This is a genomic window from Thermoactinomyces daqus (assembly GCF_000763315.1).
GTDB classification, from domain to species: domain Bacteria; phylum Bacillota; class Bacilli; order Thermoactinomycetales; family Thermoactinomycetaceae; genus Thermoactinomyces_A; species Thermoactinomyces_A daqus.
Window position 1 is genome coordinate 57,672 of the sequence record NZ_JPST01000012.1, and the last position, 57,527, is coordinate 115,198.

Below are 57,527 nucleotides of genomic sequence, written 5' to 3' on the forward strand. Positions count from 1 at the left end.
GCCCATCCGCTCCGCGGCGATTTCGCGCAGTTTTTCAATTTGTTCTTTTGCCTGCGCGATCGCTTGGTCTAATTTCTCGATTTCAGATTTTGGATCAGTGATGGTTCGGGAAGGAGCGACCGGCTTTTCCTTGCGCCACCAGACGGCTTGGCCCAACTTAAGGCCTGGAGCCGCTCCAACTCCTTGTAACGTTTGGCTCAACGCAAATCCCCCTTTTTAGGCTTCGGAAAGTTGTTCCAGGAAAGCGGCAATGTGGTTGACGGCAGCTTCTGCGTCTTCCCCTTCAGCGCGGACGGTAATCTGGTCATTCTGTTTCGCGGCAAGGGACATTACGCCGAGCAGGCTTTTTGCGTCAACTTCTTTTCCGTTTTTCACGAGCTTGATCGCACTTTTAAAGTTGCTGGCTTCTTTTACGAGAAGGGCTGCGGGGCGAGCGTGAAGTCCGCTTGGGTTGTTAATGGTAATCGTTTTTTCTGACATCGGGCATTTTCCTTTCTGTTTTGGGTTTCTATACCATTGTGTGAAGAATGATCACCAATAGGGTTCTCTTGATCTGCCTGCAAAAAGTGAATCCGGTTGAGTCTGGGTAATCGCTTACCTTTTGATTAGTGTTAACACTTGATCCAAAACTTTTTCGCCGCTCATGGTGGCAAATGCCACAGGATCGACCATTGCCAGCGGTATGCCTTCTTCGTCGGCGATCTTCGCCATTTCCGTTTTGAGGTGACTGATCTGCGGCTCGTAGAGGACGACATCTGCCCTGGACAATTGTTCTGCCCACCAGAGGGCGGAAGTTGATTCCGCGATCAGTTCCAATCCGCGTTTTTGAGCGGCTTCATTTATTTTTCGGCACAGCGCTCCGGAGCTCGCTCCCAGGCTGCACACGATCATTAACCGAATGGCGTGATTCATTTTGCTCCTCTGCCTTCTCTGACATCCATATCTTAACCCGAATGGCTCTTTCGAGATTCTTCGCAGGCCAAGAGAAATCCGAGAAAATATCATGCAAGATTTATGCCAAATGAAAAGAAGCCGATCATAAGCGGCAAACAAAAAAGTGTGTAAACAGGATTTTGCACACTTCAGTTTGTTGATGAAATCCCGAAACAGAAGTCTGTCGCGGATGGGTGCCTTCTCTTTGCTTCCGGTTCCTTCGTGCAAAGCCGCTGCGGAAAAGAACCAATTCCTTTCTGCTTGAGTTTGCCGTTACCCTAAGTGTGCAAATAAGGTATTCACTCTTTGCACGCGAACAGCGACTAAGAAGTGGTGGAAAGGCGGGCCATTTCGCTTGCGGCCGATGGTGGATAGCGCACGTGCAGAGCGGTAGATAGGGCGGATAAAAATTGCTCCCACAGCTTGATCCGGTCCGGTGGAAGATCGGTTTGCAGCACCCCCGCGGATTTCTCCATCCGTCTGTTCGCCAGCTGTACGGCCAGCAGCTGATCCGTGTAGATGCCCAGATGCATCCAGATACCGATTTCCCGTTCGGGTTCCCAGCTGAAAACACGCCGGAAGGTGTCAGCTTTGGTCTGGATCAATTGGACGAATTGTTTTGGATTGAAGTGAATGACCGTTTCGGACAAGCCTTGCTCGATGAGTGCGGGAATCTCCGACGGACGCAGGGTCAAGCCGTTTTCGGCAGTCATCCGGGAACGGCTGGCGGCGAGAATGGCTCGCAAGCGTTCAAAGCCTTGTTTTTGATAAAGTTCCCAGGCTGGAATATATGGAACACCGTCCAACTCCGGTGGAACGGTTCCTGCGACGGCAATCAGCCGAAACTCTCTTTGCAGGAGATCCAGCTTCTCTGATGTGCGCGTTTGCGGATCGATCTGAACTGAACGGATCTCCACATCCTGATCTTCTGCGGGAAGATGGTCTTCCAGCCATGATTGCAAGGCGACAGCTGCTCCCTCGCCGGTCAGGCAGACCGTGGCGATCAGTCTTTTCGGCTGCTCCTGCTCCTCTGGCCGTTGATTTAATGAGAGAAAAAGAGAAATCAGCTTGATCTCTTCGGGTGGCAGCCGGAGCGAGTGCTCCCGCTCGAGAAGCATGGCGATTTTTTGGGCCAAATGCTCATAGACGGATTCTGTTTCAACCTGTTCGAGTTCGTTCCGCGCGATGCGGGTACTGCCTGGATTGGACCGCCAAGCCTGGATGTGCAGGGCGATCGCGTAGAGCTGTTCATCGGAAATTCCTCCGATTTCGTTGGCGCCTCCCTCTTCCAGGGCCCGGGTCAGAACGCGGATGATCGCAGGGTCGACGGGCCGGCTTTCCTGTTGAAAGGACAGGCTGCGGACATAGCGATTCACCGTTTCCTGCAGTTGCTCCGCAAGTTCGGCAGGTGAAGCCTTTTTTTTAAGCAGGGACTCTTTCGTTACGGTGAGCTTCCGGTAAATATTTCCGGAAATTCCCTCCTGTCCGTCATTTCCTCCGGCAATCGCGTTTTTGACGGCAGAAGTAACCGGTCTTTGCGGCTGGAGATAGGTGGGCAGATCATGAAAATCGATGGTCACCTTCTTTTTACCGTCCGTTTCGAGGTTGCGCAAAAATGCGCGCGCACATGCGATTTGGATATCGCTTTTCAGCTGTCCGATATTGCCGGGACAGTCATATTGCAAAAGGAAGGAACGGCACCGGGCGGTGATGCTGAGGGGAACCCCCATCTGTTTGGCTTCGGCCTCCAGAAAGTGCTCAAGCAGTTGCTCACGAACCTCCCGCGGCCTTTTCCGCAAGGGTAAAATTTCCAGTCGGACGGGGAAGCGGCGCAGCAGAGTGGGAAGAAGGGCTTTTTCCGGAGCTTTCGTTGTTGCTCCGATCAGCCGGATATCGGCTTTGCGCTCAACGCCCGTTTCTCCCAGACGGCGATAAAACCCTTGATCGATCAAGTGGAAAAGCATTTCTTGTCCGGATGGAGGGAGACGATGGATTTCATCCAAAAACAAGATGCCGCTATTGGCCCGTTCCACAAGGCCAAACTTGTTCTCATCGGCGCCGGTGAATGCCCCTTTTTTGACTCCGAAGAGTTGGGCCAGCAAAAGCTCGGGGTTTTGTGCATATTCCGCGCAGTTAAAAGCGATAAATGGCGTTTTTTTCGATAAAAATTCCTTTTCTATGGCCGTTTCCACCAATTTTTGCGCCAAATGCGTCTTTCCCACCCCGGTCTCCCCGGTAAACAGGATCGGCAAACCATGTGGCGGATATAAAAGTGCGGCCATCGCTTCCTGCAAAAGTTCAGATTCCCCTGTGCAGGATTTGCGGCGCTGTGGTCCGCCGGCATCGGTATATGGTTCGAGCGGAAAATACCGAACAGGCCGTCCCGCCTTCTTCTGCGCCCGTCCGGTTTTCACCAGTTCGTTCAGATAACGGCTGACGGTAGAGCGATCCAATTGCAGCGCTTCGGCCAATTCCTGCGAAGTCACTCCGTTTCCTTCTTCTTGATAACGGGTTTGTAATGTTTGTTCAATCCAATCGATTTTTTTCATCTGTAACCGTTCCTCGCCCAAGATTCTTCTATTCCTTATCATACACACTTTGCACACTCGTTGTCGATAGAAGGAAAAATACGGATTATCCTTGGGGGATTTCGTTGAAAAAAGAAAGGATTTCGGAGCGAACGTGAATGGAAAAAACAGATCGTTCACAGAAACGAAATATTTCGGATCCGAAGTGCACCACACAAGAGGTGGTTAAATCTCAATATTGCCCCTCTCAACGATGCGTTGAACTGAAAAAGACATGAAAGTCTTTTGGGAAATCCGTTACAATGGGTTTAGGAAGGATATTGATACTCTGGGGTGGATGTAATGGAAAAGAAAATGGAAGAGCTGAGGAAGCGTTTGCGGGAAATCTATGATCTGGATTCGGTAATCGCTCTTTTGAATTGGGACCAAAATACATACATGCCGGAAGCGGCCGGAGATGCACGGGGCAGCCAGCTGGCCGTGATTGCCCGGATTCGGCATGACAGGATGGTTGACCCGGGCCTGGGCAGGTTGCTGGAAGAGTTGACTCCCTACGAACAGGAGTTGCCTTATGATGCCGATGATGCGGCTTTAATCCGTGTGGCCAAACGGCATTTTGTGACGGAATCCAAGGTCCCGGCCGATTTCGTTTCCTGTTTCTACCAGCATGTTTCGCAGACCTATGCCGCCTGGGTGGAGGCGCGGAAAGAAGATGATTTTTCCAAAGTTGAGCCTTACCTGGAAAAAACGCTGGAATTCAGCCGGGAGTATGCCTCGTTTTTCCCCGGTCACCAGCACCCGGCTGATCCGTTGATCGATCGATCTGATTATGGCATGAAAGCGGAAGAGATTCGCCGGCTGTTTGCAGAACTTCGCAGCCGCCTGGTTCCGTTGGTCGAGCAGGTCACATCGCTCCCGCCCACTGACCGTTCCTGTTTGACCAAGTTTTATCCGAAGGAACAGCAACTCGCCTTTGGAAAAAAGGTGATCGAAAAGCTCGGTTTTGATTTCAAGCGCGGTCGGCAGGATTTGTCCCCTCATCCCTTCATGATCCGTTTTGCCGATGGGGATGTGCGGATCACCACCCGGGTGAATGAACATGATTTGAGTGAGGCGCTGTTCAGCACCATTCACGAAACGGGCCATGCATTGTATGAACTGGGAATCAGTTCATGTTATGAAGGAACCCCGCTGCATACGGGAACGTCATCCGGTGTGCATGAAAGTCAGTCCCGCCTGTGGGAAAATATCGTCGGTCGCAGCCGTACCTTCTGGACTTATTTTTATCCCCGGCTGCAAGCGGAGTTTAAGGAACAGCTGGCCGGAGTGTCGCTGGATGAGTTTTACCGGGCAATTAACCATGTGAAGCGCTCCCTGATCCGGACGGAGGCCGATGAGCTAACCTACAACCTGCATGTGATCATCCGGTTTGACCTGGAGTTGGCCCTGCTGGAAGGCAGCTTGAGCGTCAAGGACCTCCCTGAAGCATGGCGGAGCCGTTATCAGTCCGATCTCGGGGTGGCTCCACAGAGCGATCAAAATGGCGTGCTGCAGGACATCCATTGGTATGCCGACTTTATCGGCGGCATGTTTCAGGGGTATACGCTCGGCAATATTTTGAGTGCCCAATTTTATCAGGCAGCCCTCAAAGCGCATCCCACGATCCCGGAAGAGATGGAGAGGGGAGAGTTTTCAACGTTGCGGGGGTGGCTGACTGAAAACATTTACCAATACGGCAGCAAATATACTGCAGCTGAAATTGTGAAAAAAGCGACGGGAACTGATTTGACGATTGAGCCGTATCTGGACTACCTGACTCAGAAATATACGGCATTAAATTGAGCGGCGGGAAAATTCGCTGTTTTTTCCATCAAAGAGTATACGACACTTTAGCAGTAAAAAAAGGTTTTCCTCTTCGGCAGGGGAAAGCCTTTTTTTATTTGCGAAGATCCGAAAGACAGGCAATGGTGCTTTGCTATATTTTTGCAGCGATTCCTGTTAAATGGATAACATAAAAAATTTATAAAATGGATTTATGTTTTTAAAATAGACATATTTTTTATACGCTAAATTCTCATCTCTCTTACGAATCTATTATTGCGGAGGTGATTTTCATGTTAAAAAAATATGTTTCAGGTTTAGCTGCTGGTTTTTTGGTTTTGGGAGTTCCTGCCATGGCTTTGGCATGCAACTGGGGCGCAAAGGCGGAAGGTGATTGCAATCAGATTTCTTTGAGCGTAGCAGTTGAGCGGGGAAAATCGGAAGCAGCCGGTACCTATGACTTGTATTGGTCGAAAGAGGGAAACCCGAAAAAAGGGGAGATTATCGAACATGGTGAGATCCCCGCTTTGAAAAAAGGGGAAACCCATCAAGTTGTTTACGATCTTGATAAAAACAAAAATGGTCATGAAGGGAACTACGCTTTTTACCTGAAAGAGCCAAATGGTTCCATTTGGAGCAATCCGGTTAAGGTTACCGGATGCAGCCAATCCGAGCAACCGGCTCAGCCGGAACAACCGAATAAACCGGAGCAACCGGCTCAGCCAGAGCAACCGGCCAAGGGCGGACAACTGCCAAAAACGGCTACTAGCTATCCGCTTGCTATTGCCTGGAGCGGTGCATTGTTGGCAACCGGCCTGGGAATCCTCGTTTTCCGCAAACGCCATGCATAGGTGATTTTTTTCGGCGAAAGTGATTCAACGGGTGGGGTGTCTCCCTGATCTCTCGATGTTCTCATTGGGAGGCGGGGAGGCACCTCACCCGATTTTGTTGTGCTTGGAAAGCAAGGATGTTGCCTCGATTTCGGAATGGTCCGCCCTGTCCGGATGAACCAATTCCCAACACCTCGTGATCCCGTTTTCCATTTAATCTGATCAGCAAGGGAACGGATGAGCATATAACCTTTGCTGATTTTTTTAATCCAGTCTTCCGTAAGCGAAAAATTGTACTGTTTTGTTTGTGGTTAATCAATTTGTAAGATAAACTATTTATTATAGAAACTAAATTTTCTGTCCGAATCCAGATCAGTCGGGGAACCGGATACCGGATTGGAACGGAGTATTCGATGCCAAGTCACTGCCGCTTTCATGGGAGATGTCCGGCACCGTGGTTACAAAGTTTCCTTTCGATTGGCATGATAATCAGGCTGACCGTACACAGCCAGACCGTTTATTATCTTCCGGACAGTAGAAAGGATTTTCAAATGAATAGAAATGAAAAGTTAAAGATGATCGTCTTGACTCTGTTTGTTGATGTCGCTTTGCCTTCCGTGGTTTATTTTATTCTGCGACAATTTGGCATGTCCGATGTGCTGGCATTAGCCTTCGGCAGCGGGGTTTCCGTTATCCGGATTATTCTCGAATTTGTGCGCAACCGGAAAATAGATGCTCTGGCTTTCTTGATGTTTCTCTTTTTCCTGGTCGGAATTGCCACTTCGTTTTTTACGGGCAATGCGCGGTTCATGATTGCGAAGGACTCTCTCTTTACAGGGATTTTCGCCTTGGTGATGATCGGATCTGCATTTGTCGGCCGGCGTCCGTTGATTTTTTATTTGGGACGTCAATTTGCCGGCAGTGAAAGCTTTGAGCAGAAGTGGAATGAGTTGGAGCGGTTTCGCCATAACCTGCGGGTGATGACAGTGGTGTGGGGAATCGGGTACCTCATCGAAGCGATCGTACGAGTCATAGTTGTGTTCACGCTGTCCATAAGTATGTCGGTATTGGTTTCTCCGTTGCTGTTGGCCTTCACCACACTGGTGCTGATCGTTTGGACCCGCCTCTTTGTGCGGCATTCCCGTTCCAAGGGAAAGAAAACCCATGACACGAAAGAGGAGCTGTCGTGAAAAAGATGGCGCTCATCCCGGGGCAGGACGCGGGATCGGTTCAGATGCCGTCCGAATTGCCAGGGGAATGGGATGGGCATGTTATGAGACGGTTTCTTCTGTCTGAATTATTTGAAACCGGTAAAATTGGTGGAAAAAAGTGTTGAAATCCTCTGTCCGGTTCGCTATACTGTCTCCAACAAAGAAACAAATGTATTTGTGGAAAGGACAGAAGAGATGAGGAATGAGAGAGAAGAGAGAAAAGTAAAAGTCGGTTTGTTGGGGTTGGGCACTGTCGGAACGGGTGTGGCGCGGATTATTGCCGGCCATCAGGAAGAACTTCGCAACCAGACAAGCTCACAAATCGAAATCGCGAAGGTATTGGTGCGGGAACCGGAGAAAAAGCGACAGATCGAATTGGACAGAAATCTGATCACCACCAGGGCGGATGACTTGTTGATGGATCCGGAAATCGACGTCATTGTCGAGGTGATGGGAGGAATCCATCCGACCAAGCAATACCTGCTCAAAGCCCTGGAGCAGGGGAAACATGTGGTGACTGCCAATAAGGATTTGATGGCGCTTCATGGGGCGGAGATCTTGCACAAGGCGAGGGAAATGAATTGCGATGTTTATTATGAAGCAAGTGTAGCCGGGGGCATCCCGATTTTGCGCGCGCTGATGGACAGCTTCTCTTCAGATCGCGTCACCCGCATCATGGGAATTGTAAACGGAACGACCAATTACATCCTTTCAAAGATGAGCCGCGAAGGAGCCGGTTATGAAGAAGTTTTGAAGGAAGCGCAAGCTTTGGGGTATGCGGAGGCGGACCCTTCCTCCGATGTCGGGGGACTTGATGCCGCGCGTAAAATGGTTATCTTGTCGACCCTGGGTTTTCATTCCCCGGTCAGTCTGGAAGATGTTGATGTGCAAGGGATTGAGTCGGTCAGCCGGGAAGATATCGCCTATGCGAAAAAAATGGGCTATGAGATGAAGCTTTTGGGTGTGGCCGCCCATGATCAGGATGGAATCGAGATTTGTGTACAGCCGGCTCTCGTCGCCCGCTCCCATCCCCTCGCATCTGTGCATGGTGTGTTCAATGCTGTCTATGTATACGGGGAAGCGGTGGGGGAGACCATGTTTTACGGACCAGGGGCGGGTGAGCTGCCCACAGCCACTTCCGTCGTCTCGGATCTGGTCTCGGTCGTGAAAAATATGAATCTGGGTGTAAACGGGCGAAGCGTCGTCAAACCCTATCGGGAGAAAAAGCTGAAAGGGGATGCACAGAAGCGCTTTAAAACCTTTTTGCGCCTGATTGCGGCCGATGAATGCGGCGTGTTGGCGCAAATCACCCGGCTGATGTCCGATTACAACATCTCGCTGGAGCAGGTGCTGCAACAGCCGAGAACCAATCAGAAAGAAGCGGAAATCGTCCTAGTTACCCATCATGTGAGCAAACAGGATTTGGATCAGGTGCTCGCCCGTTTGAAAGAAATGGACGTGATTCGAACCGTCAAAAGCTGTTATCGCGTGGAAGACGGGGAGATGCCTCAGGCAAAACCGGATCGGAAGGAAGAGGGAAACGAGCTGATCATGGCTGTCAACGGGTAAAAGTACATGGCCTTTTTCCTCAATTTGAGGGAAAAGGCCATTTTTTAATAGGCAATATTCTGATGCAGGTGATAAAAGGGATCTCCAAGTTGCGTTTAATCCATTTTGTTTGCATTCTCCCCGGGTTACCGGGGGATGTTTCGATGATTTAGTTTAGAAGCCGAATCCTCCACCAACAAAGACAAAGATGGTTGCGATGACAAGGAGGAAGATTAACAGCCTTCTCCAGCCGAAACCAAAACCGCCACAACTACCGAAACAACTGAAGCCCATTTTTTCACCTCCCGCTCAAGGTTCTCTATATCCTATTGACTCAGGGATAAAAAGGTATGTGCATTCTCCTATTTCCGGTCAAAGATGGGCTGTGGTTGTTTCATTTCATCAGGGTAAATCCGGGTATTCTGCCGGATGGCCGGTATGTTATACTTTGATTGTAAACCTTAAAAAAATATAGGTTTACAAATAAGGAGGGAGGGGTTTTGCTTGGCCGGATTCTCCTATCAAGAGTTATTGGAGAAGAATCGACGTTATTTGTGGAATCCGTTTACCCAGATGAAAGAGTATCTCCAGGATGAACCGCTGATCATCGAGCGGGCGGACGGGGTGAAGCTGTACGATGTGCAGGGTCGGGAATATTATGACGGCAATGCCTCCGTCTGGTTGAATGTACATGGTCACAACCATCCGGCGCTGAATGAAGCGATTAAGGTGCAGTTGGAAAAAGTGGCGCACAGCACGCTGTTGGGAATGGGGAACATTCCGGCCATCCTGTTGGCGGAGCGATTGGTGAAGATTACTCCGACCCGGCTGCAAAAAGTATTTTATTCTGACAGCGGGGCGGAGGCAGTGGAAATCGGGTTGAAAATGGCGTTCCAGTACTGGAAAAACCGCGGATTCCCGGAGAAAAACACGTTTCTCTCCATGAAAAACGGTTATCACGGGGATACTGTCGGCGCTGTCAGTGTCGGGGGGATGGATCTGTTCCATGCCACCTTTGATCGCTTGCTCTTTTCCACAATTAAGCTTCCTTACCCCTATCCTTACCGGTTTGATGGGACAGCTGAAGAATGCAAGCAAGCCTGTTTGCATGAATTGGAGTCGGTCTTGAAGAGCCAGGGAGAACGTATTGCCGGCCTGATTGTGGAGCCGATGGTTCAGGGAGCCGGCGGGATGATCATGATGCCCCCGGGCTATTTGTCAGAAGTGGAAAAGATGTGCCGCCAATATGATGTTTTATTGTTGGCCGATGAAGTGGCGACGGGATTTGGACGTACCGGCAAAATGTTTGCCTGTGAGCATGAAGGCGTACAACCGGACATTATGATGGTCGGGAAAAAATTGACTGGGGGTTATTTGCCGGTTGCCGCAACACTTACTTCAGATGAAGTGTATGATGCCTTTTTCGCGGACCACAGTGAAGCGAAAACCTTCTTCCACGGTCATTCCTATACGGGAAATCAGCTTGGCTGTGCGGTGGCGCTTGCCAACCTGGATTTGTATGAGCGGGAGCATCTGTTGGATCATGTGCAGGAAGCGAGCCGATGCCTTGCTGATCATCTGGAAGCGCTGAAAGATTTGCCGGCTGTCGGCGAAGTGCGTCAGCTGGGAATGATGGTGGGCATTGAACTGGTAAAAGAGAAAGAGACCAAAGAGCCCTATCCGTTTGCCGAAGCTATCGGAGCGAAGGTATGCCGCAAGGCTCGGGAACTGGGACTGGTGACACGGCCGCTGGATCACGTGGTTACACTGATGCCGCCGCTGGCCACTCCGCTTCCCGACTTGCAAGCGATGGTGTCCATCCTGCATGAGGCGATTCGCGAGGTGACGGCCAAGTGAGCGGAAACGGGCTTTTTATCACGGCGACCGGAACCGGAATCGGAAAGACGATGGTAACTGCCGGCCTGGCTTTGGCCTTGGCAGATCAGGGGATTGATGTCGGCGTAATGAAACCGGTGCAGAGCGGAGGAGAGCCGGACGACCCCGGGAGCGACGGCATGCGCCTGAAAGCATGGACGGGTGTCACTGACCGCTTGCAGGAGATTGTGGTTTACAACTTTTCCTTGCCGGTGGCTCCCGGACTGGCAGCGGAACTGGCCGGAGAGGAGATCGAAGTTGACAGGATTCTTGCCGCTTTGAAGATGTTGCAGCAAAAGCATGAAGTGATTCTTGTCGAAGGTGCCGGCGGCTGGGTGGTACCTCTGGGAAGGGAATGGACAATGGCTGACCTCGCGGTGCAAATCGGGTGGCCGGTGTTGATTGTCGCCCATCCGCAGCTCGGCACCATCAATCATACAGCGTTGACGGCGAGCGCCATCCGGCAGCGGGGATTGCGGATCGCAGGGGTTGTTTTAAATGGTCTCAAGCCGGGTGTGGATGACCCGAGCATTCCGCATAATCCGCGTTTGATCGAACGGTTTGCCGGTGTTCCCGTCTGGGGGACCGTTCCGTGGATTGAAGGGGGACTGACTGCAACGAAAATTAAAAAGGTGTTTCTTCAGCATGTCGACATAAAAAAATGGATTTCAACCTTAAAAACAGGAGGCTGAGCAGTATGGGGAAATCGCGATGGGAAACTCTGGCTGATCGGGCGCTCGCCGGAGAACGGTTGTCAATGGAAGAGGGATTGTCTGTGCTGGATGCGCCCGATGACGAGCTGTTGCCGCTTTTGCAGGCGGCGTTTCGGGTGCGGAAAGCTTATTTTGGCAAGAAAGTAAAGCTGAATATGATCATCAATGCGAAAAGCGGTTTGTGTCCCGAGGACTGCGGCTATTGCTCCCAATCAATTGTTTCGCAGGCGCCGGTCGAGAAATATACGCTGCTCAAAAAAGATGTCCTGGTCGCCGGGGCCAGAGAGGCACTGAGCCGCAAGGCCGGAACCTATTGTATCGTGGCCAGCGGTCGCGGACCGACGGAGAAGGAACTGGATGAAGTGGTTGAAGCAGTCAAGGTGATTAAAGAGGAGTTAAACATGAAAATCTGCGCCTGCCTGGGAATTTTGACGGAAAGCCAGGCCAAACGGTTAAAGGAAGCAGGGGTTGACCGTTACAATCACAATTTGAACACGAGCAGGGAACATTACGGGCGGATCACGACCACTCATACATACGATGACCGTGTGCAAACGGTGGAAGCGGCCAAAAAAGCGGGTCTGTCCCCTTGTTCAGGGTGTATCATCGGTATGGGAGAGACGCGTGAACAAGTGGTGGAGATGGCTTATGAGCTGCGCAATTTGGATGCTGATTCCATCCCCGTCAATTTTCTCAATGCGATTCCCGGAACCCCGCTGGAGGGTTTGAAAGAATTGAACCCGCGCTACTGTTTGAAAGTGCTTGCCCTGTTCCGGTTTGTCTGTCCGACGAAGGAGATTCGCGTCTCAGGGGGGAGAGAAGTGAATTTGCGCCAATTGCAGCCTCTGGCCTTATACCCGGCCAACTCCATTTTTGTGGGGGATTATCTGACGACGGAAGGACAGGCGTCTTCATTGGATCATCAAATGATACGCGATCTCGGTTTTGAGATTGAAGTGGAGACGGCATGAGTTCACTCTGGAACCGTACGATCCGGGAAGAATTGCAGGCCCTTTCCGCAGATCACCTGAACCGGCATTTGATTCCGACAGCGGATGCGCACCGCCCCGTTTTGCACAGAAAAGGGAAGAGGCTGGTCAATTTTTCCTCCAACAACTACCTTGGTCTGGCCGGGCATCCCCGCATGATTCAGGCGATGCGTGAAGCGGCGGAAAAAGGAAGCGGTGCCGGTTCCTCGCGTCTGATTATCGGGCATAGCGAGGAGGCGGAGGCGCTGGAACAGGAATTGGCTGCTTTTAAAGGAACAGAGTCCGCTGTCCTGTTTCCCAATGGTTATATGGCCAATGCAGGATTGCTCTCCTCCTTTCTCAAGCCGTCGGATGCCGTTTTCAGCGATCAGTGGAATCATGCCAGCATTGTGGATGGCATCCGCATGAGCAAAGCACGAAAATACATTTACCGGCATCTGGATCCGGATTATCTGGAGAGTCTGCTGAAAACGGCGGATCAGCAGGGAGCCGGACGGAAACTAATTGTGACGGATACTGTTTTCAGCATGGATGGCGATGTCGCCCCGCTGAGAGATCTGGTGGAGCTGAAAAAACGTTATGATGCCGCCCTGGTGGTGGATGATGCGCATGGCGGGGGCGTGTTCGGAGACGAGGGAAAAGGGATGGCGCATGAATTGGGGGTTGACCGGGAAATTGATCTTTACATGGGCACCTTCAGCAAAGCTTTTGGCGTATACGGGGCGTATGTGGCGGGGAAGCGCGACTGGATTCGCTATCTGATCAATAAATGTCGTCCCTTCATCTATACCACCGCCTTGCCACCGGTCATTATTGCGGGCATTCGTGCTTCATTGAGATTGGTGCGTGATGCAGACCGGTTGCGCCGGGAATTGCGGCAAAAAAGCGGCTGGTTTCGCCGGCAGCTGACCGGTTTGGGGCTCGATGTGGCTGGTTCGGCCACGCAGATCATTCCCGTTGTGGTCGGGGAAAATGAACAGGCGCTTCTTTTCAGTCACCGGCTTCAGGAGCAGGGAGTCCTGTCTGTCGCGATTCGCCCGCCCACTGTTCCTGCCGGAACCGCCCGCCTGCGTTTCTCCCTGATGGCCAACCATCGGGAGGAAGATTTAAGACAGGCGATCGAGGCAATCAAGTTGTGTTGTTTTGCCTGATCGGACAAACTCAATCGTCCGGTGAGATTCGGAATTTTGGAATATCCCCTGAAAACAAAAAACGAAACGCTTGCGAGAGAGGGAAGTATGTTTGCGGATCTGGAATGAAATCAGTTATTTGAAACGGGATTCTGTGATACGATATATGGGCTATCAATTTTCCAACTGATTAATTCCAGCGACTGAAAGGATGAGCCTCGTGATCAAAAATTTTCTGGCTTCCCTTGGCTTTGGAGCGGCCCAGGTCGATCTGGTGCTGGACCGGGAGAACTTGACGATGGGAGAACCGGTGACGGGAAAGATCGTCCTCAAGGGGGGTGAAGTAAAACAAGTCATGGAAGGGCTGAGGGTGCATTTTTGCCTTGCATCTGCCTATCCGAGCGGAGGACAGCGGGTTGATGTCAATGAAGTGGTGGCAAAGATCACCGTATTTGAAGAAGATGTGGTGATCAAGCCGGAGGAATTAAGAGAATACCCCTTTGAATTTGTCTGTCCCCGCCACCTCCCCGTTTCTTCCGTGAATACGCGCTTTTTCTTCCAAACGGATCTGGAAATCAAAAGCGGTGTCGATGCTGAAGATCGCGATATAGTCGATGTCTATGCTTCGGGGCTTCAGGGCCATTTCCTTGATGGATTTGCCCGTCTGGGATTTAAACATCATAATGAGGCTTATACGGGAAAGGAAAAGGACGGTTTCCAAATCATTCACTTCCGGCCCACTTCCTGGCTTTCCGGTGAGATCGAAACTCTGGGGATCAAGTACCAGCCGGCCGCTGTTGACCATTGGATCAGCGGTACATATGAATTAAAGGGCAAAGAAGGCAGATTTCATTTCTCCGCCGAGGAATTGGCCACGCTGGAACACGCCGCCGAAACGTTGCGCCAGTTTTTCCAGCGCAAACTATAAAGCATTTTCGGGATAAAAAAGATTTTTTGTGCAAAAGGTGCATTGCTGGTCAGGCCGTGGTGCCCCACGCATGATCTTCCCCGTTTTGAATGGCGGTCAGCGGGGCGCCACGACCCTCTGATTTCACTTCGCTTTCATTTTCAGCTTGTACCCGCAAATCATGATCATTTTTATTGAACCAGGGCAGGAGTTTGATTACTGATTGGAGAAAAAAAGGCCGTGATAAAATAAGTACGTGATATGGAGGGCGAAAGGGCTTGAAAATCAATAAAAAACAATTCATTCGCCAGATGAACCGAACTATTTCATATGACGAATTCCTGGTTGTTTACAAAAGGATGGCCCATCGCCTTCTGTTCAGTTTAAAAGATCGGGTGTTTGATCCGGGCCGCATCCTGGATCTCGGTTGCGGGACAGGCTATTTTACCGAATTGTTGCTTGAATATTTCCCCCGGGCAGAGCTGGTTGCGCTCGATTTGTCCCCCCGGCGAATCGAGATGGCTCGGGAACGGGTTGCTTCTGCACGCGTTCAGTTTGTTGCGGCTGATGTGGAAGAAGATGATCTTTCCGGTCTCGGTATGTTTGACCTGGTTATCACCAATCTGATGGGTCACTGGCTGCAAGCTCCGGAAAGGGTGCTGGCAAAAGTGAGAGAGATGCTGAACGGAGAAGGCTGGTACGGCATGACCGTTTTTGGCCCCGAAACGTGTCAGGAGCTGCAGGCGACGTTCAGGCAAGTGGAGCTTGAATGGGAGTTGCCCCCGCAAAGGCATTTTCTCCCGTTTCGCACTGTGGAGGAATGGGTGCAGTTGCTTGACGGGGCCGGTTTGTCGGATGTGACACCGGAAGAGTGCTGGCAGCGGATCGAATACGAAGATTGCCGCACCTTGCTGGAGCGGATCAAAGCTGCCGGGGAAAGTTACAGCGAAAGCAAACAAAATTTTATTTTGCAGCGAAATGTGCTGACGGAAGTGATGAGGCGGTATAATCGGGCGTATCGCTCGAAATCGGGAATTTATGCGACTTTTCATATCCTCACGCTTTGGGGAAAAAAACGGGATCAAAGAAAATGTTCTTTCACTTATAAATAGTAATAAGAAGGATGAAGGACTCAATCGGGTTTGGTGTAAATATCGGGCTGAAGGGGAAGGATCTGCAAACGAATGGAGTGGCAAAAAATCCTGACATTCCTGCAATCGAGTGATTCAGGAAGACGAAAAGCAAGCGTCGCGGTGAATTTAACCGTTATTGCTGAATAAACGAACTTTCTCCCAATCAAAACATGTGTTAAAATCTGAATGTTACCAAATGAAGATGAATACATAGGAAGGAAATCCATTGCCTCAAAGGAACAATGGATTTTTTCTGTTTCCCTTGCCCGGAATCGATCATCTTGTCAAACACAACCAGGGAATAAATGTATCACCAATTCGGGAGGGTAACAGTACCCGGCGACCGCCCTGGAACACATTTTCACGGAAGACACAAGCGGATTTTGGGTATTTTTAGCGAATTTTGTCAGTTCCTTTGAAGGAAGGGGGATCGGGACAAAGAATAATAACATGGACAAGGCATTTTGATGAATCGTGAAATCAAGGATGAAAGCGGGAAATCCCATTGTCCGGGAAGGGCTCTTTCCCTACCGCGTTTGGAGCTGGTCGGGTAATGGAATGAGGAATCTTCAATCGCATGCAAATTGAGTACTGCTTTTTCATTTGCCTACTTATCGGTGGTGTAGCAACGGGGGGATCACATGGCCTATCTTTTACTTCTGATTGCGACCTATATCTTTATGTCGATCAACCGTCGGTTGTTAGGGATTCCCGGCTTTTTCTATTATTCCAGCGTTCGCCCGATAGTAGGGATCTATTTTCGGGACAAATTGCTGAAGGTGGAGGAAGTATATTATTGGGAATTAGCTGAAACATTGGGAGATCGGGCCCAGTTAGCAATTCTTCCGGCATATTTTGTCGCGTTTGATCTGCTGTCTTTTTTGGAGATCTGGCAAAAATGGCTTGTTTTTTTGTTCCTTAATTATCTTTGGTGGGTTGTTTTTGCGGCATATCTGGTGAAGGGATTTATTCCGCAGACGCCGGCGTTGCGTCCCCGGACCACCCGGACGCCACATGCATAACCTCAACGCAAAATCGGATTTTCATTAATTGTGGAAGTGCTCACCGGCACTTCTTTTTTTGGAATCATTTCCCTTAAACAGGTTTCATTTAATCATTAAGTAGAATAACATGGTATAATAAATATAATATATAAAATATTCTGAATAAAAATCGGGGAGGCGGATCGATGAAATGGAAACTGGCCGGATGGTTCTTTGCTGTGTTGATGCTCCTTTGCTGTTTGGTTTTGGGCAGTTGGCCTCCGGTACTGGCTGAGACACGGCCAGCCGGGATCAAAGTGACGATTGCCGGTTCAAAGCCGGGCCCGGGGGTCGTGGTTCGCTCCGAACTGACTAATGTCGGGCAAGATGCTGAAATAAACGGAACTTGGACGTATGTCATTGACGGTGTTGGCAAACAGACAGTGTCGACTTGCCAGGGGATCAGCTGTGAAGCGGTGTTTAACCAACATTTATTTACCGTGGGCAAAAAATATGTGGCAAAGGTGACCTTTGATGCTGCCGGCCCGGGTGACGTGCCGAAACATGCCGAAGCGGAACAGCCTTTTGCCGCTCCTCCGCCCTATGGACAAAGACAAAGTTATCCGATCCGCTGCAGTGTGGCGTATGATTTGGCTGCAGAGCGCTTTTACCTCTATGCCCGGCCTGGACGTGCCAAACGGGTTAAATGTGGAAGGAAGTTGGACTTATGTTGATCTTGTCACCAAAGAGGCCTTTCGTTATGCCGCCGATCGCGATGTGGCATTTGCCAAAATCGGCAATCAGCCGGGCAGGGTGAAATCGACCGTTCAATTTGACGGGATCATCGGACCGGGCCATTATCTCTTGCAGGCCTCATGTCCTTTTATCCGCGAAGGGATTAAGGCGGCTGTTTCTCCTGACAATGATGCAATCAGAGTGACCGGAAGACTGCTCTACGGGAATTCGGCCAAAGGAGACTGGTTGTTTACCCTGGTTGACAGCAAAGGGAAACCGGCCGCTTCTGCGCTGGTATCCCGTCAGAGTACACCGGAAGTATCCTATGTTTTTCACGATCTCGCCCCGGGGCAGTATAAGGCTTTGATTCGTTTTGCAGGAACGGTTGACGGAAAGAAACGGATTTTAAAGGACTCGCTTGGCTTCCAGGCCGGGCAAAGCCCATCGCCGAACCCGGAGCCGGATGATCCCGGAATGACAGAACCCGATGATACGGTTACTCCCCCTGCTGCTCCTCCAGTGTCTCCCGACCCGTTTTTCAATGCCCAAGTGCGCCTTCTCATCGCTCTCGCAGTGGCGATTGTCGTCGGTGTCGTGGTCTGGGTGTGGGTATACAAGAAATTATGAACGTCCGGTACTCCGGAGTTGAGATTGAATTTGCAATTGTGTAAAAGAGACAAAAAAGTATGAAGCAACCCCTTGACGAAGAGAGAAAACAGAGAAATAATATTATTGAAATTAATTTCAAACAAAATAAAATTTCTGATGTTGTAAACATTTTTCTCCAAAATAAGCCGATCCGCCCAGGAGAGGTTTTTTTCTCACCTTTTTATGAATGACTATTCATTCAGATGAACAGGAATGGCTGGGTGTAAACCGCAGAGAGGAGGAGCTCGATTGAAACGAATAAAAAAAGCTGCCGTGCTGGGCGCCGGGGTGATGGGTGCAGCCATCGCCGGACATCTGGCCAATGTGGGGATTCCGACATTGCTTCTCGATATCGTTCCCCGCGATTTGACCGAGGAGGAGAAGGCCAAAGGGCTGACGCTGGGAGACCGGGTGGTTCGCAACCGGTTGGCGCAAAAGGGAAAAGAGCGATTGTTTAAGGAAAAGCCTTCACCATTGTATACAAAGGAAGCGGCAGACCTGATCCAGGTGGGCAATCTGGAGGATGACTTTGATTCCTTGAAGGATGTGGACTGGATTATTGAGGTCGTGGTGGAAAATCTGAAAATCAAACAAGATTTGTTCGCCCGCATAGAAAGCGTTTGGAAACCGGGTACGGTGGTCAGCTCCAATACATCCGGGATTTCTATCAACAAGATGGTGGAAGGCCGGTCGGAAGCGTTCCGAAAACATTTTCTCGGCACCCATTTCTTCAACCCGCCGCGCTATATGAAATTATTGGAGATCATCCCCAACGAGCTGACTGACGTCAACATCCTGCGGGAGATGAAGGCATTTGCCGAAGAGGTGCTCGGGAAAGGGGTTGTAATCTGCAAAGACACGCCAAACTTTATCGCCAACCGGATCGGCACGTATGGTTTGCAGGTTACGCTAAAAGCGATGGAAGAGCTGGGACTGGGACCTGATGAAGTGGACGATGTAACAGGGCGTGCCATGGGTCGACCCAAGAGTGCAACTTTCCGCACACTGGATTTGGTCGGATTGGATACCTTTGTCCATGTGGCTGACAACGTGCGTGAAAATGTGACGAACCCGGAAGAACAAGAAGCATTCCAAGTCTCCCCGCTGCTGGTGAAAATGGTGGAAAACAAATGGCTGGGCGAGAAGACAGGACAGGGATTCTACAAGCGAGTCAAGACGGAAAAAGGGAAAGAGATTCTCGTCCTGGACCCGGCGACGCTCGATTATCGCCCGCGCAAAAAATTGAAAGCGCGTTCACTAGAGCAGGCGAAGCGGGGAAAAACGCAAGCCGAAAAGTTACGGGCGCTGGTTTATGCCAATGATCCTGCCGGCAAATTGGCCTGGATTATTACGAAAAAAGCGCTCCTTTATACGGCTGAGCACCTGGAGGAGATCGCCGACGATATCGTGAGCGTGGATCGGGCGATGCGCTGGGGATTCAACTGGGATTTGGGGCCGTTTGAACTCTGGGATGCCATCGGGGTTGAAAAATCGGTGGCGCGCATGCGGGAAGAAGGGGAGACGATTCCGCCGCTGGTAGAAAAATTGCTCGCCTCCGGAGCGACTTCCTTCTACCAGACGGAAGAGGGTCGCGTCCAATCTTTCAACATCGGCGGCAAGTTTGGTGATGTCGATGAAAGCGAAAAGGTGATCTCTCTCTCCCGTCTCAAAGAGCAGGGCAAAAAGATTGCCGGCAACAAGGGGGCGAGTCTGATCGATATCGGCGATGATATCGCCTGCCTGGAATTCCACTCGCCCAAACAGGCGATCGGGGCTGATATCATCAGCATGATTAGGAAAGCGGTTAAAGAAGTGAGCGCCAATTACCGCGGTTTGGTGATCAGTGCTGAAGCTCCGAACTTCTGCGTAGGTGCAAACCTGATGCTGATGCTGATGGAGGCGCAAGATTACAACTGGCCGGAAATCGATCTGATGGTGCGCCAGTTCCAGGATGCGATGGGTTCCCTCCGGTATCTGGATCGCCCCGTGGTGGCCGCTCCCTATGGAATGACCTTGGGCGGAGGTGTCGAGGTGTGCATGCCCTGTGACAGGATACAGGCTGCTGCCGAGACCTATATGGGTCTGGTGGAAGTCGGGGTAGGATTGATCCCGGGAGGAGGCGGCAACAAGGAAATGCTGCTCCGCTGGACCGAAGGGATTGACCCCGGTGACCGCGTCGCGTTGCAGCCGTTGGTAAACCACGTTTTTGAGACGATTGCGCAAGCCAAAGTGTCCACGAGCGGGCCTGATGCCCAAAAATACAAATACCTGCGACCTTATGACGGAATCACCATCAATCGCGACCACTTGCTTTACGAGGCCAAACAGGTGGCACTGGGGCTGTATAAAGCCGGCTACAAAGCGCCGAAACCGCGCAAAATCCCAGTTGTCGGTGAAACGGGTTACAATGTGTTGCGACTCGGTGCGTACGGTTTCCTGAAATCCGGCTATATCACGGAGCACGATTACAAAATCGCCGGCAAACTGGCTTATGTCTTGGCCGGGGGTGCGGTTCCGGAAGGAACGCTCGTCAGCGAGCAATACCTGTTGGATCTGGAACGGGAAGCGTTTTTGAGCCTGATCGGTGAACCAAAAACACAGGCGCGGATGCAATACATGCTTGCCAAAGGAAAACCGCTCCGCAACTGACCGGAGAAAAATCCATATCCTGTAAACCCCTGACCGACCATTGGGAACGCAGGGAGGGTGGGTACCACAACCTGGCCTGCAACAGCAACGCATTATCACAGAAAAGGGAGGAAAGAACATGCGCGAAGCAGTGATTGTAGCCGGCGCCCGGACCGCAGTCGGCAAGGCCCACAAAGGGACGCTGAAAACGACCCGTCCCGATGATCTGGCCGCTCAAGTGGTCAAAGACCTCATGCGGCGGGTTCCTCAGGCAGACCCGAAAGAAGTGGAAGACGTGATTTTGGGGTGTGCTTTTCCCGAAGGGGAGCAAGGGATGAACATGGCCCGCCTGGTAGCGCTGCGAGCCGGGCTGCCCACGGATGTTCCGGGAATGACGGTGAACCGTTTCTGTTCGTCCGGATTGCAGACAATTGCCATCGCCGCGGAGAAAATTATGTGCAACTTTGCTGATATCATCATCGCCGGCGGCGTGGAGAGCATGAGCATGGTGCCGATGGGGGGCTATAAGCCGGCGCCCAATCCCTGGCTGATGGATCATCTGCCGGAAGCCTACATGTCCATGGGGCATACCGCGGAAGAGGTGGCGAAGCGCTACAATGTCTCCCGTGAAGATCAGGACCGGTTTGCCCTCGCCAGCCATCAAAAAGCTTATGCGGCCATTCAAGAGGGCAAATTCAAGGATGAAATCGTCCCGGTTACGGTCAAGACACATGTTTTTGATGAAAAAGGCAAGTTGCGGGTGGAAGAACGGGTTTTTGATACAGATGAAGGCGTTCGGCCTGATACGTCCCTGGAGGTTCTGGGCAAATTGCGCCCCGCCTTTCAATCGGGCGGAACCGTAACGGCCGGAAACTCTTCGCAAACGAGCGACGGAGCGGCAGCTGTGATGGTGATGTCCCGCGAGAAGGCGGAGGAACTGGGAGTAGAGCCTTTGGCCGTCTTCCGCGGCTTTGTTCTCGGCGGGGTAGACCCGGATGTGATGGGGATCGGGCCCGTGGCAGCCGTGCCCAAATTGTTAAAGAAAACGGGAGTCAGCCTGGATGAGATCGATTTGGTTGAGTTAAACGAAGCTTTTGCTTCCCAGGCGATCGCCGTGATCCGGGAACTTGGATTGAATCCGGATATCGTCAACGTGAACGGCGGGGCGATTGCCCTCGGTCATCCGCTCGGCTGCACCGGGGCGAAATTGACGGTTTCGATTTTGAATGAGTTAAAACGGCGCAATAAACGGTATGGTCTGGTGACGATGTGCATTGGCGGCGGCATGGGAGCGGCCGGGCTCATCGAACGCGTCTGAAGGTGACCAAATCGAATTTGGAGGGATAGATATGGCAGAAAATAAGAAAGTCAAAGGCGGCGCTTATCTGCTTTCCCAAACCGAACCGGAAGAGGTATTTACCCCTGAAGAATTTACCGAAGAGCAGAAAATGATTGCGAAAATGACGGAGGATTTTGTCAGGGATCAGGTTTTGCCCGTGCTTCCGGAAATTGAAGAGCATCGTTTTGAACATACGGTCCGCTTGTTGAAAGAAGCCGGCGAACTGGGGTTGCTCGGCGCCGACGTTCCTGAAAAGTACAACGGGCTCGGATTGGATAAAATCAGCTCCAGCCTGATTACGGAGAAATTATCCTTGGGACGTTCCTTTGCACTCTCCCACGGGGCTCATGTGGGAATCGGTTCCTTGCCGATTGTCTTCTTTGGCAATGAAGAACAAAAGAAAAAATATCTGCCTGACCTGGCAACGGGTGCGAAGATTGCTGCATACGCCCTGACGGAGCCGGGATCCGGTTCAGACGCTTTGGGAGCGAAAACCACCGCTGTTTTGAGCGATGACGGAAAATATTACATTTTGAACGGAGAAAAGCAGTGGATCACCAACTCCGGCTTTGCCGACGTCTTTATCGTTTACGCGAAAATTGACGGGGATCAATTCACCGCGTTTATCGTCGAACGCGACTTCCCCGGCGTTTCCGTCGGCCCGGAAGAGAAAAAGATGGGGATCAAAGGATCATCCACCCGAACACTGATATTGCAGGATGCAAAAGTTCCGGTGGAAAACCTTTTGGGCGAAGCGGGGAAAGGACATAAAATCGCCTTCAATATCCTGAATATCGGCCGTTACAAACTGGCGGTGGGAACTTGCGGTTCTTCCAAACGGGCGCTTGAAATCTCCGCAAACTACGCCAAACAGCGCAAACAGTTTAAGATTCCGATCGCCAAATTCGGACTGATCCGTGAAAAATTGGCCAACATGGCCATAAAAACCTACGCGTTGGAAAGCTTGGTCTACCGCATTGCCGGCATGTTTGAGGCGGGACTGGAAGGGGTGGAAGACGCCGAAGGTGCCGTTGCGGCCAAAGCGATCGGGGAATTGGCGATTGAATGTTCCATCGCCAAGGTATTCGGATCGGAAGTGCTCGATTATGTGGTGGACGAAGGGGTACAAATCCACGGCGGATACGGTTTCATGCAAGAGTACGAGATCGAAAACATGTACCGTGACTCCCGCATTAACCGGATCTTTGAAGGAACCAATGAAATTAACCGCCTGATCATTCCGGCCACGCTGATGCGCAAAACGTTAAAAGGCGAATTGCCCTTCCTCCAAAAAGCGCAGGAGTTGCAGGAAGATTTGCTCACACTGATGCCGTACCTCCCGGATGAAGAGGCACCGGTGTTGGAAGCGGAAGAAAATTATGTAGAAAATGCGAAGAAAATCTTCCTGATGGTTGCCGGGCTGGCTGTGCAAAAATATGAACAAGAATTGCAAAAAGAGCAGGAGATCTTGCGGGATATCGCGGACATCGCAATTGAGACCTTTGCCATGGAAAGCGTTCTTCTCCGTACCAAAAAAGCGGTCGCCAAAAATGGCGAAGAAAAAGAGCAGCTCAAAATCGATTATACCCGTGCCTTTGTCTATGATTCGATGCAAAAAGTGGATGCCCTTGCCCGCCACACATTGGCTGCCTTGGAAGAAGGGGATACACTGAGAACCCAACTTTCCATCCTCAAAAAATTCACCCGCATCCAGCCGATCAATGAAGTGGCTGTCAAACGGAACATCGCCGCCCGGATTATCGATGCCGAGAAGTATGTTTGTTAATCACCGACTCCCCCTGCCCACGACGGCCGGGGGATTTTTTATCGCGAAAAAACTTCTTTTCTCCCCATATATTTAAACAGCCATCGGTGGTAAAACCAATCAACAACGGTATATACGATCGCGATCACCAGAGAGATTTGGAACAGCGGAACGAGATTGGTTTGGTAATCCTGCGTACCGATGTCCCTGTCAAACAGCCAGGTTCCCAACGCCCAGACAACGATAAAAGAAAGGATTAAGTCGGACACGGTCGTAAAAACGTTTCCCATGCGCGGAAGCAGAAAGAGATCTCCAAAATAGCCGATCAGGGTCAAAATTACGCTGGTCAACAACACGGTGGAAGAATCGATGCCATAGATAAAGCCGAGGATGGCATATAAAATCATACTGGTCAGCAGAAATTTGATGATGAGATGCATGACATGATTCAAATCAATCGCCTCCCTGTTTTTTCTTAGTGTGCCATTGCCTCGTCGCCTTATGCGTCAACCTGGAAGCGCTGAAAGAGAAGAACACATAAAGAAAGTGAAGCAAAATGGGGGGAGCGTGGGGGGTTACCGGGCGATCATCCGGAACATGAGGAGGCGAGCAGGGAGACATGGCCCGGCCTGCAACGCATTTTCGCCGGAAAATCCCGGTTTACCCTGCCCGCTTTCGCATTTCCAGAATATGTTGGTGTTCTGCGTCGCCTAAGTTTTTGAAAACGAGGGTTCCGGGATGGACATTGATTTCGTAAATCCATAAATGCCCCTCCTGATCGATTCCGATATCCAGCCCGAATTCGGACCATTTGGGATAGACCGAACTGATCCGCTTGGTTGCCCGGCGGGAAAGACGCATCATTTGATCGATCAGAAAGCGGGCTTCCATTTCGCCATAGCCCAGTTTTTCGACCAGGAGCGGAAACACGTGGTATGACTTGCCACCGCTGTAGGCGTTGGTGACAAATCCCTTTTCGCGGGCAATCCGCGCCACGATGCCGACGACAACCCAGCGGCCGTCGATGCGCATGAGATGAGTGCGGATGTCAAACATCCGACCGCCCAGTGTTTTGCTGTTGATTCCCTGCTGGACGATATAGTGTCGGCGGTTCATTTTTTTGCGGTGAATCGCCTGCAGAAGGGAAGCATGCGATGCGTGAACGGACCGGGTTCCGTCATCCCGTACGCGGAGTGCAAAATGTCCGCTTTCCAGCCGGTCGATGCGCATCAGCCCCTTTCCCTGGCAGGAATTGTCGGGCTTCAGATAGACAAAGGGAAAAAACTGAAGCATGTGCTTCAGGGTATCCGAACTCAGCCGGTGGGTGATCGGGATATGCGGAGCCACATATTCGTCTTGCCGCATGAGAAGAGCGTTTTCCCATTTACTGATGACGCTGCCCATCGCAGACTCCTCCTGTTTGTTTTCAATAAAATATGTCCGGTCGGCCTTTCTTGATTGGATGCGTCTCATTCTTTGGGAAAAGGGGAGCATTTGGGTTGCCTGGCGGCAGAAACTTGTGCCAGTTTGTGCAGATAATAGCATTCTTCCCGATACATATGGTCGGCCATCAGCGGAGCAATCGTCCCCAGCACTTCTTTGGTCAGTCCCATTTCCACCAGCTCTTTTAAAAAAGACTGAAACAGGATGATTTCCAGTTCAACTTCTTTATTGAAACGGGCCAGGGACGGGAAATGATGGAGACGGGTGCGCAGATATCCGGTTAACTCAACCGCCTTAATATAAAAAGATTCAAAGGTTTTGATAAAGTGGTGCTGCTTTTCCTTGATTTTCTTTTCCACTCCGTCCGTGTTGATTTGCAGTCCTTCGGCGTGTCCGGCCGCGTCCGGCAGCCACAACAGGTGATGATGCAGCGGGTGCAGGGGCGGAGGGGTTTGACCGCGGCGAAGGCTGGACAGGATGCGCATATATTCTTCCAGCTCATTTACCATGTGATTGATGAACGTAGGGGGAAGATGAAAGGAAAACTGGTCGGTAAGCAACCGGCATAAAAGATGCAATTTAAATTCTCTCAGCTCCTCGGCTGCTTTCTGGCACACTTCCAAATCAGCTGTTTCCGCCCGTTTCGCCAGTTGCAAGAAGGTTTGCAGCAGGGCAGAAGCCTTTTGAATTTCCTCTTGTTCTCCGGGGGAAAGGGCATCAAGGATAAACTGGCAGTGGTCTTTTAAGACCGGAAGCCAAAAGCGCTGTTCAAACGCATGTGAATCAGGGTGGTGCATACGATCGCTCCTTTTGGAAAAGTTGCTAAATTTTATGAAAGGAGTCGATCGGTTAGAATCGAAAAGGGGCGCAAAAGGAGGAGTTTGCGGCAAACCAGCCGATCTGTGTTGCTTTTTTATGGAAAAAATGCTTCTGTCCTTGGGGTTCGGGTGACAGGAAGGAGGAAAAGTCACTCGACCCCGTTCCCAGGATAGCGACAAAAGGAACAGAAGCAGAAAAAGTGATCAATTTTGGAAGAAGCTCTTTAACACGAAAAAGGCGTTGGCCGGGCGCTCGGCGATCCGGCGTGTGAAATAGGGATACCAGTCCATGCCGTACGGAGTGTAGACACGAACTTTATAGCCTTCGCTGACAAGTTGTCGCTGCAAGCCATTACGCACTCCGTAGAGCATTTGAAATTCATAGAGATTGTCAGGAATCCGGTTTTCTTTCAACCATGCTTTCAGTTCATGAATGATCGCTTCGTCATGGGTGGCGATTGCCGTATAGTTTCCGTTTTGCAAGTGAAGCTGAACCAGTTTTACATAGTTGCGATCCACATCTTTTTTGTTCGGAAAAGCGACGCTGGCAGGCTCTTTGTATGCCCCTTTCACAATGCGCAAATTCACATTTTTCTTACCCAGATTGATAACATCCTGCTCAGATCGGTAGAGATAGGATTGAATCACCAATCCGATATGGTCTTTTCCGTATTTGTCCACCAGTGTGTTAAAGATGTCGATGGTCACATCCAAACGCGGGGTATCTTCCATGTCGATGCGGACAAAATTTTGGGTTTCTTTTGCTTTTTGGGCAATCCGGTTCATGTTCTCCAAACAGAATGCATGATCGATATCCAAACCGAGTTGCGTCAATTTGACTGATACGTTGGAGTTGACACCGTTTTCTTTGATGGCATCGAAAATGTCGATGGCGGCCTGGGTTGCTTCGAGGGCTTCTTCACGGCTGGTAACGCTTTCGCCGAGGTGATCCAAAGTGACGATCAATCCTTCGTCATTCAAATGCTTGACCCTGTCCATTGCAGCACGCAAGCTTTCTCCGGCGACAAAACGGGCGGCTCCCAGTTTCATGCCATAGTTGGAGACAAACGATGTAACCGCTTTATTTCCAGCCAACGTTAGCACCACTTTGCGCGAAAGGGACATTTCCCATTCCTCCACTTCGAGAAAATTAATTGATTACATATTATTTAGGTGAAAAAGACCATTTTCATTATATGTTCATAAATGAAATTAAACAATAGGTATATAATTCCCTCATTGATGAACCTAATGACAATAAGGTAAAATGGAAACGTCCGGGAATGGTCCAATCGATTTATCCTGTTGCGCAAAGGTTTTTGCCTAAAAAGGAGGTACCTCTGATGATCGAATTTAAAAACGAACCCTTTACAGATTTCTCCAAAGAGGAAAACCGGAAAGCTTTTGAAACCGCTTTATTGAAAGTAAAGGCGGAGATGGGCAAAGAGTATGACATTATTATCGGCGGGGAACGGATCAAAACCGGCCGCAAGGTAAAATCAATCAACCCGTCCAATGTGGATGAAGTGATCGGGATTGTTAACGAAGCAGATACCGAATTGGCCGAAAAAGCGATGCAAACGGCATATGAAACTTTTAAAAGCTGGAAAAAAGTAAAACCGGAGGCACGGGCGTCTCTGCTGTTTAAGGCGGCTGCCATTCTCCGCCGCAAAAAGCATGAGTTTTCCGCCTGGATGGTGCTCGAAGCGGGAAAAAGCTGGGTGGAAGCAGATGCGGATACCGCTGAGGCCATCGATTTCATGGAGTTTTACGGTCGGGAAATGATCCGTTTAAGCGAGCGGCAACCGTTGGTGCGCATTCCAGGTGAAGACAACCATCTTTATTACCGGCCGCTCGGAGTTGGCGCCATCATTCCGCCGTGGAACTTCCCGCTTGCCATCTTGGTGGGAATGACCACGTCGGCCATTGTCACCGGAAACACCGTTGTCCTGAAACCGGCCACTCCGACCAACGTGATCGCCGCGAAATTCATGGAAGTCTTGCACGAAGCCGGGGTGCCGGATGGCGTGGTCAACTACGTTCCGGGTCCCGGCGGCGAAGTGGGCGAATACTTTGTAACCCATCCGCTCACCCGGTTCATTTCCTTCACCGGCTCCAAAGAAGTCGGCTTGCGCATTAATGAATTGGCTGCAAAACGGGCGCCGGGACAAAAATGGATCAAGCGCGTCATCGCGGAGATGGGCGGCAAGGACGGCATTGTTGTCGATTCCGATTGTGATCTGGACTTTGCGGCAGAGACGATTGTCAAATCGGCATTCGGGTTCTCCGGGCAAAAATGCTCGGCCTGCTCACGCGTCATTGCACATCAGGATATTTATGACGAACTGTTGGAAAAAGTGGTGGCTAAAACCAGCCAATTGAAAGTCGGCGAAGCGCAAACGCCGGGCATCGACCTCGGTCCGGTTGTGGATGAAAAAGCGTACAATAAAATTCTCGAGTATATTGAAATCGGGAAAAAAGAAGGGCGCTTGATGACCGGCGGCGGGAAAGCGGAAGGAAACGGCTATTTCATTCAACCGACGGTATTCGCTGATGTGGCACCAGATGCCCGCATCGCTCAGGAAGAGATCTTTGGTCCCGTAGTCGCTTTCATCAAAGCAAAAGACTTTGACCATGCGTTGGAAATTGCCAACAACACCGAGTTTGGCCTGACGGGTTCCGTGATCAGCCGCAACCGTCTGCATTTGGAAAAAGCCCGCGAAGAGTTTTTCGTCGGCAATCTGTATTTCAACCGCAAATGCACAGGCGCATTGGTTGGCGTTCATCCTTTCGGCGGTTTCAACATGTCCGGAACCGACTCCAAAGCAGGCGGACGCGACTACCTCTTGCTGTTCACACAAGCGCAAGTGGTCTCTGAGCAACTTTAAACCAATCTCCGAAAAACCGCATCCAAATCCGGGTGCGGTTTTTTATGAATCGCTGCCCCCGAACTTTCCCGATTGCATCCAAAACGGATGATTAAAAATTCAGAACAAATACTGTACAGCCTGTGTTTTTTCTTTATAATGGAATAAAAAGGAAACGAATGAGGCTGATGTAATGGATGAAGTAAAGTCCTTATTGCATGCGATTATGGAACGGCTGGACGTACAAAGCGCCAACATTGAACAGATGAAAGCGGATCTTGCCAAGCTGAGTGAGGGTTTGCTCCGTGTCGAAACCCGTGTGGAAGAATTGAGCCGGCAATGGAGTGAAACCAGCGAAACGGTTGAGGGAATTCAAAAGGAGATCATCTCTCTCAAACAAACGCAGAAACGGTTTGACGAGCAACTGCTGAAAGAAGAAGATTGGCAGAAGCAGATCATGCAGGCTCTTTCGCTGACTTCAGGAGAGCGCGAAAAGACGTTGAAAAAAGGGGTCAATAAAAGCGCCGGATAAAACCCGGACTTCCCGAAAAGGGCAAGCCCGGGTTTTTTGTTGCATAGAATAGTTTGTGACATCTCTGGTAATTGGCTGGACGGCAAACATTGCCTTCCATTATGATCAAAGATGATAGAAAACATTTATGCCCTGTCTAAAACAATCCGGGATGAAAATTAACAACATTCGGAGGGGAGTGAAACCCCTTTGAGCGACCATTGCCAAGATGGGAGCGAAGGGGCCCCGCCGACCATTATGACACTTCACAGAAAATCGCAATGAAAAAGGCAGGTAAGGGGATACGAAAATGGACCAATTTATCTATTCGGTGCTGGAGTGGCTTTCCAGTCTGGGTTATTTCGGCATCGCTCTTGGACTGATGGTTGAGGTAATTCCGAGCGAAATCGTTCTTGCCTATGGCGGTTTTCTCATCGCTTCCGGGCAAATCAATTTTGTCGGAGCCCTGATTGCCGGCACGATCGGCGGGGTTCTGGCCCAGGTTTTTCTGTACTGGATCGGTTATTACGGCGGCCGCCCTTTTTTGGAGAAGTACGGCAAATATCTCCTGATCAAGAAAAAGCATTTGGATGTGGCAGAGTCCTGGTTTGACCGTTACGGCACGGGTGTGATCTTTGGCGCGCGCTTTATTCCGGTCGTTCGCCATGCCATTTCCATTCCGGCCGGAATTTCCAAAATGCCGCTGTCCCGCTTTACTCTGTTGACCACGCTGGCGATTGTTCCGTGGTCGGTACTGTTTTTATATCTGGGAATGCAGCTGGGCAGTAGTTGGAAAGAGATCGAGGAGATCGCCGCTCCCTACACCGATGATGCGGCCATTGTCGCCGGTGTGCTGCTTCTGCTCTATTTCCTGTTCCAGTGGTATCGCAAAAAGCAGCGTTCCCGAAATGGTTTTTCTCCAAGATAAGATTTCCCTCCTTTGGGTGTAACCGTTTCCGGTATATAATAAAATAGAAATGTTGTGACTTGTCCCTTAAAGGAGGGAAGAGAGTGAGTATCAGCGGAATTGAATGGATTCTGATCTTCGTCGTCGCTCTTATCTTGTTCGGCCCGAAAAAACTTCCCGAACTGGGACGGGCTGTCGGCAAATCCATACGTGAGTTTAAAAAAGCCACCAACGGGATTTTGAGCGAGGATGAGGAGAAAAAGCCGGAACCGGTGAAACTGGCACAAGATCATGAAAAGGCGGGAGAGACGAAGCAACAGTCGGAAAACGGGGCACATCTGAAATGACAAAAAACCAGGCGGTTCAGGGCCTGGTTTTTTGCTGCGCTTTTAAGCAAGCTCTTTTTGCGTCCTGCCAGTCCGAAGCAACCAGCGGTGCTGAAAATGTTCCGTCACGGCTAGCAGCCATCCTGTCACCAGAGCGCCAAACACATTGACATATGCGCCTGGGAGCAGTTGGCCGACAAAATAGACGATCAGCGAAGCGAAAATGAAATCGAGGACGTTATTTTCCCAAAGACGCCCGCGCCTGAGAAAGATGATTTCCATCAAGTGCCCCGTCAGAGCGAGCAAAACGCCGGTCACGATGGCCTGATAAATGTTAAAGAAGTACACTTCGCTCAGGACCCGGTCTGCGAAGATTACGACGAGCGGACAGATGATCAATTTAAGCAACAATCCGGCCATTCTTTCTCCTCCTCTACTTACATCATCTCAGACCGGGATTCTTTTTATGCAAGAAGAGGTTGGAGAAAGGTTAACAACAGCGGCGGATGGAGCCTCCCCCGTATTTTTCGTCGATGGCCCGCCGGTGAAATTCCGCTTCGGTCAGCGGGGTTTCATCCGGATGAGCTTTCCGGAAATGTTCCAGATAGCGTTCATAGTTGGGCACTCCCGCGATTTCATTCAGCACATTGGCGATTTTTCGGAAAGCCCGTTTCCATTTGGGGCAGGCCTGATCGCCATTCATGCGCATCATCCCCCGATCACCCCGGATTGACGGCCGATATAGGGAGATTCTTTTAATGGAAGCTTTTCACGCTTGACCAGGATTTTGTACCAGACGCGGATTGCATCAATGACGATCACGGCCACCAAAATCATGAAGATCGCAGTAAGAATGGCATCGATCTGATTATTCAGCACGATTCTTTGCATTTCTTCGACCGACTTGGCCGGGTTCAGCACCTGTCCGGAGGAAATTGCTTTTTGGTAGACATCGGCCGCTTTCAGAAAACTGATCGACGCTTTTTCATGGAAAAGCTTTTGCCAGCCGGCTGTCATGGTTACTGCCGTCAGCCAGGCAAGCGGGACGATGGTGATCCAGGAGTAAGCCGTTTTGCCCATTTTGATCAATATGGTTGAGCCGACGACCAGGGCGACGACCGCCAGCATCTGGTTGGCGATTCCAAACAGCGGCCATAACGTGTTAATCCCGCCAAGCGGGTCGACTACACCCTGATAGAGGAAATATCCCCAGGCGGCGACGATGAGCGCGCTGGACAGGACGTTGGCCGGGTACCAGTCGGTTTTGCCCAGTTTGGGGGCAAAGCGGCCTAGCAAGTCCTGCAGGATGAAACGCCCCACCCGCGTTCCGGCGTCGATGGTGGTCAGGATGAAGACGGCTTCAAAGAGAATGGCAAAATGATACCAAAAAGCCATCATTGTTTTGCCGCCGATGATGCTCGAGAATATGGTGGCCATTCCAATCGCCAGCGTCGGAGCGCCTCCTGTGCGGGACAGGATGGTTTTTTCCCCGATCGATTGCGCCAACTGCTGAAGATCTTGCGGCGTGACTTTAAAGATGTCGCCAAATTGGGAAATCGTATGGGCGGCGGTTGCCAGATCCGTGCCGATCACCGAAGCGGGACTGTTCAGCGCAAAGTAGGTTCCCGGCGTCAAGACACAGGCGGCGATCAAAGCCATGATCGCGACAAACGATTCGGTCAGCATGCCCCCGTAGCCGATCATCGGCGCATGCGATTCGCGCATGATCATTTTCGGCGTTGTTCCCGAAGAGACCAGCGCATGGAATCCGGAGATGGAACCACAGGCGATGGTGATAAACACAAACGGGAACAGATTGCCGGCGAAAACGGGACCGGTTCCGTCGATAAAACGGGTAAACGCAGGCATCTGCAAATCCGGCATCACCAGCAGAATTCCGAGCGCCAAAGCCCCGATCGTTCCAACCTTGAGAAACGTGCTGAGGTAATCGCGAGGAGCCAGCAGCAGCCACACGGGCAGAACCGAAGCGATAAAGCCGTAGATGATCATCATCCAGGCAATCGTCTTTCCGTCAAACGTGAACAGGGCTGCGAGCGAAGGATGCTGGGAAACATACTGGCCGCCGTATAAAGCGAGCAAGAGCAGAACAAAGCCGATCAGGGATACTTCCAGCACCTTGCCGGGGCGGATATACCGCATGTACAGTCCCATGAACAAAGCGATCGGGAGCGTCATGGCGATGGTAAACATTCCCCACGGGCTGTTTGCGAGCGCTTTCACGACGACCAATGCGAGGACGGCAATCAGGATGATCATAATGCCCAGGATGGCAAACATCGCAGTAAATCCGCCGACCGGACCGATTTCTTCGCGGGCCATGTCCCCAAGCGATTTGCCGTTGCGGCGCATTGACCCGAACAAGATGATAAAATCCTGTACGGCTCCTCCGAGGACAACCCCGACGATAATCCATAAGGTTCCCGGGAGATAGCCCATCTGGGCAGCCAGAATCGGCCCTACCAGCGGTCCGGCCCCGGCGATCGCCGCAAAATGGTGTCCAAATAAGATCCATTTGTTGGTCGGCACAAAATCTTTTCCGTCATTATGAATTTCTGCCGGAGTTTTTCGATTGTCATCCAATTCAAAAACTTTTCTGGCCATAAAACGGGAATAAAACCGATAAGCGACTGCATAAGTGCAAATGGCGGCGACGATGAGCCACATGGCGTTGACCGATTCGCCCCGGTGCAGGGCCAAAATGGCGAAACCTGCTGCGCCGAGGGCGGAGATCGCAGCCCAAACGAGGATCGAAATCCAACGATTTTTCACGTCCGAGCCCTCCTGATTTCATAAATTTGATAAAAATAATGGAATTATACTTATTATACTGAAAAGATTTCAACATTTCGACACAAAAATATATTCTAACTCTACCCATTTGCCATTTTGTCGCAAGGGTATGATGAGGAATCAGCCCGTTTTGTGCTATACTGTTGAAAGATTTGAATGGGAAGACTGGAAATAGGTTTCCAATGTACCGATTGAGCGAATTTCGGAGGTGAAACGATGACGATTTCAAAAGAACAAGTGCAAAAAGTGGCTGCCTTGGCCCGCTTGAAACTGACCGAACAGGAAGCGGACCAATATACGGTTCAGCTTAACAATATTTTGCAATTCGCCGAGAAATTGAATGAATTGGAGACGGAGCAGGTGGAACCGACGAGCCATGTGCTTCCGATGGCAAACGTTTTGCGTGAAGACGAAGTGGTGCCCTCGCTTCCGCGTGAGAAAGCCTTGGCCAACGCACCGGATCAGCAGGATGGCATGTTCCGCGTTCCGGCAGTATTTGAAGAGTAAGGGGGAGAACGATGTCGCTGTTAAGAGAATCGCTCAAAGAAATACATAAGCGGCTTGCCAGCCGGGAACTTTCCGCGCGGGATCTGGCAGAAGAGTCGCTCAGGCAGATTGAACAGAAAGATAAAGAGGTGGGCGCTTTTCTCCTCGTCGATCAGGAAGGGGCCATGGAGCGCGCCGCCAAGTTGGACGAGCAATTGGCCGCAGAGGATCAGCGGGGGATTTTGGCCGCGTTGCCGGCGGGCATAAAGGATAACTTGTGTACCGAAGGAGTGACGACCACCTGCGGGAGCAGACTGCTCGCCAATTATGTGCCGATTTACAATGCGACAGTGGTGGACAAGTTGAATGAGGCCGGCGCAATCGCCATGGGCAAGCTGAACATGGATGAGTTTGCAATGGGGTCTTCGACGGAGAATTCCGCTTTCAAGCTGACGCGTAACCCATGGGATCTGGAACGGGTTCCCGGCGGTTCGAGCGGGGGTTCTGCCGCAGCTGTCGCAGCAGGCGAAGTCTATTTTGCACTCGGTTCGGATACGGGTGGTTCGATTCGCCAGCCTGCGGCATTTTGCGGAGTGGTCGGGCTGAAGCCTACTTACGGACGCGTTTCCCGGTATGGTTTGGTCGCTTTCGCCTCATCGCTTGATCAAATCGGCCCGCTGACGAAAAATGTCGAGGATGCCGCCTATGTGCTGCAAGCGATTTCCGGCTTGGATGTGAAAGATTCCACTTCCGCCGATGTGGAGGTTCCTGATTATTTGAGTGCGTTGACCGGGGAGATCAAGGGTCTTTCCGTCGGGGTGCCAAAGGAAATGATGGGGGAAGGCGTGTCAGCCGGCGTCCGCGCACGTGTGGAAGAGGCAATTCAAAAGCTGGAACAGATGGGAGCCACCATCAAGGAGGTATCGCTGCCGCATTCCGAGTATGCTGTCGCCACCTACTATTTGCTCGCTCCGGCGGAAGCTTCTTCCAACCTGGCCCGCTATGACGGAGTGCGATACGGAGTACGCAAACCCGGCAAAAATCTGCTGGACATGTACCTGGAAACACGGAGCCAGGGTTTTGGCCCGGAAGTGAAGCGCCGGATCATGCTCGGGACTTATGCGCTCAGCTCCGGTTATTATGATGCTTACTATCTCAAAGCGCAAAAGGTCCGCACCTTGATCCGTCAGGATTTTGAACGCATCTTTGAAGAAGTGGATGTGATCGTCGGCCCCACCGCCCCGACAACCGCCTTCAAAATCGGGGAAAAGGTGGATGACCCGCTGACCATGTATATGAACGACATTTTGACGATTCCGGTCAACCTGGCGGGATTGCCGGCGATCAGCGTTCCCTGCGGTCTGGCGGACGGACTTCCGGTCGGATTGCAGGTGATCGGCAAAGCGTTTGACGAGTCGACGATCCTGCGTGTGGCGCACGCTTATGAGCAAGCAACGGAACGCTTACCCGTTCCGCCGTTGGGAGGGATCGAGGCATGAGCAAATATGAAACAGTAATCGGACTGGAGGTTCACGTTGAGCTCTCCACCAAGACGAAAATCTTCTGCAACTGTTCCACCGAATTCGGTGCGCCGCCAAATACCCATACCTGCCCGGTTTGCCTGGGGCATCCGGGAGTTCTTCCCGTGCTCAATCGCGAGGTGGTCAACTTCGCGATCAAAGCGGCGATGGCCTTAAATTGCGAGATTGCCGAATACAGCAAGTTCGACCGGAAAAACTATTTTTATCCGGACTTGCCCAAAGCGTACCAAATCTCGCAATATGACCAGCCAATCGGAAAAAATGGCTGGATTGAGATCGAAGTGAACGGGGAGAAAAAGCGCATCGGCATCACCCGTCTGCACTTGGAAGAAGATGCCGGGAAGCTCAACCACATTGAAAACGGAGAAGGCTCCCTGGTCGACTTTAACCGCGTCGGAGTTCCGCTGATCGAAATCGTCTCCGAACCGGATCTGAGATCGCCGGCTGAAGCGCGGGCTTATCTGGAAAAATTGAAAACGATCATCCAATATACCGGCGTCTCCGATGTAAAAATGGAAGAAGGTTCGCTGCGCTGTGATGCCAATATCAGTTTGCGTCCGGTGGGGCAAACGGAGTTCGGCACCAAAACGGAAATGAAAAACCTCAACTCCTTCCGCAACGTGGAACGGGCTTTGGAATATGAACAAAAGCGCCAGGCGGAACTGTTGGATCGCGGTGAACAGGTGGTACAACAAACGCTGCGCTGGCTGGAAAACGAAAACCGCACCAAAACGATGAGAAGCAAAGAGGAAGCGCATGACTACCGCTACTTCCCGGAACCTGACCTGGTTCGCCTGCACATCGACGAAGCGTGGAAAGAAGAGATCCGCCGTTCGATTCCTGAACTGCCGGATGCCCGCAAAGCGCGCTATATGCGTGAGTTCGGGCTGTCGGATTATGATGCGGCCATCCTGACCGGATCCAAAGCGGTGGCCGATTATTTCGACATGACCGTAATGGAAAAAGCGGATCCGAAAACCGCTTCCAACTGGATCATTACCGAGTTGCTCGGATACCTTAACGCTGAGGGAAAAGAAATCGGCGAAATCAAAATGAAGCCGGTTCATCTGGCCGGGATGATCAAGTTGATCCAGAACGGAACCATCAGCAGCAAAATCGCGAAAAAAGTATTCAAGGAAATGCTGCAAACCGGGAAAGATCCGGAACAAATCGTGAAGGAAAAAGGGCTCACGCAAATCAGCGACGAAGGCCAGATCAAGGAGATCGTCGTGAAAGTGCTGTCCAATAACCCGCAGTCGATCGAAGACTTTAAAAACGGGAAAGACCGGGCGCTCGGTTTTCTCGTCGGCCAAGTGATGAAGGAGACGCGGGGCAAAGCGAATCCGCAGCTTGTCAACAAACTCATTCTGGAAGAAATCAAATAAAATTCTTGTTTCGGAGGGCTCGCCTCGGATGAAGGCGGGCTCCTTTTCGCAAAAAAACATTGATCTTTTCCCGGCATACCCAGGGATAACAGGAAAGCAAACACGGAGGGGAGCGGTTCCCCGTGGCTGATCATCGGGCGCGAAAACCCGAGTTGAAGCTTGTTTGCAGAAAAAGGAGGCTCATGATTGCAGATTTTTCATATCGTAATCGTCATTTTCTTTCTTTTATCGGGGATTTATCAACTGTATACAGGGGATATGCCGGTCTTGGCCATCCACTATTTTTTGATCGCCTTATATTTTTTCATCACCTATCAGGAATGGAGAGGGAACCCCTTTTCGCGACTGATCTATTGGCTGGCCATCTGCCTCTTGACGGCAGACGGACTCGCCAACCTGTTCATCTATTCGTACAGTCTGATCGGCGGGGTGATCAGTTTGATTTTTGCCTTCTTGGTATGGAAGTCCTCCCAGCGCCTTACGGGTTGAGAACAGGGCAATATCTTCTCACAGTTTAGCCAGGATGAGGTGATATCGTGGGAAAAAGAGGGATTCTGGTCATTGCTCACGGATCGAGTAAACCGGAATGGGTCCAACTGGTGGATGAAGCGGTAAGCCGGGTGGAAGTGGACCTGCCTGTGGCGACAGGTTTTCTGGAAATGGTGGAGGGACGGACGATATTGGACGGGATCCGGGCGCTCGAAACCGCGGGAGTCACCGAGATCATCGCTGTTCCGCTGTTTGTTTCTTCCGGCAGTACGCATATCGTAGAGATCGGATATTATTTGGGGCTGGTGTCCGAGCCGCAGATTGAAACAGAGGGAGAGAGATTGCCGATCAAGGCGCAAGTCCGGATGACGGACGCGATGGACGATCATCCCTTGATTGCGGAAATCTTGCTCGAACGTGCCCGTGAACTTTCTGAACAGCCGCAGCAGGAAGCGCTGTTATTGGTTGGGCACGGAAGTGAACTTCCCGGCTTTAAGGAGAAATGGGAAAACAGTATGAACAGCCTGGCCAGGCAACTTCAGGAAAAAATGGGCTTCCGGAAGACTGCATGCGCCACCCTGCATCCCGACAGCGTCCGGGAAAAAGCGGAAGCATTGCGTCGCACCTTTTCCCGCGTCATTGTGCTCCCGCTGTTCTTGAGCGAAGGTTATTTTACGAGAAAGGTGGTCCCCGGTCGGTTGCAGGGGCTTGATGTGCAATATTCCGGCAAAACCTATCTGCCGCATCCCCTGATTTCCCGCTGGATCGCATCCGTTGTCAAAGAGCAAAAGGCTGCTGCGGAAAATCCCACAATCCCTTCTGTTTAAGTGTTCGACAGCTTCCGGACGGCGAAGGCATTTTGGCCCAGGCTCATTGCGGATAAGACGAACATACAATAGTGAAGAATTGAACAGGAGGTGGATTGATTTGCAAAAGTATGTTTGCAGTCCTGAGCATCCCGATTACTACCTGCTGTGCCAGGCGTTTTATCATAACCGGGAAGCATACTGGGAATTAAAGCGCTTTTTGAGATCACAACGTTATGGACTGCCGCCGGATCCTCCTGCCCGCAACAATAATCCCGATCCGTCGCCAACCCCTGTGACGCCGGTACCGACCCCCGGTTTTTAAGCAGGAGATTGGAAGCGACAAAACGTTCGAGGCTGCTGATCTGATCGGTCAACAGCCTCGAACGTTTAAAACAGGCATTTATTCTCATTGGGGGAGCCGGTTTAATCGATCGCATACTTGTTCGGGTGTAAGCCCGTCGCAGTTGATCACCGGGCAATTGTGGACGATGTCTTCCATGCCCATCATGTTCCGGTCCTTCCCGGAAATGAGAATCGCGGAGTATTGGCCTTGATTTTGATTGGCCGTGCTGTTGTTCAGATCTTCCACTTGGAATCCTTCCCGGCTTAAGTATTCGCGGATGGGGGTAAGACCTGACTCAATGGCAACGCGTTTCATGAACGACCCTCCTAAGTAAGAATCTACGAATGTAGTTTGATTCAAAACGTCTGGTTTATGCAGGGAAAGAGAAAGAATTGTAGCCCTTCCCGAAATTCCGGGTTATAATGATAAACGACGATAGGATGAAAGGGGTGGCGAAATTTGGACTGGGACCTTTCCGCATTTGAATGTGTTCTGCTGTTGCTGACCGCTTGTGCTTTTTTATGGTCGGTCCGGTTTCAGTTTCATTTTTCGCACACCCGGGTTCAGCCGACTTGCGCCAGCAAAGCAATACTTCCCCGTGAACGGCAATGTTTGCCTTCGCGTGAAAGCTGGCTTCTCGTCACTCGCATGAAGATGGGAAATGCCGATGGGGAAGGACGGATGGATTCCACCTTGTTTTCATAAAAAAACGAGGAGGAATCCGGATGACGAATTGGACAATCATTCAAAAGTTGGCGCATTTGCTTCAGCCCGCGTTTGACCAGCTGTATCAGTGGCTGGGCGACTGGGGGTTGGCGCTGATCTTCTTTACTCTGCTCGTACGCGTTTGCCTGATTCCCGTTTCGCTCAGAACCGCCCGCTTGATGGCCAGTCAGTTTGTTTTTTCCCGGAAAGCGGCTGAATTGCAAAAAACATGGACCGGCTCGAAGGAAGAACTGAGCGGGGAGATCGCAAACCTGATGCAAAAACATAAATTCAATCCTTTCTCCATGCTGTTAAATGCCCTGTTGCAGTCACCGATTCTCGTGGCGGTTTTTGCCGTATTTTCTCATCTTGGAGCACAGGCGTCCTCCGTGCTGGTGCCATGGGTGGACAGTATTGGTTTACGGGACCCGTGGCATTTGCTGCCGCTGATCATCGCACTGCTGACCGGTTTGGCGAGTCGGGTCTCCCTCATTCCAAGGGAGTATACCCCAAATGTGAATGGTCAGGCGAAAATGAACTTTTTCCTGATGGCCGGGATCGCTCTTTTTATTCTTTGGTCAGCCCCGGTCGCAACCGCCCTTTATTACGGAACGTCCAGCTTGTGGGGTGTACTGGAACGAAAGGCTCTCTCCCGGTATACGCGAAAACTGATTGAAGCGCAGACAGAGGTGTCCACAGGGTAAGCTGAGGAGCATGGAAACTTGATTCATACAGGGGAACCGTTTGGCTTGAAAGAGCGAAATCGGTTCCTTTTTGTCTCTGATTGTGGAGGCAACATTCTCCTTTCCATGTTTTTTATTACGATGAAAATTTTAGTGGATAACAGGAGTAAGGAGAATGAGGAATGGGAAAATAGGTATAGAAATTCAGCGTGAATGAGGAGGGAAAATCGATGGCAAACAGCGATATTGGCGTAATCGGTCTGGCCGTCATGGGAAGAAATCTGGCACTCAACATGGAAAGCAAAGGTTTTACGGTGTCTCTGTTTAACCGCTCGCCGGAGCGAACCAAAGCACTTATCCATGAAAATCCGGGGAAAAAACTGGTTGGAACCTATACAATGCAGGAATTTATTGATTCCCTGAAAAAACCGCGAAAAATTATGCTCATGGTCAAAGCGGGGAAACCGACGGATGAAATGATCACGCAACTGAAGAAATATGTTGAACCGGGCGATATCATTATCGACGGTGGAAATGCCTATTATGAGGACACAATTCGGCGCAACCGCGATCTGGCCAGTTTGGGAGTTCATTTTGTCGGCACCGGCGTTTCCGGCGGAGAAGAGGGGGCGCTGAAAGGCCCGGCGATCATGCCCGGGGGGCAAAAAGAAGCGTACGAACAGGTTGAACCGATTTTGACGGCCATTTCCGCCAAAGTGAACGGCGAACCGTGCTGCACCTATATCGGTCCGAATGGAGCCGGCCATTATGTGAAAATGGTACATAATGGAATCGAGTACGGGGATATGCAGCTCATCAGCGAAGCCTACTTCCTGATGAAAAATCTGTTGAAAATGGAAGCGCAGGAGATGGCCGAGGTTTTTGCAGAGTGGAATCAAGGGGAGTTGGACAGCTATCTGATCCAAATCACGGCCGATATTCTTGCCAAAGTGGATAAAGAAACAGGCAAACCTTTGGTCGACCTGATCATTGATACGGCAGGGCAAAAAGGGACCGGAAAGTGGACGAGCCAAAGTTCGCTGGATCTCGGTGTGCCGCTGACGATTATCACGGAGTCGGTCTATGCCCGCTTCCTGTCCGCGATGAAAGAAGAAAGAATTCGGGCGAGCCGGGAACTGAAGGGACCCAACCTGCCCTGTACGGTTGTGGAGGATCGCGCTGCGTTTATCGAGTCGATTCGCAAAGCGCTCTATGCCAGCAAAATCTGTTCCTATGCTCAGGGATTCGCACAAATGAAGACGGCATCGGATGAATTTGGCTGGAATCTGAACCTGGGGGCCATCGCCAAAATCTTCCGCGGCGGATGCATCATCCGGGCCCGCTTCCTGCAAGATATTACCAAAGCCTACGAAAGCGATCCGGCCCTTCCCAACCTGCTGCTGAGTCCGTATTTCAAAGAGATTGTCGAATCCTATCAAGATGCATGGCGCGATGTCGTGGCCACCGCTGTGTTAAACGGGATTCCCGTTCCGGCGTTTGCCAGCAGCCTGAGCTATTACGACAGCTACCGTTCGGCTTCGCTTCCGGCCAACCTGCTGCAAGCTCAGCGCGATTATTTCGGTGCCCACACTTACCGCCGGATCGACCGGGAAGGGGTATTTCACACAAATTGGCTGCAAGAAGATTAAGATGAAGATTACCGAACAAGACGGGCCGAAGCTGTTGTTCAAGGCGGGCAACAGCTTCGGCCCTTTTATGTTGTTGTGAAAGAATGCAACTTTGGTGTTCCATCTTTTCCAACCATGCCGACTTGTTTTTGGCATGGTTTTTTATTGAAAGTGCATTTTATAAAATAAACCTTGCATCGTTTAATATAAACGAATATTATATAACATGGCTATGGCTAATATTCGTATTTGGAGGAACAATCGCCGATGTTTAAGATACAACAATATGGATCAACTGTTCGGAGAGAGATTGTCGCCGGGATTACGACCTTTGTGACCATGTCCTATATCATGGTTGTCAATCCGATTATTCTGTCCGATGCCGGTGTCCCCTTTGAAATGAGTTTTATGGCCACGATCATTGCCACGGTTGTGGGCACGTTGATCATGGGCTTATTTGCAAATTATCCGATCGCAATCGCGCCGGCCATGGGGCTCAATGCCTACTTTGCCTATTCCGTGGTCAAGGCGCACGCCGGGCTCGGTTATCAGGCCGGGTTTGCTGCCGTGTTTGTGGCAGGCCTTTTGTTTGTCCTCTTATCCCTGACACCGGTGCGCACCAAACTGATTGAGGTGATACCCGGCAATCTGAAAAGTGCGATTACCACCGGAATCGGGTTGTTTATCGCTTTTATCGGTTTGCGCATGTCCGGTCTGATTCAGGCACACCCGACCAATTTGGTTCAGTTGGGAAATGTGCATTCACCCTCGGCCATCCTTACTCTGATCGGTTTGGCTGTCACGCTGATCTGTCTGGCGCTGAACATTAACGGGGCTTTGTTTATCGGGATGATCGTGACGGGAATTTGCGCTTATTTTATGGGTTTGCTCTCTTTTAAAAAAGGATTTGTCTCCATGCCGCATCTGCCCGATCATCTGGCCATCAGCCCGGTACACGCCTTCCAGGATGTCATTCATTTCGGGCTGTATGCCGTGGTATTTTCCTTCTTGCTGGTTACGTTGTTCGATACGACCGGGACGGTTCTGGGGGTGGCCAGGCAGGCCAATCTGATGGAGGGAGACAAACTGCCGCGCGGGGAGCGTACGTTGCTGGCGGATTCGCTGGCTACCCTGGTCGGTTCACTGTTTGGTACAAGCCCCACCTCCGCCTATATTGAATCCGCTTCGGGTGTCGCTTCCGGCGGCCGAACCGGTTTGACGGCAGTGGTCATCGCGATCCTGTTTGCGATCTCGTCCTTTTTCAGCCCGTTGATCGGCGCAGTTTCCGGCATTTCGGCCATTACTTCCCCGGCTTTGATCATCGTGGGTTCGCTGATGGTCAGCCATGTGAGCCAGATCAACTGGAAAGAAATCGACGAAGCGTTTCCCGCTTTTCTCGTTATTTTGAGCATGCCGCTCACATCGAGCATCGCAACGGGAATTGCCCTTGGCTTCATCTCCTATCCTTTGATGAAAATTTTTAAAGGGAAGTGGAAAACGGTTCATCCGCTGGTGTATATCTTTGCAGTCCTGTTTATCCTGCAACTGGTTTACCTTCCGCACTGATCTCTTCCTGTGGAAAAGGCTTGGATCCCAGCTTCAAACGGATCCAGGCCTTTTTTCCGTAAAGGTTTGCCTCCCTGCCTTCTGATCCATCCCCGGGTTGTGCCTGTCGGTTATGATCGGTTTATCGCGTTATTGGGAAAGATAATAAAGGAAAATGAAGAAAAATCGACACAGGTTTGATCAGAATCACTTTGAAGTGAGCGGGGACGATGAGTAAACTTAACACTGGGAACGTTGATAAAAGTCGATGGAAGGCAGATTGTTGGAAGGATTTTAAAGCCGAGAAAAGGGGTGGGCAGAAATGAAGCGTGCTCGCCTGATTTACAATCCGACCGCCGGTCGCGAACTGGTGGAGAAAAAATTGCCCCTTTTATTGAAAAGGTTGGAAAAAGCGGGATATGAAACTTCTTGTTATGCGACGAGTAAACCGTGGAGTGCCGCGGAAGAAGCTGCATTGGCGGCTGAGCGCGGTTTTGATATAGTGATTGCCGCCGGCGGGGATGGAACGATTCACGAAGTGGTCAACGGATTGGCCCGGGTTCCCGACCCGCCCAAGCTGGGCATTCTGCCGGGGGGAACGACCAACGATTTGGCTCGGGCCTTGAAACTTCCGCGCGATCTGTGCGATGCTTGTGATGTGGTGGCCAGCGGGAAAACGATGATGGTGGATGTGGGCAAATTTGGCGGGCGCTATTTTATCAATGTAGCAGCAGCCGGGCGGATCACCGAGGTGACGTATGAAGCACCGAGCCGGCTGAAAACGGTGATCGGCCCGCTGGCCTATTATGCGAAAGCGATTGAAAAGTTGGGCACGATCAGCAAACCGTTTCCGATCAAGCTGAAAACGCCGCAAGGAGAGTGGGAAGAGGAGATTCTCTTGTTTATCGTGGCGAACAGCGTTTCGGTCGGCGGCTTTGGGCGGCTTGCTCCCGCTGCCGATCTGAGCGACGGCATGCTGGATGTCCTGATCGTGCCCAAAACCAACATCTCCGATTTGCTGCAATTGGCCGCCCTCGCATTTAAGGGGGAGCACGTTCGCGATTCCCGGATCGTCTATTTTCAAACAAACGAGCTTGAGATTGACACACCCGAACCGTTGAAGCTGAATCTGGACGGAGAGTGGGGCGGCGAGTTCAACGGACGGGTGGAGACAGTGCCGAACCATTTGGAAATTTTTTGTCCTTAAGGGCGTTCATCTCATTTGGTGAACGCTTTTTCTGTGAGGCGCCGGCCGGGGCGCAGGTGTCCCCCCTTCCGATATTGATTAAGCTCACGGGAATTCTGTTTGACAAGAGATGATGAAGGAGTTGGAGATGATTTGCAAAAGCTACCTGTTACCAAAGGGCAAGTGATTGAGCTTATGATCACCGGGCATGCGCATGACGGGGCGGGAGTGGGGAAAGTGGAAGGGTTTACCGTCTTTGTTCCGTTGGCCGTGCAGGGGGAAACAGTGCGCGCAAGAATTACGCAGGTGAAGAAAACGTATGCCAAGGCGGTCTTGGAAGAGATCGTCTCAGCCCATCCCGACCGAACCCGGCCGCTTTGCCCCGTCTATGAACAATGCGGCGGCTGCCAATTGCAGCATCTGTCCTATGAGATGCAGTTAAAGCAAAAGCGGCAACAGGTGATGGACCATTTTATGCGGATTGGGGGAATGACGGATGTTGTCATTCATCCCGTGCTGGGGATGGATGAGCCTTGGCGTTACCGAAACAAAGCGCAAGTTCCCTTTGGCTGGATCAACGGGCGGGCTGTCGCCGGGTTTTATGCTTCCGGCTCCCATGAAATCGTCGACATGGAATCATGCCTGATTCAGCACTCCGCCAACGATCAGGCTGTGGCCAAGGTGAAAGAGCTCGCACGGAAGCTGAAAATTCCCATTTATGATGAGGTCAAGCATCGTGGTGTGTTGCGCCATGTGATGGTGCGGACGGGGTATCACACCGGGGAAATGATGGTCGTCCTCGTCACCAATGGCGAGCACCTTCCACACAAAAAGGAGTTGGTGAGGGAACTGGTTGACTCCCTTCCGCAGCTCAAATCGGTCATGCAAAATATCAACACAAAGCGGACCAATGTGGTGCTGGGAGAAAAGTCGCGCGTCTTGTGGGGAGAAAACGTGATCCATGACAAAATCGGCGATGTGGTCTTCGCCATTTCACCGCACTCTTTTTTCCAGGTAAATCCTGTACAGACTAAGGTTTTATATGATCAAGTTGTTCGTTATGCCCAACTTTCCGGCGAGGAGACAGTCATTGACGCTTATTGCGGCATCGGAACGATTGCCCTCTATCTGGCCAAAAAGGCTCGCCGCGTTTACGGAGTGGAAATCGTGCCGCAAGCGATTCAGGATGCCAAAGAAAATGCCGGGCTGAACCATATGAACCATGTCCATTTTGAGGTGGGCCGTGCGGAAGAGGTAATGCCCCGCTGGCTGCGGGAAGGGATTCGCCCGGATGTCATCGTCGTCGATCCCCCGCGCAAGGGATGCGGCCCCGCAACATTGGATGCCGCAGTCGGCATGGGCCCCGAGCGCCTTGTCTATGTCTCCTGCAACTCGGCCACACTGGCACGGGACGCCAAATACTTAAAGGAAAGAGGATATCAGGTTACCGAGGTGCAGCCGGTCGATATGTTTCCCCATACCGGCCATGTGGAATGTGTCGCTTGTTTTGTGAAAAAGGAAGAGAACTGAAAAACCGTCAGAATGAACATACATGCCGCAACGGCTTCTTTGGCAGAATACAGGAGACAAGATCGCGGGGAAGCAATACACTTTCATGAAAAAAACTTGTATTTATCTACTAAGTTACTTTTTTAAAGTATAATAGAAGCAACCGCAGCAACCTGCGGGAGAAGGTGATGAAGCAGGGGGTTATCAAGGTGGAAGCGAAGGTTTATGATGCAATCGAAGTGATTAAAGCACGGGGAAGCGTACGCAAATTTACGCCCGGGGTGGAAATTCCGGCCGAGGAGCTGGATGAAATCTTGACCCTGGCGGCTAAAGCGCCTTCAGCCTGGAATTTGCAACACTGGCGTTATCTGGTGATTACGAAACCGGAGGTGAAAGAGCGCATCCTGCCGATCGCTTTCAATCAGGATCAGGTGGTGAACTCTTCCGCCACCGTGGTGATTCTGGGTGACCTGGAAGCGAATCGCTCTGTTCACGACGTATATGGAACGGCCTACAAACAAGGGCAGCTTCCCAAGGAAGTATATGAGACGATGGTCAGACAGGTGAACGCCGCTTATGAAAATAATCCGCAAGTGGCCCGGGATTCGGCGATCTTAAACGCTTCCCTTTCCGCGATGCAGTTGATGCTGGCGGCAAAAGCGAAAGGATACGACACCTGCCCAATGGGTGGATTTGACCGCGAAGCGTTGATCAAGGAGTTGAACATTCCTTCGCGTTACCTTCCGGTCATGCTGATTTCGATCGGTAAAGCAGCGGAACCGGCACGGCCGACAACCCGCTTTTCCCTTGATCAATTGGTGATTCGCGAAAGCTTTTAAGCAAGAGGCTGCCCGTCTGGGGGCGGCTTTTTGCCGTTTTATCGCCGCAAAAGATTCTTTTTTTCAGGTTTTTTTGGAGTTTGGGGGTGGGAAAAGTCGGGAACTGAGTAGTGAATCACATTTGAGAAAACCGGTGAAAGGGGGGATTTTGGTCATGTTGGTTTGTCTTGATCCCGGACACGGAGGGGAGGATGTTGGCGCGATCGGCTTTTCCCTGCTGGAAAAGAACGTCTGTCTGGATATCGCTTATCGTCTGCGGCGGAAACTGCTTGCCTATGAGGGGATCAAAGTAACCATGACCCGCTCCATCGACATCAATGTCAGTGCGGAAGAGCGGAGCCGGTGGGCCAATGAACAGGATGCGGATTTATTTTTGAGTATTCATACCAATGCATCCCCTGATTCTTCCTTGTCGGGATTTGCTTCTTATGTCAGTGTGATCGCCGGTTATGAAACGCGGCGGATTCAGTGCTGGCTTCACAATCAGATCGCCTGTTTTTTGCGCCGGTACGGGGTTGTCGATCTGGGCAAAAAGAATGATACGGAGATTTTCGGCGGACAGCTTCCGGTGTTGAGAAAGACAAAAATGCCGGCCATTTCCATTGCCTCGCTGTTTATCACGCACTCAAAAGAAAATCATCTCCTGGCCGATTCGGCATTTTTGGATCACTATGCCCAATGTATGGCTGAAGGAATTGCCAGGATTTACAAATGCAAACCCAGAGAAAACGTGAATTCTTTTTGTGAATAAAAGGATATTTGATCCTCGGCGATCGTTCCCGCGCATGACCGGAGAACGGTCGCCCGGAGCGTTTGTCCATAAACCATTTCAACACAAAAAGGCCGGCCCAACAGCCGACCCATGTGTGATGGCGGGTTATTCTTCCCAGACTTTAACTTCCTTCATCACAGTGCCCTGCTTCATATTCAGCACGTGTTCCATCCCTTCCGTCACCCGGCCGAACACGGTATGAACACCGTCGAGATGCGGTTGCGCTTCATGGACAATAAAAAACTGGCATGAACCGGTATCTTTCCCGCGGTGTGCCATCGACAGCGCGCCCGGCACGTGTTTGTGCGGGTTACCATTCGTTTCGCAGGGAATGGTGTAGCCTGCATCGCCCGTGCCAATCCCGTGAGGGCATCCGCCCTGGCTCACAAATCCGGGAATGACGCGATGAAAGATCAGGCCGTTATAAAAACCGGAATTGGCCAGCTTTTGAAAATTTTTAACCGTAATCGGCGCGGCTTCCGGGAAAAATTCGAGATGAATTTTTTCTCCATTTTCCAGTTCAATCGTACCTTTAATCGCCACGGATCAATATCTCCTCTCTCGATTCGTTCCTTCTCATTCTAGCTTACCTCGCTGGGCGTTTCAATCAGTTCCCTGCATGATGCCGGTGCTTAAAAAGATAAGAACAATGTTAGTCCAAGATTTCAAAATCCTTAATGACTGAGGAGGGATGAAATGAACAAGGTTCTGATGTTTTTTGTTATTTTTGGGCTTTTTCTCACAGGCTGCAGCGATCATTTGGAAGGCAATAAAGCCCCGTCTCCGGTTATTAAAATCAATGATCAGCCTGTAAAATACAGAGAACAAACGATCTGTTGGGACACACCATGCAATGACATTGATTTGAATAAAATAAAGGTTACACAACAAACCACGGCAAAACCGGGCGACCCATTAACAATTGTATTTGATCAATCTCCCCAACCAAGTACCATTAACCTGATAAGTAGAAAAGATCGAAAAATAACTAAACTAAAACCTGAAGATACCTTTCGTTTACCTCGGGAGCATGGAGATTACATTTATGATTTATTCGTCTTTTGGAATGACAGTAACGGAAGAACTGATGGGCAGGCCGTGTACAGTTTTTTAATTAAGATTCATTAGGAGCCTGGCCCGGGGAAAACGCGGATTTAAAACCCTGCGGCAAATGGCGATGGCGGGATGATCATGAAACTGTGGCAATTGAAAAGTTCATTGGATGGTTTTGAAACATTAGGGTATCGAGATTTTGATCGCTATTCTAAATTGGATGAGCTGCTGATTCAAATCGCGCCTCTTGCAGATCAATGGGGTTTTGTGGAGGTATGTACGATCGATGAAGGCGAGGATAGTGACTGTCCTCATTTTTGGGATTGTCCTATTCCTGTTTTTAGTGAAAAAGCAGTCCGTGTTTTAGTGATTTTTTAAAAGGCAGGGCAGAGGTATTGCCACTTCATCATGTGGAAAAGAGATTTTATGGGATACATGTCATTAATGCAATTAATGCGATTGATTACGATCGTGCAGTTATTAAACAGTTGGAAACAGGACTTCGGGTTGGTTTGCAAAAACATGCATTTGTTCAAGAAAAAATTGCAAGTGAACATATTTTCCGGATATATTTGGATGACCGGGTGCAGTGGAAGGTGTTTGTATCTAATGAGTTTAAAGAAGCCGTCGAGTCTGGCGGATTGGTTGGATTTCATTTTATCGAGGTTTGGGATCTGGAAAATACGGAAGCTTGATTTTTTCAATCAATCCCCCGTGCTTGGGGGGTTTTTCTTTATATAAAGGCGGTACATGTTTCAGCTGTTTTTAGCCAAACTACTCACACTGCGGAATTTGTTAACACCTATGTGTTTGCCGTGAACTTACAAGGGAGAGTTGAAAATGGCCTATATCGTTGATTTTAAAAATGTATCTGCCGTTGGTTTGGAATCTTCACCTGTGGCAGAAGCGCTTGCCGGGTTACGGGCGAATGAAGCGCGTTACTTTATGAATAAATACAAGCATGCATTTACGGTTGTACCGGCTTTCGAAAGCCAAGAAACCCTTGATTACGTGAATCGGATTTTGAAAGAAGAACGTGGCATTGAGTTGCAGGCCAAACCTTTGGAAACGTCGCGTTTTCAAGTGGAAAATATCAAAATGGCTTACGTCTTTTATGAGAACGGCCTTGTGGTCAACGTCATGTATTCGATTGATGAACCGAAGAAGCGGGCCGTTGGTTTTAAGCTTTCTGAGGGGATGGAAGTACCGGCGGAATTGGAAGGGAAGTTTAAATTTGCCAGGCAGAAGTCTAAACTGGCCGGAACCATTCGGGGCTCCTTTTTTGTCATAAAAGGAGAATATTGAAGTAAGGAATATGGAATCGACAGGTTCCGTAAACACCCCTGAATCCAAACACCGAAAACGGCTCCCTTGAGGGGTACAGCTTGTCGGTAAAGTTTGTTTTGTCCGACAAGGTGTAAAGGTACATGTTTATACCATTTCAATTAAAAAAGAATATTTTATAGAGAAAATGAGAAGAGGAGGAGTATGAATGGCGATACTCCAAAGGGGAGCGTGTGTAGGGGTTTATTTTAAGGGACCGACCGGTGTTCATAACGGGAAATTTATAGGACCTGTGACGAGTTATGTACCGTCGAAAGGGATTATCCGGGTATCAAAGAAAAGATACGATACGCTTCATGATGTAAACAAATACAAAGGGGTTTTAATAAGTCACTGGACGATCAGAAATCATAAAAGCAAAGCCTTTACCGGAAATGTAATTGGCCCCCGAGGAAGGGAATTCCTGTCTCCTTGATGAAAGCCGTCCCGATGAGAAGAGGACCGAAAGTGTGACGGCATGACCGGATTCTGGGTGTCTTCAAGACATCTGTTCCAAACAATCATAAGGTAATCACAGTAAGAGAGGTCGGCGGTAAAACAAGAACTGTCACTATTACCTATGTATAATAAAAAGCATAGATCAGCAAGGAGAGTTTGATTTTTATTATTTTTCAAATTTCCCTGAATCACTGAGGAGGAAAGGGCATCTGAAGATAAAGGAACATCAATGAGTAAAAGCAGTTATTCGTAAACAAAATTACGACTTACAAATGTTGCGCAAGGTGATCCCTGAGGCTGTTGACAAAAGAAGGTCAACAGCCTTTGTCTGTGAAATCGGGTATCTGTCTGGCATTCGTTCTGAAAGACCTTGCCGGCTTTAAGCCTGGGATGCCGACCAGGAAAAGGCGTGTCGCCGGTATTTCGGAAACAAGTAAATGTCAATGTGATTCTTTCGTGTCTTCGTCGCTTTTGTATTCTAAAATATCTCCGGGCTGACAGTCCAAAGCCTTACAAATTGCCTCCAAAGTTGAAAATCGAATCGCTTTTGCCTTTCCATTTTTCAAGATCGAAAGATTGGCCATCGTTATCCCGACCCTCTTTGAAAGTTCCGTGACGCTCATTTTCCTTTTAGCCAGCATCACATCAATATTGATTATTATTGCCACGTTGTTATTCACCTCAGATCGTTAAATCATTTTCTGATTTTATATTAATAGCATCTTGTAAAAGTTTTTGAAGAACAGTAGTAAAAACAGCGACCACCATAGAGGCGAATATAATAACCAAGTCGATTGGCATAAAACTTGGAGGGTCAATTTTTTTGACATCAGATAGTAGAGTGGCATTCCCAGCAGGTATAGGGTACTGATAGTGATGGCACAGAATTTTATATTCTTTAAAGCTTTTACCGACAATTCCGAGAACGCTTGCTTCTTATCTATATAGCTTAAAAGGTTAAAGGATTGATACAGAGCAATGTAAAAAGGGATCGCTGCCGCGTACATATCAATTAAAATGAGAGGTTTCAAATAAGAGAGATCCGGATACAATTCTGCAGCAAAATTCCCGATCTTGGGAACCAAAAAAATGCACAGTGCAAGAACCATGATTCCGATAAAAATAAGAGTCAGTTTTAAAAAAAGTGTTTCCTTCATATCGAAAGCCCCCCGCTTACATATTGTCGGTTTGATTATAAAACATATCTTATCGTTTTGGGATATATTTTTATTGAATTTCAATACAAGCAGGGGGATGGCATCATACATTCACCCAGAGGAAAAAATGAAAACCCCAATAAGACGGGGTTTTATGGTCATCCTTGCTTATTGTTTAATTCCTCAGCCAAACGTGCGCCTTCTTCCTTGATCACGCGTTCAATTTCATCGATCATCTTCATTCCGTCAGGCTGGCGTTGCAGTTTTTTCATGTCCGGTTCCAGAAACTGCACTTTGGACCCGTTCAGGGTTTGAATGTAGCGGGCCACGCTGGCCAAAAGTTCTTCTCCGTCTTGCACGACGGCATAGCGGATCACGTAAAACGGGTGCTGATGTTCTTCGAGGCCGCGGGTTTCCACATGGTAAGCCACTTTTTTCACCTCCGGTCACTTCTTCCTGTCTCTGCTAATTGTATCAAATTTTTTGCAAAAAAATGCAGGCTTTTCCCCGTGTGGGCGGAGTATATGGTAAGGGATGGCGATTTTTCCGGGCAGGCAACAGAAAAAGGAGGGCTTCGTATGAAAAGAAAACGTTGGCCATGGATCATGGTGATCGCGTTGTTGCTCACTGCTTGCGCCAAACCGCACGCCCCGTCCGAGCCGAAAGGAGAGCAGCCTCCGCCGGCAGCGTTGAGCCCGTTAACCGGTACGCCGATCAGCGAGGGAAAGCGTCCGCTTTTGATGGTGATGATCAATAACCATCGCCAGGCGCGGCCGCAGTCGGGGCTCCAGCGGGCGGATGTGGTGGTGGAGATTCTGGCGGAAGGGGAGATTACGCGGTTTGCCGCGTTTTATTTCAATGATCTGAACGGAACGGTAGGGCCGGTGCGCAGTGTTCGCCCTTATTATCTCGATTTGGCTGAAAGGGCGCATGCGGTGGTCGTCCATGCAGGAGGGTCGACCGGTGCCCTGAAGCAGATCAGGGAAGGGGATATTCCGCATCTGGACGGGATTCATCAGGATGCGCGTTATTTTACGCGGGTATCATTTCGCAAGCCGCCGCACAATCTGTACTCCCGGCTGGAGGAGTTGGAACAGGCCGCCGAAAAAAAGGGAGAAGTGCCGTCCATCCGGGGAGGTTACCATTTCGCAGATGCTCCGGCCACAGAAAACGGGCAGGCGGCCTCCGAAATCCATCTCGTTTACCATCCGCTTTATGCCGCGGGTTATCAATATGATCGTGCCACAAACGCTTATATCCGGTATACTGAAGGTGAGAAGCAAACCGACCGTGACACGGGGCAGCCTCTGTCGATGCAAAACGTGTTGGTGATCTTCGCCCGGCATCGGGTGCTTGATGCGGCCGGCCACCGGGAGGTCGATGTGACGGGAAAGGGAAAAGGTTACCTGTTCCAGCGAGGGAAAGGGATTCCGATCGAATGGAGATTCCGCGACGGCTGGATTGTTCCCTTCAAGGACGGAAAAGAAGTCGGCTTGCTCCCGGGGAAAACATGGGTCAATATTTTGCCGGAGACCGGGAAAGTCTCTTTTCGATAAACGGGATTTTTTGATATACTTGTCGAAGGTGATACGTTAAAGGATGAAAGGATTTTCCTTCCGCCAAGAGGAGGATGGACGCATGCAACTGAATAAGCTGAATAAGAAAGAAGTCGACCAACTTTTTCATGCGATTCTGAAACTGGAGACGATAGAGGATTGCTATCGTTTTTTTGATGATCTCTGCACGGTCGGCGAGATCAAGTCGCTGGCCCAGCGTTTGGAAGTGGCCCGCATGCTTCAGGAAGGATATACGTACAATCAGATTGAAACGGAAACCGGGGCCAGCACGGCGACGATTTCCCGGGTTAAGCGGTGTCTTCATTACGGAACGGATGGTTACAAACTGGCGCTGGACCGGCTGTATGGAACGCCCGGTACGCCGGATCCGGCGGGTGAGTGAGAAAGAATCAAAAAAGGTCGCTGACCGAGTAGGAGGTTGGCGCTCTTTTTTTGTATAATAGGATTTGTAGTTTTGGGCGGAGGGAACGTGACAATATGATCAAGCAAATGGCAGCTGGCTGGCGGCATGTGTTTAAGCTGGACCCGAACCGTGCTTTGTCCGATCTGGCCCTGAAGATGATTTGTCTTTCGGAGACGGATGCCATTGTCGTGGGAGGGACGGATGGCATCACCTTTGCCAATACATCCGCTCTGCTCGAACGGATTCGCCGGTATTCGGTCCCGTGCGTGCAGGAAGTATCCGATTTGTCCTCCGTCGTTCCGGGATTTGACGGATATTTGATTCCGACCGTACTCAACACCGAAGAGATGAAATGGGCGCACGGCATGCATTTTGAGGCGATCAGGCAGTATGGCGATTTGATTCCGTGGGAAAGATGCCTGCTGCTCGGCTACGTGATTCTTAATCCGGATGCCAAGGTCAGCCGTTTGACAAAGGCGGATGCCCTGCTGCAAGAGGCTGATGTCACTGCGTATGCCCGTTTGATCGAACACCTGTTTGAGTGGCCGGTTATGTATATCGAATACAGCGGACGGTTTGGCGATCCGCAGATGGTGCTGGCGGCGCGCAAACAGTTGAAACGGGCACAGTTGTTTTACGGCGGCGGGATCAGCAACCGGGAACAGGCTGAAAAAATGGCTGAGCTTGCTGATACGGTAGTGGTGGGAAACCTTGTATATCGCAATGTGGAAATGGCGGTGCGAACAGTGAAATGGGTGCAGGAAACGAAGAAGCGTTTGACCGAACCGGAGCAGGGGCCGGCGACGGACAAGGCGGATGCCGTGCCCCTCGAACCAAAAGATTTGAAAAATGATGTGAAAGGGTGAAAAGATGCTGGATCAGCGCTCGACGGAGAACTTGCTGGCGGGGTTGAACCCGATGCAGAGAAAAGCGGTGGAGACGACGGAAGGTCCCGTCCAGATCATCGCCGGTGCGGGCAGCGGAAAGACCCGTGTATTGACGCATCGGGTTGCGTATCTGCTGGCGGAGAAACGCATTCATCCCTGGAATATTCTCGCCATAACATTTACCAATAAAGCAGCCCGGGAAATGAAGGAACGGATCACTTCACTGGTGGGGTCGGCGGCTGAGGAGATCTGGATTTCCACCTTCCACTCGATGTGCGTGCGCATTTTGCGGAGGGATATTGACCGCCTCGGATATTCACGCAACTTTACCATCCTCGATACCTCAGACCAGCTGACGGTGATCAAGCAGGTGCTGAAGGAGGAAAACCTCGATCCGAAAAAGTTTGAACCCCGTTCGCTTCTCAACAAGATCAGCCAGGCGAAAAACGTACTGCTCGGACCTGAGCGCATGAAGATGCAGGCTCGGACATTGCTGGAAGAAGTGGCGGCCGATGTGTACGCGAAGTATCAGCAGAAGCTGAGAACCAATGAATCGCTCGATTTTGATGACCTGCTGATGGAAACCGTTCGTTTGTTTGATCTCAATCCGGAAGTGAAAGACTATTATCAGCGCAAATTTCAGTACATTCATGTCGATGAATACCAGGATACCAACCATGCTCAGTATGTACTGGTCAGACTTTTGGCAGGACATCATAAAAATATCTGCGTCGTCGGGGATTCGGACCAATCGATTTACCGCTTTCGCGGCGCCGATATTTCCAATATCCTCAACTTTGAACGGGATTATCCGGAAGCGACCGTCATCAAGTTGGAGCAGAATTACCGCTCCACGAAAAACATTCTGGCGGCGGCCAACCATTTGATCGCCCATAACACGGAGCGGAAACCGAAAAACTTGTGGACGGAAAACGACCGGGGGGAGCCGATCTGCCAGTTTGAGGCGGGAACGGAGCATGAAGAAGCGTATTATGTGGCGGAAACCATTTTGAAAGGACGCCGGCAAGGAAATCATTATCGTGATTATGCCGTTTTGTACCGGACCAATGCGCAGTCCCGCGTGGTGGAGGAAGTGATGCTCAAATCCAATATTCCTTACACCGTGGTCGGTGGAATGAAATTCTACGAACGGAAAGAGATCAAGGATATCCTGGCTTACCTCCGGCTGATCGTCAATCCGCACGATGACCTGTCGTTGATGCGTGTGATCAATGTGCCGCGCCGGGGAATCGGAGCAGCCTCGCTGGAAAAGATTGAACGATACGCCAGGGAGCATCAGCTCTCGTTGTTCAGCGCCTTGCTCGAGCCGGAACATATCGGCCTGACGAAGCGGACGCTCGACCCGATCAGCGAATTTGTCAGCATGATCCGCGAGTTCCATGCGATGATTGACTATCTGTCCGCTTCGGAAATCACGGAGGAGATGCTGGAGCGCAGCCGATACCGGGCTGAGTTGAAGAAGGAAAATACGCTGGAAGCAGCGGGCCGGTTGGAGAACATCGAGGAATTTCTCTCGGTGGCACAGGAGTTTGAGAAGAAAAACGAGGATAAATCCCTTGTCGCCTTTTTAACCGACTTTGCCCTGATTTCCGATATTGATGCGCTGGATGAAGAAGCGGAGAAGGAAGACGGGGATGCGGTTGCGCTGATGACCCTGCACAGCGCAAAGGGATTGGAGTTTCCCTATGTCTTTTTGATCGGGATGGAAGAGGGGATTTTTCCACACGTTCGTTCCCTGGATGATGAAACGGAGATGGAGGAAGAGCGCCGCCTCGCATATGTCGGCATCACCCGTGCCGAGCGGGAGCTTCATCTTACGCGGGCACGGACGCGCACGATTTACGGTCAGACCAATTCCTATCTGCCGTCCCGGTTCCTGGAGGAGATTCCCAAGGAACTGGTGCGGGCCGTCGGAGGAAATGAGAACGTGACCCCGCTGGCATCCGTGCAGAAGCGAAGCCCTGTGCGCCGGGAGCCGAACACCGACTTTGACTGGATGGTTGGAGACAAGGCGAAACACGGAAAATGGGGAATCGGGACAGTGGTAAAAGTGCAGGGGGAAGGGGAGGATCTGGAGCTGAATATCGCATTCCCCGCTCCGATCGGCGTCAAAAAATTGCTGGCTAAATACGCCCCGATTACCAAAGCTTGATTTCTTCCCTTAAGGAGGATGAACGGTTTGAATTTGGACGATGCAAAAAAACGGGCTCAGGAATTGCGCCAACTTTTGCATGAGCACAATTACCGCTATTATGTGCTGGACGATCCGGTGATTTCCGATGAGGAATACGACCGGCTCATGCGTGAGCTGACGGAGATCGAAAAGAAGTTTCCCGAACTGATCACCCCTGATTCCCCCACGCAGCGCGTCGGTGCCGAGCCGTTGCCGTATTTTGAAAAAGTGGTGCACAGCTCGCCGATGTTAAGCCTTGGAAACGCGTTTAATGAGGAAGATTTGCGCGAATTTGACGAGCGGGTGCGAAAAGCGGCGGGGGAGCGTCCGGTTCGCTACGTGTGCGAATTGAAGATCGACGGTCTGGCCGTTTCGCTCCGCTATGAGGACGGTTTGTTCGTACGCGGGGCGACGCGGGGCGACGGGACGACCGGAGAAGATATTACGCAAAACTTGAAAACGATTCGTTCCCTGCCGCTGCGTCTCAATGAACCTGTGACCCTGGAGGTTCGCGGGGAAGCGTTTATGCCCCGGGCCGCGTTTGAGCGTCTCAACAGCCGGAGGGAAGAACGCGGGGAGCCGTTGTTCGCCAACCCGCGTAATGCCGCTGCCGGTTCGCTGCGCCAGCTTGACCCGAAACTGGCGGCAGAACGGACGCTTGATTTGTTCATTTATGCCCTAGGTGAGGCGGATGAGGAACATTTGTCCACCCATGCGGAAACGCTGGAATGGCTTTCGCGGCTCGGGTTCAAGGTGAATCCGGCACGCCGCACGGTCGGGCGGATCGAGGATGTGCTCGCTTTTATCGAGGAGTGGAAAGAGCGGCGTCCCAACCTGTCGTATGATATCGACGGGATTGTCATCAAAGTGGATGATTTGCGTCTGCGCGAAGAGATGGGCAATACGGCGAAAAGCCCGCGCTGGGCAATTGCCTACAAATTTCCGGCGGAAGAAGCGGTGACCGTTTTGCGCGAGATCGAACTGAACGTCGGCCGAACCGGCGTGGTCACTCCGACTGCCGTGTTGGATCCGGTCCCCCTGGCCGGAACTATCGTCAAGCGCGCCTCCTTGCATAACGAAGACATGATCCGGGAAAAAGGGATTATGCTCGGCGACCATGTGATTGTGAAAAAAGCGGGGGATATTATCCCCGAA

The 57,527-nt window shown here is 50.7% G+C and carries 58 protein-coding genes and 2 pseudogenes (2 of these 60 cut by a window edge); 44 read left to right on the top strand and 16 right to left on the bottom strand.

Going from position 1 to position 57,527, the window contains the following annotated elements:
* The 4 genes from ptsP to JG50_RS18675 all read right to left on the bottom strand — a co-directional run.
* On the bottom strand, positions 1-201 hold the start of the coding sequence (gene ptsP / locus JG50_RS0105145; RefSeq protein WP_033100042.1) for a phosphoenolpyruvate--protein phosphotransferase. 1,506 nt of this gene lie to the left of the window's left edge; 201 of the gene's 1,707 nt are visible here — the first part of the coding sequence; the start codon lies at positions 199-201; its stop codon lies beyond the left edge, outside the window.
* A 15-nt stretch (positions 202-216) separates the two neighbouring features.
* Entirely contained in the window at positions 217-480 is a 264-nt protein-coding gene (locus JG50_RS0105150) for an HPr family phosphocarrier protein (protein WP_033100043.1), read from the bottom strand.
* Positions 481-594: 114 nt separating this feature from the next.
* Entirely contained in the window at positions 595-912 is a 318-nt protein-coding gene (locus JG50_RS19240) for a PTS sugar transporter subunit IIB (protein WP_033100044.1), read from the bottom strand.
* A 344-nt stretch (positions 913-1,256) separates the two neighbouring features.
* Positions 1,257-3,482 carry a sigma 54-interacting transcriptional regulator gene (locus JG50_RS18675; protein ID WP_160173814.1) on the bottom strand — a complete coding sequence of 742 codons (2,226 nt, stop codon included), beginning with the start codon at positions 3,480-3,482 and terminating at the stop codon, positions 1,257-1,259.
* A 321-nt stretch (positions 3,483-3,803) separates the two neighbouring features.
* Between JG50_RS18675 and JG50_RS0105165 the strand changes: the two genes are divergently transcribed.
* From JG50_RS0105165 to JG50_RS0105245, 17 genes are all read left to right on the top strand, one after another.
* Entirely contained in the window at positions 3,804-5,303 is a 1,500-nt protein-coding gene (locus JG50_RS0105165; RefSeq protein WP_033100045.1) for a carboxypeptidase M32, read from the top strand.
* Positions 5,304-5,575: 272 nt separating this feature from the next.
* Entirely contained in the window at positions 5,576-6,133 is a 558-nt protein-coding gene (locus JG50_RS0105170; protein ID WP_033100046.1) for an LPXTG cell wall anchor domain-containing protein, read from the top strand.
* Positions 6,134-6,663: 530 nt separating this feature from the next.
* A complete protein-coding gene (locus JG50_RS0105175; RefSeq protein ID WP_033100047.1) occupies positions 6,664-7,302 on the top strand; it encodes a VC0807 family protein in 639 nt (212 codons plus the stop codon).
* Between the two features lie 216 nt (positions 7,303-7,518).
* Positions 7,519-8,892, top strand: a complete 1,374-nt coding sequence (locus tag JG50_RS0105180; protein ID WP_052154048.1) for a homoserine dehydrogenase — start codon at positions 7,519-7,521, stop codon at positions 8,890-8,892.
* A gap of 483 nt (positions 8,893-9,375) precedes the next feature.
* Positions 9,376-10,728 carry an adenosylmethionine--8-amino-7-oxononanoate transaminase gene (gene bioA, locus JG50_RS0105185; RefSeq protein WP_033100048.1) on the top strand — a complete coding sequence of 451 codons (1,353 nt, stop codon included), beginning with the start codon at positions 9,376-9,378 and terminating at the stop codon, positions 10,726-10,728.
* Positions 10,725-11,438, top strand: a complete 714-nt coding sequence (gene bioD / locus JG50_RS0105190; RefSeq protein WP_033100049.1) for a dethiobiotin synthase — start codon at positions 10,725-10,727, stop codon at positions 11,436-11,438. Before bioA ends, bioD begins: the two co-directional genes overlap by 4 nt.
* 5 nt (positions 11,439-11,443) lie before the next feature.
* Positions 11,444-12,430, top strand: coding sequence for a biotin synthase BioB (gene bioB, locus JG50_RS0105195; protein ID WP_033100050.1), 987 nt, complete (start codon positions 11,444-11,446; stop codon positions 12,428-12,430).
* Positions 12,427-13,599 (top strand): 8-amino-7-oxononanoate synthase, encoded by a 1,173-nt coding sequence (gene bioF / locus JG50_RS0105200; RefSeq protein ID WP_033100051.1) that lies wholly within the window; start codon positions 12,427-12,429, stop codon positions 13,597-13,599. The genes bioB and bioF overlap by 4 nt, the downstream gene beginning before the upstream one ends.
* 199 nt (positions 13,600-13,798) lie before the next feature.
* The gene (locus JG50_RS0105205; RefSeq protein WP_033100052.1) at positions 13,799-14,506 is read left to right on the top strand and encodes a sporulation protein; all 708 of its coding nucleotides are present in this window, start codon (positions 13,799-13,801) and stop codon (positions 14,504-14,506) included.
* A 257-nt stretch (positions 14,507-14,763) separates the two neighbouring features.
* Complete coding sequence (locus JG50_RS0105215) at positions 14,764-15,597, top strand: methyltransferase domain-containing protein (protein WP_033100054.1); 834 nt, start codon at positions 14,764-14,766, stop codon at positions 15,595-15,597.
* 662 nt (positions 15,598-16,259) lie between these two features.
* Positions 16,260-16,640 (top strand): hypothetical protein, encoded by a 381-nt coding sequence (locus JG50_RS0105220; protein ID WP_033100055.1) that lies wholly within the window; start codon positions 16,260-16,262, stop codon positions 16,638-16,640.
* Positions 16,641-16,807: 167 nt separating this feature from the next.
* Entirely contained in the window at positions 16,808-17,335 is a 528-nt protein-coding gene (locus JG50_RS0105225; RefSeq protein ID WP_033100056.1) for a hypothetical protein, read from the top strand.
* Positions 17,247-17,963 (top strand): hypothetical protein, encoded by a 717-nt coding sequence (locus tag JG50_RS0105230; RefSeq protein ID WP_152568489.1) that lies wholly within the window; start codon positions 17,247-17,249, stop codon positions 17,961-17,963. Before JG50_RS0105225 ends, JG50_RS0105230 begins: the two co-directional genes overlap by 89 nt.
* Positions 17,964-18,022: 59 nt before the next feature.
* Positions 18,023-18,175, top strand: a complete 153-nt coding sequence (locus JG50_RS19990; RefSeq protein WP_160173815.1) for a hypothetical protein — start codon at positions 18,023-18,025, stop codon at positions 18,173-18,175.
* Between the two features lie 22 nt (positions 18,176-18,197).
* Complete coding sequence (locus tag JG50_RS0105235) at positions 18,198-20,633, top strand: 3-hydroxyacyl-CoA dehydrogenase/enoyl-CoA hydratase family protein (RefSeq protein ID WP_052154019.1); 2,436 nt, start codon at positions 18,198-18,200, stop codon at positions 20,631-20,633.
* 118 nt (positions 20,634-20,751) lie between these two features.
* A complete protein-coding gene (locus JG50_RS0105240; protein WP_033100059.1) occupies positions 20,752-21,930 on the top strand; it encodes an acetyl-CoA C-acyltransferase in 1,179 nt (392 codons plus the stop codon).
* A gap of 31 nt (positions 21,931-21,961) precedes the next feature.
* Positions 21,962-23,737, top strand: coding sequence for an acyl-CoA dehydrogenase family protein (locus JG50_RS0105245; RefSeq protein ID WP_033100060.1), 1,776 nt, complete (start codon positions 21,962-21,964; stop codon positions 23,735-23,737).
* Positions 23,738-23,775: 38 nt separating this feature from the next.
* Here the strand turns inward: JG50_RS0105245 and JG50_RS18680 are convergent, their stop codons facing one another.
* The 4 genes from JG50_RS18680 to JG50_RS0105265 all read right to left on the bottom strand — a co-directional run bounded on the left by JG50_RS18680 (position 23,776) and on the right by JG50_RS0105265 (position 27,102).
* On the bottom strand, positions 23,776-24,168 hold the full coding sequence (locus tag JG50_RS18680; RefSeq protein ID WP_052154020.1) for a DUF2512 family protein: 393 nt from the start codon (positions 24,166-24,168) through the stop codon (positions 23,776-23,778).
* 208 nt (positions 24,169-24,376) lie between these two features.
* On the bottom strand, positions 24,377-25,120 hold the full coding sequence (locus JG50_RS0105255; RefSeq protein ID WP_033100061.1) for a YheC/YheD family protein: 744 nt from the start codon (positions 25,118-25,120) through the stop codon (positions 24,377-24,379).
* Positions 25,121-25,185: 65 nt separating this feature from the next.
* On the bottom strand, positions 25,186-25,956 hold the full coding sequence (locus JG50_RS0105260) for a DUF2935 domain-containing protein (protein ID WP_033100062.1): 771 nt from the start codon (positions 25,954-25,956) through the stop codon (positions 25,186-25,188).
* 225 nt (positions 25,957-26,181) lie between these two features.
* The gene (locus JG50_RS0105265) at positions 26,182-27,102 is read right to left on the bottom strand and encodes a proline dehydrogenase family protein (RefSeq protein ID WP_033100063.1); all 921 of its coding nucleotides are present in this window, start codon (positions 27,100-27,102) and stop codon (positions 26,182-26,184) included.
* Between the two features lie 215 nt (positions 27,103-27,317).
* Here JG50_RS0105265 and pruA point away from each other — a divergent pair, with 215 nt between their 5' ends.
* The 4 genes from pruA to JG50_RS0105285 all read left to right on the top strand — a co-directional run bounded on the left by pruA (position 27,318) and on the right by JG50_RS0105285 (position 30,609).
* Entirely contained in the window at positions 27,318-28,865 is a 1,548-nt protein-coding gene (pruA, locus tag JG50_RS0105270; protein ID WP_033100165.1) for an L-glutamate gamma-semialdehyde dehydrogenase, read from the top strand.
* Positions 28,866-29,037: 172 nt separating this feature from the next.
* On the top strand, positions 29,038-29,376 hold the full coding sequence (locus JG50_RS0105275; RefSeq protein ID WP_033100064.1) for a hypothetical protein: 339 nt from the start codon (positions 29,038-29,040) through the stop codon (positions 29,374-29,376).
* 289 nt (positions 29,377-29,665) lie between these two features.
* Entirely contained in the window at positions 29,666-30,283 is a 618-nt protein-coding gene (locus tag JG50_RS0105280) for a DedA family protein (protein WP_033100065.1), read from the top strand.
* Positions 30,284-30,366: 83 nt separating this feature from the next.
* Positions 30,367-30,609, top strand: a complete 243-nt coding sequence (locus tag JG50_RS0105285) for a twin-arginine translocase TatA/TatE family subunit (RefSeq protein ID WP_033100066.1) — start codon at positions 30,367-30,369, stop codon at positions 30,607-30,609.
* A 42-nt stretch (positions 30,610-30,651) separates the two neighbouring features.
* On the opposite strand, the gene JG50_RS0105290 is transcribed toward JG50_RS0105285, so the two are convergent.
* The 3 genes from JG50_RS0105290 to JG50_RS0105300 all read right to left on the bottom strand — a co-directional run bounded on the left by JG50_RS0105290 (position 30,652) and on the right by JG50_RS0105300 (position 33,378).
* Positions 30,652-31,008, bottom strand: coding sequence for a DUF2512 family protein (locus tag JG50_RS0105290; protein WP_033100067.1), 357 nt, complete (start codon positions 31,006-31,008; stop codon positions 30,652-30,654).
* 70 nt (positions 31,009-31,078) lie between these two features.
* On the bottom strand, positions 31,079-31,300 hold the full coding sequence (locus tag JG50_RS0105295) for a YbdD/YjiX family protein (RefSeq protein ID WP_235281613.1): 222 nt from the start codon (positions 31,298-31,300) through the stop codon (positions 31,079-31,081).
* The gene (locus tag JG50_RS0105300; RefSeq protein ID WP_033100068.1) at positions 31,297-33,378 is read right to left on the bottom strand and encodes a carbon starvation CstA family protein; all 2,082 of its coding nucleotides are present in this window, start codon (positions 33,376-33,378) and stop codon (positions 31,297-31,299) included. The genes JG50_RS0105295 and JG50_RS0105300 overlap by 4 nt, the downstream gene beginning before the upstream one ends.
* Before the next feature lie 237 nt (positions 33,379-33,615).
* Here JG50_RS0105300 and gatC point away from each other — a divergent pair, with 237 nt between their 5' ends.
* The 6 genes from gatC (at position 33,616) to JG50_RS0105330 (ending at position 38,431) form a co-directional block, all read left to right on the top strand.
* A complete protein-coding gene (gene gatC, locus JG50_RS0105305) occupies positions 33,616-33,906 on the top strand; it encodes an Asp-tRNA(Asn)/Glu-tRNA(Gln) amidotransferase subunit GatC (protein WP_033100069.1) in 291 nt (96 codons plus the stop codon).
* A gap of 11 nt (positions 33,907-33,917) precedes the next feature.
* Positions 33,918-35,384 carry an Asp-tRNA(Asn)/Glu-tRNA(Gln) amidotransferase subunit GatA gene (gatA, locus tag JG50_RS0105310; RefSeq protein WP_033100070.1) on the top strand — a complete coding sequence of 489 codons (1,467 nt, stop codon included), beginning with the start codon at positions 33,918-33,920 and terminating at the stop codon, positions 35,382-35,384.
* Positions 35,381-36,811 (top strand): Asp-tRNA(Asn)/Glu-tRNA(Gln) amidotransferase subunit GatB, encoded by a 1,431-nt coding sequence (gene gatB, locus JG50_RS0105315; protein ID WP_033100071.1) that lies wholly within the window; start codon positions 35,381-35,383, stop codon positions 36,809-36,811. The genes gatA and gatB overlap by 4 nt, the downstream gene beginning before the upstream one ends.
* Positions 36,812-36,997: 186 nt before the next feature.
* The gene (locus JG50_RS0105320; protein WP_033100072.1) at positions 36,998-37,300 is read left to right on the top strand and encodes a hypothetical protein; all 303 of its coding nucleotides are present in this window, start codon (positions 36,998-37,000) and stop codon (positions 37,298-37,300) included.
* Between the two features lie 47 nt (positions 37,301-37,347).
* Positions 37,348-38,127 (top strand): sirohydrochlorin chelatase, encoded by a 780-nt coding sequence (locus JG50_RS0105325; protein WP_033100073.1) that lies wholly within the window; start codon positions 37,348-37,350, stop codon positions 38,125-38,127.
* A 100-nt stretch (positions 38,128-38,227) separates the two neighbouring features.
* Positions 38,228-38,431, top strand: a complete 204-nt coding sequence (locus tag JG50_RS0105330) for a hypothetical protein (RefSeq protein ID WP_033100074.1) — start codon at positions 38,228-38,230, stop codon at positions 38,429-38,431.
* A gap of 84 nt (positions 38,432-38,515) precedes the next feature.
* Here JG50_RS0105330 and JG50_RS0105335 read toward each other — a convergent pair whose 3' ends face one another.
* Entirely contained in the window at positions 38,516-38,767 is a 252-nt protein-coding gene (locus tag JG50_RS0105335; protein WP_033100075.1) for a YkuS family protein, read from the bottom strand.
* A 144-nt stretch (positions 38,768-38,911) separates the two neighbouring features.
* Between JG50_RS0105335 and JG50_RS0105340 the strand changes: the two genes are divergently transcribed.
* The 8 genes from JG50_RS0105340 (at position 38,912) to JG50_RS0105375 (ending at position 47,298) form a co-directional block, all read left to right on the top strand.
* Entirely contained in the window at positions 38,912-39,157 is a 246-nt protein-coding gene (locus JG50_RS0105340) for a hypothetical protein (protein WP_033100076.1), read from the top strand.
* Between the two features lie 20 nt (positions 39,158-39,177).
* On the top strand, positions 39,178-39,861 hold the full coding sequence (locus tag JG50_RS0105345; RefSeq protein ID WP_033100077.1) for a YidC/Oxa1 family membrane protein insertase: 684 nt from the start codon (positions 39,178-39,180) through the stop codon (positions 39,859-39,861).
* Between the two features lie 209 nt (positions 39,862-40,070).
* Complete coding sequence (gene gndA, locus JG50_RS0105350; protein ID WP_033100078.1) at positions 40,071-41,489, top strand: NADP-dependent phosphogluconate dehydrogenase; 1,419 nt, start codon at positions 40,071-40,073, stop codon at positions 41,487-41,489.
* 246 nt (positions 41,490-41,735) lie between these two features.
* A complete protein-coding gene (locus JG50_RS0105355) occupies positions 41,736-43,034 on the top strand; it encodes an NCS2 family permease (protein ID WP_033100079.1) in 1,299 nt (432 codons plus the stop codon).
* 301 nt (positions 43,035-43,335) lie between these two features.
* Positions 43,336-44,220: a YegS/Rv2252/BmrU family lipid kinase gene (locus tag JG50_RS0105360; RefSeq protein WP_033100080.1), complete on the top strand. Its 885-nt coding sequence runs from the start codon at positions 43,336-43,338 to the stop codon at positions 44,218-44,220.
* 99 nt (positions 44,221-44,319) lie between these two features.
* On the top strand, positions 44,320-45,729 hold the full coding sequence (gene rlmD / locus JG50_RS0105365) for a 23S rRNA (uracil(1939)-C(5))-methyltransferase RlmD (protein WP_235281614.1): 1,410 nt from the start codon (positions 44,320-44,322) through the stop codon (positions 45,727-45,729).
* Between the two features lie 167 nt (positions 45,730-45,896).
* On the top strand, positions 45,897-46,547 hold the full coding sequence (locus JG50_RS0105370) for a nitroreductase family protein (protein ID WP_052154021.1): 651 nt from the start codon (positions 45,897-45,899) through the stop codon (positions 46,545-46,547).
* A 154-nt stretch (positions 46,548-46,701) separates the two neighbouring features.
* Positions 46,702-47,298 (top strand): N-acetylmuramoyl-L-alanine amidase family protein, encoded by a 597-nt coding sequence (locus JG50_RS0105375; RefSeq protein ID WP_052154022.1) that lies wholly within the window; start codon positions 46,702-46,704, stop codon positions 47,296-47,298.
* A gap of 126 nt (positions 47,299-47,424) precedes the next feature.
* On the opposite strand, the gene JG50_RS0105380 is transcribed toward JG50_RS0105375, so the two are convergent.
* Positions 47,425-47,862 (bottom strand): peptidylprolyl isomerase, encoded by a 438-nt coding sequence (locus JG50_RS0105380; protein WP_033100082.1) that lies wholly within the window; start codon positions 47,860-47,862, stop codon positions 47,425-47,427.
* 153 nt (positions 47,863-48,015) lie between these two features.
* Between JG50_RS0105380 and JG50_RS0105385 the strand changes: the two genes are divergently transcribed.
* From JG50_RS0105385 to JG50_RS0105400, 4 genes are all read left to right on the top strand, one after another.
* A complete protein-coding gene (locus tag JG50_RS0105385) occupies positions 48,016-48,447 on the top strand; it encodes a hypothetical protein (protein WP_033100083.1) in 432 nt (143 codons plus the stop codon).
* A gap of 63 nt (positions 48,448-48,510) precedes the next feature.
* A complete protein-coding gene (locus tag JG50_RS0105390) occupies positions 48,511-48,750 on the top strand; it encodes a hypothetical protein (RefSeq protein ID WP_033100084.1) in 240 nt (79 codons plus the stop codon).
* 17 nt (positions 48,751-48,767) lie between these two features.
* A complete protein-coding gene (locus tag JG50_RS0105395) occupies positions 48,768-49,067 on the top strand; it encodes an imm11 family protein (protein WP_033100085.1) in 300 nt (99 codons plus the stop codon).
* Between the two features lie 145 nt (positions 49,068-49,212).
* Positions 49,213-49,677 (top strand): hypothetical protein, encoded by a 465-nt coding sequence (locus tag JG50_RS0105400; RefSeq protein WP_033100086.1) that lies wholly within the window; start codon positions 49,213-49,215, stop codon positions 49,675-49,677.
* Positions 49,678-50,594: 917 nt separating this feature from the next.
* Here the strand turns inward: JG50_RS0105400 and JG50_RS0105410 are convergent.
* The 3 genes and pseudogenes from JG50_RS0105410 to JG50_RS0105420 all read right to left on the bottom strand — a co-directional run bounded on the left by JG50_RS0105410 (position 50,595) and on the right by JG50_RS0105420 (position 51,742).
* On the bottom strand, positions 50,595-50,822 hold the full coding sequence (locus JG50_RS0105410; protein ID WP_033100088.1) for a helix-turn-helix domain-containing protein: 228 nt from the start codon (positions 50,820-50,822) through the stop codon (positions 50,595-50,597).
* 13 nt (positions 50,823-50,835) lie between these two features.
* Positions 50,836-51,311, bottom strand: a pseudogene (locus JG50_RS18110) (DUF2975 domain-containing protein).
* 158 nt (positions 51,312-51,469) lie between these two features.
* Positions 51,470-51,742 carry a hypothetical protein gene (locus tag JG50_RS0105420; protein WP_152568490.1) on the bottom strand — a complete coding sequence of 91 codons (273 nt, stop codon included), beginning with the start codon at positions 51,740-51,742 and terminating at the stop codon, positions 51,470-51,472.
* Between the two features lie 147 nt (positions 51,743-51,889).
* Between JG50_RS0105420 and JG50_RS0105425 the strand changes: the two genes are divergently transcribed.
* The 5 genes and pseudogenes from JG50_RS0105425 to ligA form a co-directional block, all read left to right on the top strand.
* The gene (locus JG50_RS0105425; protein WP_033100090.1) at positions 51,890-52,867 is read left to right on the top strand and encodes a DUF3048 domain-containing protein; all 978 of its coding nucleotides are present in this window, start codon (positions 51,890-51,892) and stop codon (positions 52,865-52,867) included.
* 82 nt (positions 52,868-52,949) lie between these two features.
* Positions 52,950-53,270 carry a YerC/YecD family TrpR-related protein gene (locus JG50_RS0105430; protein WP_033100169.1) on the top strand — a complete coding sequence of 107 codons (321 nt, stop codon included), beginning with the start codon at positions 52,950-52,952 and terminating at the stop codon, positions 53,268-53,270.
* A gap of 95 nt (positions 53,271-53,365) precedes the next feature.
* Positions 53,366-54,052: pseudogene (pcrB, locus tag JG50_RS0105435) on the top strand (heptaprenylglyceryl phosphate synthase); the annotation flags it as partial.
* Between the two features lie 109 nt (positions 54,053-54,161).
* Positions 54,162-56,351, top strand: coding sequence for a DNA helicase PcrA (pcrA, locus tag JG50_RS0105440; protein WP_033100091.1), 2,190 nt, complete (start codon positions 54,162-54,164; stop codon positions 56,349-56,351).
* A gap of 18 nt (positions 56,352-56,369) precedes the next feature.
* Positions 56,370-57,527, top strand: the 5' portion of a protein-coding gene (gene ligA, locus JG50_RS0105445; RefSeq protein ID WP_181735414.1) for an NAD-dependent DNA ligase LigA. The gene runs 879 nt beyond the window's last position; the window shows 1,158 of its 2,037 coding nt (coding positions 1-1,158); it begins with the start codon at positions 56,370-56,372; its stop codon lies off the right edge, out of view.

Excerpts from the sequence above, each read along its gene's own strand:
- JG50_RS0105400 (WP_033100086.1), top strand. The coding sequence starts at position 49,213 with ATGGCCTATATCGTTGATTTTAAAAATGTATCTGCCGTTGGTTTGGAA.
- gatB (WP_033100071.1), top strand. The coding sequence starts at position 35,381 with ATGAGCAAATATGAAACAGTAATCGGACTGGAGGTTCACGTTGAGCTC.
- JG50_RS0105280 (WP_033100065.1), top strand. The coding sequence starts at position 29,666 with ATGGACCAATTTATCTATTCGGTGCTGGAGTGGCTTTCCAGTCTGGGT.
- JG50_RS0105335 (WP_033100075.1), bottom strand. The coding sequence starts at position 38,767 with ATGAAACGCGTTGCCATTGAGTCAGGTCTTACCCCCATCCGCGAATAC.
- JG50_RS0105260 (WP_033100062.1), bottom strand. The coding sequence starts at position 25,956 with ATGCACCACCCTGATTCACATGCGTTTGAACAGCGCTTTTGGCTTCCG.
- JG50_RS0105230 (WP_152568489.1), top strand. The coding sequence starts at position 17,247 with ATGATTTGGCTGCAGAGCGCTTTTACCTCTATGCCCGGCCTGGACGTG.
- JG50_RS0105220 (WP_033100055.1), top strand. The coding sequence starts at position 16,260 with ATGGCCTATCTTTTACTTCTGATTGCGACCTATATCTTTATGTCGATC.
- JG50_RS0105170 (WP_033100046.1), top strand. The coding sequence starts at position 5,576 with ATGTTAAAAAAATATGTTTCAGGTTTAGCTGCTGGTTTTTTGGTTTTG.
- JG50_RS0105275 (WP_033100064.1), top strand. The coding sequence starts at position 29,038 with ATGGATGAAGTAAAGTCCTTATTGCATGCGATTATGGAACGGCTGGAC.
- JG50_RS18675 (WP_160173814.1), bottom strand. The coding sequence starts at position 3,482 with ATGAAAAAAATCGATTGGATTGAACAAACATTACAAACCCGTTATCAA.
- JG50_RS0105265 (WP_033100063.1), bottom strand. The coding sequence starts at position 27,102 with ATGTCCCTTTCGCGCAAAGTGGTGCTAACGTTGGCTGGAAATAAAGCG.
- JG50_RS0105290 (WP_033100067.1), bottom strand. The coding sequence starts at position 31,008 with ATGGCCGGATTGTTGCTTAAATTGATCATCTGTCCGCTCGTCGTAATC.
- JG50_RS0105175 (WP_033100047.1), top strand. The coding sequence starts at position 6,664 with ATGAATAGAAATGAAAAGTTAAAGATGATCGTCTTGACTCTGTTTGTT.
- JG50_RS0105225 (WP_033100056.1), top strand. The coding sequence starts at position 16,808 with ATGAAATGGAAACTGGCCGGATGGTTCTTTGCTGTGTTGATGCTCCTT.
- JG50_RS0105360 (WP_033100080.1), top strand. The coding sequence starts at position 43,336 with ATGAAGCGTGCTCGCCTGATTTACAATCCGACCGCCGGTCGCGAACTG.
- JG50_RS0105390 (WP_033100084.1), top strand. The coding sequence starts at position 48,511 with ATGAAACTGTGGCAATTGAAAAGTTCATTGGATGGTTTTGAAACATTA.
- bioB (WP_033100050.1), top strand. The coding sequence starts at position 11,444 with ATGGGGAAATCGCGATGGGAAACTCTGGCTGATCGGGCGCTCGCCGGA.
- bioF (WP_033100051.1), top strand. The coding sequence starts at position 12,427 with ATGAGTTCACTCTGGAACCGTACGATCCGGGAAGAATTGCAGGCCCTT.
- JG50_RS0105370 (WP_052154021.1), top strand. The coding sequence starts at position 45,897 with ATGAAGCAGGGGGTTATCAAGGTGGAAGCGAAGGTTTATGATGCAATC.
- JG50_RS0105150 (WP_033100043.1), bottom strand. The coding sequence starts at position 480 with ATGTCAGAAAAAACGATTACCATTAACAACCCAAGCGGACTTCACGCT.
- pcrA (WP_033100091.1), top strand. The coding sequence starts at position 54,162 with ATGCTGGATCAGCGCTCGACGGAGAACTTGCTGGCGGGGTTGAACCCG.
- JG50_RS0105375 (WP_052154022.1), top strand. The coding sequence starts at position 46,702 with ATGTTGGTTTGTCTTGATCCCGGACACGGAGGGGAGGATGTTGGCGCG.
- JG50_RS19240 (WP_033100044.1), bottom strand. The coding sequence starts at position 912 with ATGAATCACGCCATTCGGTTAATGATCGTGTGCAGCCTGGGAGCGAGC.
- JG50_RS19990 (WP_160173815.1), top strand. The coding sequence starts at position 18,023 with ATGAAGCAACCCCTTGACGAAGAGAGAAAACAGAGAAATAATATTATT.
- gatA (WP_033100070.1), top strand. The coding sequence starts at position 33,918 with ATGTCGCTGTTAAGAGAATCGCTCAAAGAAATACATAAGCGGCTTGCC.
- JG50_RS0105355 (WP_033100079.1), top strand. The coding sequence starts at position 41,736 with ATGTTTAAGATACAACAATATGGATCAACTGTTCGGAGAGAGATTGTC.
- JG50_RS0105430 (WP_033100169.1), top strand. The coding sequence starts at position 52,950 with ATGCAACTGAATAAGCTGAATAAGAAAGAAGTCGACCAACTTTTTCAT.
- JG50_RS0105165 (WP_033100045.1), top strand. The coding sequence starts at position 3,804 with ATGGAAAAGAAAATGGAAGAGCTGAGGAAGCGTTTGCGGGAAATCTAT.
- gndA (WP_033100078.1), top strand. The coding sequence starts at position 40,071 with ATGGCAAACAGCGATATTGGCGTAATCGGTCTGGCCGTCATGGGAAGA.
- JG50_RS0105385 (WP_033100083.1), top strand. The coding sequence starts at position 48,016 with ATGAACAAGGTTCTGATGTTTTTTGTTATTTTTGGGCTTTTTCTCACA.
- JG50_RS0105180 (WP_052154048.1), top strand. The coding sequence starts at position 7,519 with ATGAGGAATGAGAGAGAAGAGAGAAAAGTAAAAGTCGGTTTGTTGGGG.
- JG50_RS0105245 (WP_033100060.1), top strand. The coding sequence starts at position 21,962 with ATGGCAGAAAATAAGAAAGTCAAAGGCGGCGCTTATCTGCTTTCCCAA.
- JG50_RS0105295 (WP_235281613.1), bottom strand. The coding sequence starts at position 31,300 with ATGATGCGCATGAATGGCGATCAGGCCTGCCCCAAATGGAAACGGGCT.
- JG50_RS0105255 (WP_033100061.1), bottom strand. The coding sequence starts at position 25,120 with ATGGGCAGCGTCATCAGTAAATGGGAAAACGCTCTTCTCATGCGGCAA.
- JG50_RS0105240 (WP_033100059.1), top strand. The coding sequence starts at position 20,752 with ATGCGCGAAGCAGTGATTGTAGCCGGCGCCCGGACCGCAGTCGGCAAG.
- JG50_RS0105345 (WP_033100077.1), top strand. The coding sequence starts at position 39,178 with ATGACGAATTGGACAATCATTCAAAAGTTGGCGCATTTGCTTCAGCCC.
- JG50_RS0105425 (WP_033100090.1), top strand. The coding sequence starts at position 51,890 with ATGAAAAGAAAACGTTGGCCATGGATCATGGTGATCGCGTTGTTGCTC.
- gatC (WP_033100069.1), top strand. The coding sequence starts at position 33,616 with ATGACGATTTCAAAAGAACAAGTGCAAAAAGTGGCTGCCTTGGCCCGC.
- JG50_RS0105235 (WP_052154019.1), top strand. The coding sequence starts at position 18,198 with ATGGCTGGGTGTAAACCGCAGAGAGGAGGAGCTCGATTGAAACGAATA.